The sequence below is a fragment of the Phytohabitans aurantiacus genome, assembly GCF_027923225.1.
Taxonomy (GTDB): domain Bacteria; phylum Actinomycetota; class Actinomycetes; order Mycobacteriales; family Micromonosporaceae; genus Phytohabitans; species Phytohabitans aurantiacus.
Genome location: NZ_BSDI01000076.1, coordinates 1 through 55,935, shown reverse-complemented (window position 1 = coordinate 55,935; position 55,935 = coordinate 1). Strand labels below are relative to the sequence as shown.

Here is a 55,935-nt window from a genome sequence, read left to right as displayed (position 1 = left end):
ACCCGCCTACACCTCGGCGGCTACCAAACCCCACTACCCGGCCGCAACTCTCCCACCTGACCCACACATCAGACAGGAGAGCCGAATGCACGCGGTTGGATCTCTTTTCCGCGTGCGTTCGCCCTTGATCCATGCGAATGTCCTTGATCGACGTCGTCGATCTAAGGGCTCAGGCACCGGTCCGACCCGAGCGCGGCGGCGCTCGGCGCCGCCCACCGACCAGGTTGTCCCGATCCGCGCAGCTGACCTCCCGGGCTGTGAACGTTTATGGCTGCTGGAGCAGCCATAAACGTTCACAGCCCGTCGCGGACGACGACCTTGACATGCCGCGCGCCCACCCAACGACGTAGTCCTGTTGATCGGCGACGCCGGCCGGCTGCGAGCGCTGGGTACCCACCCGCCCGCGTCGGACGGCCGTCAAGATCGACGGATGCCACAAGAACAGGGAAAACGCGGCCTCAACCTCGCCCGGACAGCACGAAAACCCTGAAGATGCTGTATTTACGTGCCGGAGCGATGGGCACCAGCGCGCCGTGCGATCGGGGGCTGGGTGGGGGTCGGTGCGGGCGCCGCGAGGGGCGCGGCCGACGGCCGCGATCAAGGGCATTCGCATCGATCAAGGGCGAATACACGCGGAAAGAGATCCAACCACGTGCATTCGCCCTTGATCGGCGGGCAAAGGGCGGCGCGAGCGCCGCATGGAGCGCAGCGCGCGGACCGGAAGGCGGGGCGCGGACAGGGAGCGGGGCGCGGGGCTGTCAGGTGGCGGTGATTGTGCCGGCGATCAACAGGCACATCACCAGGCTGCCTAGGGCTACGCGGTAGAGGACGAAGGCGTACAGGGTGTGGTGGGCGACGTAGCGGAGTAGCCAGGCGATGGACGCGTACCCGAGTCCGAAAGCGATCACCGTCGCCACCACCATCTGCGCGACCGACGGCGTCAGCCCATCGCCGCTTTTGTCGAACACGTCGGGGATGCTGAACAGGCCGGACATCACGACAGCCGGGATGGCGAGCAGGAAGGAGTACCGGGTCGCCGCCTCGCGGGTCAAGCCCAGAAACAGGCCGGCCGTCAGGGTGCCGCCCGAACGGGATACGCCGGGGATCAGCGCCATCGCCTGCGCGAAGCCCATGACGACGCCGTCCTTCAGCGTGAAGCGCTCGATCGTCCGGGTCTGCCGGCCCCAGTACTCGGCGACGGCCAGCACCAGCGCGAAACCCGCCAGCATGATCGAGACTAGCCACAGGTTGCGGGCCGCCGACCGGATCTGATCCTTGAACAGGAAGCCGAACAGGCCGATCGGGATCGAGCCGATGATGACGTACCAGGCCATCCGGTAGTCGAGCGAAGAGCGTACCGACCGGTCCCAGATTCCCACGATCCAGGTCTTGGTGATTCTGAAGATGTCCTTGGCGAAGTAGACCAGTACGGCGGCCTCGGTGCCGAGCTGGGTGACCGCCGTGAACGACGCGCCCGCGTCTTCACCGAAGAAGATCGCCGACGTGATGCGCATGTGCGCCGACGAGCTGACCGGAAGGAACTCCGTGAGGCCCTGGACGATGCCCAGAACGATGGCCTCGAGCCAGCTCACTCCCCCACTCCGGCGAGGTCCAGCGCCTCGGCCACGGTTCGCAGAGTCTGGACGCCGGTGTCGCGGTCCGCCACGAAGAGGGTCACCGACAGGGTGGTGACGCCGGCCTCGGCGTACTCCCGAAGCCTGTCCGCGATGCGCTCCTTTGGTCCGAGCAGTGAGGTGCGGTCGATGAACTCCATCGGCACCGCCGCGGCGGCGTCGCGCTGCCGCTTGGCCAGGTAGAGGTCCTGCACCTCGCGCGCGGCGTCGCCGTAGCCCATGCGGGTGGCGAGCTGGTTGTAGAAGTTCTGCTCGCGGCTGCCCATGCCGCCGATGTAGAGGGCGGCGTACCAGCGGACCAGCTCGGCGCAGGAGGTCGGGTCGTCACCGACGACGACCGGGACCGACGGGACCACGTCGAAGCCGTCCAGTGGGAGCCCAGCGCGAGCGCGGCCGGCGGAGATCGAGGCGAGCTGCTCGGCGGCGCTGTCCGGTGCGAAGAAGATGGCCAGCCAGCCGTCGGCGATCTCGCCGGCCAGTTCCAGGTTCTTCGGGCCGACGGCCGCGAGGTAGATCGGGATGTGCTCGCGCGGTGGGTGGAAACCCAGTCGCAGCGCCTTGCCCGGACCGTCGGGCAGCGGCAGCGTGTAGTGCGCGCCCGAGTACTCGACCGGCTTGCGGCCGATGGCCAGCTTGAGGATGTCGACGTACTCCCGGGTGCGCGCCAGGGGCTTGGCGAAGCGCACGCCGTGCCAACCTTCCGACACTTGCGGCCCGGAGACACCCAGCCCGAGCCGGAACCGGCCGCCGGAGAGCGCGTCGATCGTCGCCGCCGTCATCGCGGTGGCGGCGGGCGTACGCGCCGGGATCTGCATGACCGCGCTGCCCACGTCGATCCGCTCGGTCTGCCCGGCGATCCAGGCCAGCATGCTCGGTGAATCGGAGCCGTACGCCTCCGCCGCCCAGACCACCGAGTAGCCCAACCGGTCGGCCTCCTGGGCGAGCGCCAGGTGGTCGGCGGGTGTGCTCCACGCCGTCTGGTAGCCGAGGCTCAGTCCAAGCCGCATGTCCTCCCCCAACCTCCCCTAGACCTCCCACGGGGTCGCACCAGGGTACGCAATCCATATGGCCCACTGGACAGTGACACGGCGTTGAATAAGGTTCACCCATGCAGCAGCGACCGCTCGGGCGCAGCGGGCTGGCGGTGTCCAGGCTCGCGCTCGGCACCATGACCTGGGGCCGGGACACCGACCCCGACGACGCGGCCGCGCAGCTCAAGAGCTTTCTCGACGCCGGCGGCAGCCTCGTCGACACCGCCGACGTGTACGCCGACGGCGAGGCCGAGGCCGTGATCGGCTCGCTGCTGGGCACGCTCGTGCCCCGCGAAGAGGTGCTGATCGCCACCAAGGCGGGCCTGCGCCCAGGCTTCGGCCGCCGCCGCGACGGGTCCCGCGGTCACCTGCTGCGCAGCCTCGACGCGTCACTGCGCCGGCTCGGCACCGACCACGTCGACCTGTGGCAGGTGCACGGGTACGACCCTGACACCCCCCTTGAGGAGACGCTGACCGCGCTCGACCACGCGGTGGTCAGCGGCCGGGTCCGGTACGTCGGGGTGTCGAACTTCTCCGCCTGGCAGACCGCCCAGGCGGCCACCTGGCAGGCCGCGTTTCCGGGCCGGGCGCCGATCGTGGCGACGCAGGTCGAGTACTCGCTGCTGGAGCGTGGGATCGAGCGCGAGGTACTGCCCGGCTGCACCGCGCTGGGGTTGGGCGTGCTGCCGTGGTCGCCGCTCGGTCGCGGGGTGCTGACCGGCAAGTACCGCCACGGCCGCCCCGCCGACTCGCGTGCCGCCTCGCCGCACTTCGGCCCGTTCGTGGCGCCGTACCTGGAGCCGCGCTGTTCCAGCATCGTCGAGGCGGTCGCGACGGCGGCGTCCGGGCTGGGCGTGTCGCCGCTGGAGGTGGCCCTCGCGTGGATCCGCGACCGGCCGGGTGTGGTCGCCCCGATCCTCGGCGCGCGCACGGTGGGTCAGCTCCTGGGCGCGCTCCAGGTTGAGGAGATGACCCTTCCGGCGGAGATCACCCAGGCTCTGGACGATGTGTCCGCTATTCCGGTGGGTTATCCCGAGCGGGAAGGCTAGCGCAGCCCTACGAGGGTGGGCACTATAGGGCACATGGACTACGAGTACGCGCCGCTGCGGTTACCACCGAATGTCGACCGGCTGACCGCGACGGCGCAACTGGCGATCCAAGCGGAGTTCTCCGGTTGGGAGTTGGCCCGGGTGCGGCTGTTTCGCGACGGGACGCGGCAGGTGATGCTGCGCCGTCGGGTAAACAATCAGCCGCAACCGGGCCTCTCGTATTAGGAACGAGCCTCCAGCTCTTCTTCCTCGTCGTCCTCTGAGGGGTCGAGCGCGAGGTACGGGTGCTCGTCGAGCCGGCCGACGAGCCGGTCTTCGCTGCCCGGCTGGAACGGCCCGGTGGCGTCGGTCTCCTCGAACGCCTCCAGATCGAGCGCCTCGTCGACCTCGCTGACCATCACGACCCCGTCGAGCGGCTCCAGCTCCGGGATGTCGAGCGCACCCAGCGAGCCGTCGCCCGCCTGCAGCAGCTCGAGCACCGCGTCGCCGACACCGGTGACCGGCTCGGACTCCTCTTCCTCGTCGTCGGGCAGACCCGACCGGCGGGCCGCCTCGGCGACTCGGACCAGCGCGGCCACGCTCGGCACGCGGTAGTCGCGGCGCTGGCGTACCGAGATGACCTGCGGGTGCGGATCGAGGGGCTCCTCGCCGTCGACGCCACCCAGCCCCACACCGAACCGCTCGTCGGCCTCGTCGGGGTCGATCGACTCCACGTCCCACGGCGTGACCTCGCCGAACGCGTCGAGCAGCAGCTCGTCGTACTCGAACGAGGCGTTGTTGAGGTTGACGTACGCCTGCCAGACGTCGTCGTCGTCGATGCGGCCCTCGGCGGCCTTGACCGCCACGAGGTGGCTACGCGCCGCTTCTATCACCCGTTCCAGGGCGGCGTCGAGATCCGCGTGCTGGTCGGTCATGCGCCGCCTCCCGCAGTCGGCCCGGAGTCGAGGGAGCGTAGCGACCGAGCGCAGGGTCGGCTACAGGGAGGCACAAGGGGCGCATGACCCGCGCGTGCGGAGCGCGCGCCAGTTGGCTCGGTCATGGTTATCGAAGGTCCCTTCTTAGGCGTTTCGGAGAAAGCGGTCGAGCACTCGCACGCCGAACTGTAGCCCCTCAACTGGGACGCGCTCGTCAATGCCGTGGAACAACGCGGAGAAGTTCAGGTCGGCGGGCAGCCGCAACGGGGCGAAACCGAAGCAGCGGATACCCAACCGGTTGAACGCCTTGGCGTCGGTGCCACCCGAAAGCATGTACGGCACGGGGCGGGCGCCCGGGTCTTCGGCCCGTAGGGCGTCGGCCATCGCGTCGACCAGCGCGCCGTCGAAGGTGGTCTCCAGGGCGGGCTGCCGGGTCACGTGCTCGATCTCCAGGTCGGGGCCGATCACCTCGCGGAGCTGCTCCAGGAAGAGCTCGGCCTGGCCGGGCAGGGTGCGGCAGTCGATGGTCGCCGAGGCGCGGCTGGGGATGACGTTGTCCTTGTACCCGGCGGCGAGGCGGGTCGGGTTGGCGGTGTTGCGGATGGTCGCGCCGATGAGGTTGGCGATCGGCCCGAGCTTGCTGATCGCGAGCTCGGGGTCGTCCGGGTCGATCTCGATGCCCAGTACGTCGCCGATCTCCTCGAGGAAGGCGCGGACCGTCGGGGTGACCACGATCGGGAAGCGGTGCCGCCCGACCCGGGCGACCGCCTCGGCGAGCGCGGTCACCGCGTTGTCGTCGTGCACCATCGAGCCGTGGCCGGGCCGCCCCTTGGCGTGCAGGCGCAGCCAGTTGATGCCCTTCTCGGCGGTCTCCACGAGGTACAGGCGCAGGTCGCTGCTCACCGTGTACGAGAAGCCGCCGACCTCGCCGATCGCCTCGGTGCAGCCGTCGAGCAGGTCGCGGTGGTTGTCGACGAGGAAGTGCGCGCCGTACTCGCCGCCGGCCTCCTCGTCGGCCGTGAACGCCAGCACGATGTCGCGCGGCGGGCGGACGCCGGTGCGCTGCCACTCCCGCACCACGGCGAGCACCATGGCGTCGAAGTCCTTCATGTCGATCGCGCCGCGGCCCCACAGGAACCCGTCGCGCAGCTCGCCGGAGAAGGGGTGCACCGACCACTCGCTGGCCTCGGCCGGTACGACGTCGAGGTGGCCGTGCACGAGCAGCGCCGGCCGGGTGGGGTCGCTGCCGGGGATCCGGGCGACCAGGTTGGCCCGGCCGGGCGCGGACTCGTGCAGTTCCGCGTCGACGCCCACCTCGCTCAGCTGGGCGGCGACGTACTCCGCGGCCAGCCGCTCACCGGCGCTGGTGGCCAGGTCGCCGGTGTTGGTGGTGTCGATGCGCAGCAGGTCACGGCAGATGTCGACGACCTCGTCGACGGCGGTTCTCATGCATTCTTCTTACCAGCCGAACCCGGCCTGGTAGGAAACCGAGGCCAGCACCGCCTGCCCGCTGGCGTTGGGGTGGAAGTAGTCCCAGCCGGAGACCTGACTGAGCGTGAACGGGTACCCGAACACCGCGTTGCCGTCGAAGTCGCAGTTCGGCCCATAAGCCGCGCAGGCGGCGGCCAGCTGGGTGTTGTAGTCGATCACACGCTGGCGTACCCGATCCCGCCGCGCGTTGTCCTCGGCGGTCGTGGAGGTCGGGTTGGCCAGCATGGACTGGCAGATGCTGAGCAGCCGCCACGCGCCACGGGCGAGGACGTTGCCCTTGCCGACCTCCCACAGGCGCTTGATGTCGGGGATGCTGATGACGAGGACGCGAGCCTGCGGCAGGCCCGACTTGAGGGTGCCCAGGGCCGCGTCGATCCGGGTGCGAAACGTCGACACCGGCGTCATGGCGGCCTCGCTGCTCGCGCACGCGTCGTTGGCGCCGATCAGGATCGTGACGTAGTCGACGCCCTGCCCGACGGCGGTGGCGGCCTGTCCGGCCATGTCGGCGGCGGTCGCCCCGGAGCGGGCGTCGTTGTGGTTGCGCCCCGCGATGGCCGGGTTGACGGCCAGAATGCGCTGGTAGTGGCTGTTGACCGAGGCGGTGGTGCCGGTGCTGAACGAGCGCGACGGGCAGTCGACGTAGAACCCGCACGAGTTGAACGCGCGGGTGATCGAGTCGCCCAGGCTCGCCATCGACGAGGGGACGGGTGCCGCGGCTGAAGCCGCCTGCGGCGCGATCAGCACGGCCGCGAGGGTGGCGGCCAGAACGGCAGGCAGGCGACGCGGGAGTGGCATGGGTACACCTCCGTTGCGAGGGGAGCCGGAGTTGCTGGGGTATTCAGACGGTAATTGTGTCGTCACACTGTGCACAACCGTTTCCACGTTTTCCACATCCGCAAAGGGGGTATCCAGGCGAAATGTGGCTACCACCGACACCCGCCGGGGTGACCTGGCGTCCGGGTGGGCGGAGCGTGGTCGAGGTGCTCACGGAAGAGCACGCGACGATCGCCGAACTGTGCGAACGGCTCGGCGATCCCGCGATCACGCCCCACCGGCGCCGCGAGATCGCCGACGTACTGGCGGCCACCGTGTCCCGCCACCTGTCCGCCGAGGAGCAGTACCTGTACCCGGTGATCCGGAAAACACGCGGACCCGACGCCGTCGATCGCGAGATCGCGGCCGCGCGGACCTTGCGTCGCGCCCTGCGGCGCCCCGGCCCGGAGGTCACCCGCGGGCTTCGGGAGCACGCCGCGTCAGTGGAGGGGATGCTGGCCGCGCTCGCGGCGACCACACCGACCGACGAGTTGATCCGGCTCGGAAATCGCGTGGAGATCGCCGAAGAGGCCGCGCCGACCCGCCCGCACCCGAAAGCGCCCGCCACGCCGCCGTGGAACAAGATCGCGGATCCGGCACTCGGGGTGCTTGACCGGCTACGGGACGCATTCACGGGTCGCCGGACGCGCCCAAATGACCTTGATGCCCGGCGTGAGGATCGGCTCTTTTGATCAAGCCGTTAACCGATCGGTTACAACCTACCTGGCCTTTGGGGGACCTTTCACAGCCCGAAGGACTTCCGGTGATCCCACGTTGGTCCTACCGTCACGCTATGAACCTGGAGCTACGCCACCTCAAGGTCGTCGTCGCGATCGCCGAAACCGGCAGCGTGACCAAGGCGGCCTCGCAACTCGGGTTAGCGCAACCAGCGCTGACCGCGCAGCTCCAGCGGATCGAGCGCACGCTCGGCGGGCCCCTCTTCGAGCGCGACCGGCGCGGAGCCCGCCCCACGGCGCTCGGCGAGCTGGTGCTGGCCAGGGCCAGGGTGTTGCTGCCCGCGATGAAGGGCTTACAGGACGAGGCCGCGCGCCTCGCCGGTACCGGCGACACCATGAGCCGGTACCGGGTCGGCGGCGCCAACAGCCCGATCGTCGGCGGCCTGGTGCACCGGCTGGCCAACGCCGAGCCGCAGGCGCAGATCAGCACCTACGCCTCCTGGTACGCCGACGAGCTGGCCCAGATGGTGCTCAGCGGCCGCCTCGACTACGTGCTCGTCGGGGTCTGCGGCGACGCGGCGCCGTCGGCCGCGCACGGGCTGGCCTGGCGGGTCGTGGCGGTCGACGCGGTGTTCGTGATGCTGCCCGCGCAGCACCCGCTCGCCGAGGTCAGCGAGGTGCCGCTGGGCGACCTCGCGGAGGCGCAGTGGGTCGGCGCGCCCGGCGACGGATGCTTCGCGGACTGCTTCGCCGCGGCGTGCGCGCGGTCGGGGTTCACGCCGCGCAAGCTGTACGAGACGGACATCCGGGGCTGCATCGACATGGTCGAGTCGGGTGAGGCCGTCGCGCTGTGCCAGGCGACGTTCCGGCCGTTGCCGGGGCTGGTCACGCGGCCACTGGTAGGCGTGCCGCTGCGCTGGCGGCTGCTGCTGGGCTGGCACCCGGACACGCTCGCGGCCAAGTTCGCCGACGACGTGCTCGGGCACGCGGTGGCCGCGCACGGAGACATCGTCGCGCGCGCCCCGCTGTACCAGGAATGGCTGCGCAGCCACCCCGCCTTCGGCTCGTCGGCGCCCATCGACCCCGCGCTGCCCGTCCTGTCGGACCTGCCCGACGAAGAGTCCGCCGTCACCTCATGACCCTGCTAGCGCATGATTGACCTGCTCATCGTCGACGGGGCGAATGTGGTCGGGTCGCGGCCCGACGGCTGGTGGCGCGACCGGGCCGGTGCGGCACGGCGGCTGCGGGACTCGCTGGCAGCGTCGTTGGAGGCGCTCGACGCCCGCGAGGTCGTCCTCGTCGTCGAAGGCGCGGCCCGCGGTGTCGAGTCCACGGACGGCGTGCGGGTGGTCTCCGCCAAGGGGTCGGGCGACGACGCCATCGTCGACCTGGTCCGCGAAGAAGGACAAGGCCGGCAGGTCGTCGTGGTCACCGCCGACCGTGGGCTGCGCGAACGGGTGACATCGCTCGGTGCGAGCGTGAAAGGGCCACGATCAATACAGACACCGGGGTGAGAAACGCCCGCCGCGCCTATGATGGAATGGCGGCTTCCCACCCCCAGGAGGTCCCCCCGTGGCGAGCGTCGCCGAGGTCAAGTCGGCCATCGATGCCGCGATCCAGCAGGTGAGCGAGGGCCAGGCGGCGGTGCACACGGCGAACGAGAAGATCGCCGAAGCACAGCAGAGCCTGGCAGCGGCCCTGGACGGCAGCGGCCACGACGCGGTGAGCAGCGCGCACGCCTCGCTGCAACAAGCGATCATGGAACTCGACGACTGCCTCGCCGCGACGCAGGCCGCGGTGGAGCAAGCCCAGGCGTACGTCGCGGCGCTGTAGAAACGGCCGGGGCCATGTCGCTGATCCAGGAACTGGGGGCCCGGGTCCGGGCAACCTCCGACGACCTTCCACTCGGTCTCGTCACGGCCGCCGTCGAGCGGTTGCGGCTCGCCGGTGAGTTGTTGATGTGGGTACGCCAGACGTCCGGCAACCCCATGGGCGTGCCGCAGCTCGCCGGGGCGCTCGAACACGCCGAGCAGGCCGCGCAGGCGGTACGGGTGGCGCAGGACTCGCTCCTGGCGTACCTGACCGCGCTCGGCCTGACACACGAGGGCTCGGCTGCCCCCGACGGTGCCTGGCGTGCCGGCCTGGCCGCCGAGGGTGACCGGGTGGCACCGCCGAGCTCGGCACCGCCACCGCCGCTCGGCCAGTGGTGGGGGCAGCGGGTCTCCGAGCTGACCGGTAACTCGGCAGACGCCGCGCGGGCGGAGCCGACCGAAAACGCCGCCACCGAGGGCGCCGACCTGATGCGCCGGGTGGCCGCCGGGGTACGCGCGAGCGACCGCGACCGGCTGCGCCGCGAGCTCGCCGGGGTGGCACCGCCGATCGGGCTCGGCATGTCGGCGCTCGCCCCGCCGGTGCTGCACCGGCTGGCCAGTGACCTGCTGCGGCACCTACCCGGCCCCGACGACCTGCCGGTCCTCACCCGCGAGGCCGGACCGCGGGTGCGCGACCTGCTCCCCGGGTTGCCTCCCCCGGTGCTCGACACGCTGCTCGCGCGGGTGTGCCGGGTGCCACTCGCGGAGCGCGCCCAGGGCGAGGCCGAGCCGCATCCGGCCGACTCCGCCGTTGCCAGTGGCGTGCTCACCGGCGTACTGCTGCAGCTGCTGCACCGCGAGCCCGACTCGCTCGATCCGCACGCGCCTGAGCCGGTTCAGCAGCCGGAAAACAATGCCTGACCGGCGGACCGCCGTCGTCGTCGAGGTCCGCGCGCGGCTCGCGCGCGCCCGGGCGGCCGCGAGGGTGCGGCTCGACCGCGCGACGTCCGAAGTGGAGGCCGCGCGGGCGCGGCTGGCCCGCACCCGCGAGATCGCCCGGCAGCGGCCGGCGCGGGCCGCCGCCGAACGCGACCGGCGGGTCGCCGAGCTCGGCGAGCGGCACGCCACCGGCCTCGCCGAGCTGGCACAGCGGGCCGCCGTCGACGGCGCGCTGGCCGCGCCCGGCGCGGCCGGCGAAGCGTGGGAGGGCTGGCACTGGGCGCCGGCGGCCGGCGGCGAGCCGGCCGGGCCGCTGCGCGTCGGCGAGGTGCGGATCGCGGGCGCGCCGCCGGTGCCGGCGCTCGTGCCGCTCCTCGACCACGGGCACATCGCGCTCACCGGCGATCACCCGGACGGCATCGTCAGTACCGTGCTGCTGCGCGCGCTCGGCCGCACGCGGCCCGGGCAGGTGCGGCTGACCGGGTACGACCCGGAGCGGCTGGGCGGCGGGCTGGCCGGATTCGCGCCGCTGGCACCGGCGGGGCTGCTGACCTTCGTCGGGCCGGGCGGGCTGACCGCGCTCCTCGACGAGCTGGTCGAACACATCCGGCGGATCAACGAGAACGTGCTCGCCGGCGACTACGCGTCGCTGCGCGAGATGGCGGCTGCCAGCGGCAAGCGGCCGGAGCCATGGCGGGTGGCGGTGCTGCTCGGTGGGGCACACGGCGGTCTCCTCGGCGGCGACGAGCTGTCGCGGCACGAACGGGCGCAGCTCGACCGGATCGTGCGGGCCGGCGCGGCGTGCGGCGTCCACCTGATCGTCCACGGCATCCCGCTCCCAGGTGTTCTGACCATCTCCTCGGACGGGTCGGTGTCGGAATGGGGTTCCCTGCCGGTGCACCTCGACCGGCCGCCGCCCGCCGAGCTGGTGACCGCCACGTGCCGGCGGCTCGCCGAGCGGTACGCCACCGGTCCCACCCCCTCGTCCTTCCCCGACCTGCTGCCCACCGAGATCTGGACGGAGAACTCGGCCGCCGGCCTGACCGCGCCCGTCGGCGACAGTCCCGAGGGGCGCACGGTCGGCGTCACGCTCTCCGACTACCCGCCGCACGCGCTGATCGCCGGCCCGTCCGGCACCGGCAAGACCAACCTGATCTACGCCTGGATGGGCGCGCTCGCCGCCCGGTACGACCCCGACGAGCTGGAGTTCTACCTGCTCGACTTCAAGGAGGGCGTGTCGTTCGCGCGGTTCGCGCCGGGGCAGCGCGATCCGAGCTGGCTGCCGCACGTCCGGCTGGTCGGCGTCAACGTCAACACCGACCGGGAGTTCGGCCTCGCCCTGCTGCGCTTCCTCGGACGCGAGCTGCGGCGCCGGGCCGACGCCGCCAAGCGGTACGAGGTGACAAAGCTCGCCGAGCTGCGGGCCGAGGACCCTGAGGGACGCTGGCCACGGATCGTCGCGGTGATCGACGAGTTCCAGGTGCTGCTCTCCGGTCGCGACGCGCTCGCCCAGGAGGCGGCCAACCTGCTCGAAGACCTCGCGAGGCGCGGGCGGTCGCAGGGCATCCACCTGATCCTCGCCTCGCAGGACGTGTCCGGTATCGAGGCGCTGTGGGGGCGGCCGGCGCTGGTCGCCCAGTTCACGCTGCGGATCGCGCTGCCCAAGGCGCGGCGCATCCTCGCCGAGACCAACCCGGCGGCCGAGAACCTGCCCCGCCACCACGCGGTCGTCAACGCCGACTCGGGCGCCCTCGACGCCAACCAGATCGTCCGGATACCGGCGGCCGGTGACCGGCGGGTCTGGGGCGATCTGCAGCACCGGCTGTGGCGCGAACGCCCGGTGTCGCTCGGCCCCCCGCGGCTCTTCGACGGCGACGCGGTCCCACGGTTGTCCTCCTTGGTCATCGACGGCCCGGCGCCCGTCGCGGTGCTCGGTGAGGCGATCGACGTACAGGCGCACGCCGCGCGGCTGCCGCTGCCCCGCAGCCCGGGCCGCAACCTCGCCGTCATCGGCACCCAGGTCGAGGAGGCGTGCGCGGTACTCGGCGCCGCCGCCTGGTCGCTGGCGCAGCAGCACGCCCCCGGCACCGCGCGCTTCTCGGTCGCCTGCCTCGACGCCGACGCCGCCACCACCGCCCGATGGCTGCGCGATGTGTTGCCCGCCGACACCGGCTGGTACGACGAGGAGGAGCTGGCCGAGGCGCTCTCCACCTGGCAACCCGACCCGGCGCTCCCCCACTACGTGGTCCTCTTCGCCGCTGACGCCGCCGCGACCCGGCTCGCGGTGAAGGCACCCGGCGGCTCGGGGCACGACCACCTGCGCCGGCTGCTCAACACCGGTCCCGAGCGGCGCACCCACGTACTCGGCTGGTGGCGTGGCGTGGGCCGCCTCCGCGACACCCTCGGCGGCCCCGGCTCGCGCACCGACTCCATCGGCGCGTGGGTGGCTCTCGACGTGCAGGGCAGCGACCTCACCGGCTTCTACCCCGGGCAGGGCGGGCCGGTCTGGTACCCGCGACCGTGGCGAGCTCTCTACTTCGACCGGGCCAGGCACCGCACCCCGGAGGTCATCATCCCGTACGGACTGTCCTAAATGGCGTACGAAGAAGCGATGGCGCGCCTCGCCAGCCGGTACGCGAGCGTCGACGCGCGCCGGGCCGAGGCCGACGACTGGTACGAGCGGCAGGTGGCCGCCGCGGCACGCGCCGAGGGCGAGGCCGAAGCCGCCCTGGCCGCCGCCGAGACCGAGCTGGCCGCGGCCCGCGCCCTCGTCGACCGGATCGACCACGAGGCCGAGGAGCTGTGGAGCCGCACGGTACGCCGCCTGGGCACCGCCGCCAGTCGTCACGGTGGCGTCCCGGAGGCGGTGACCCTGGCGAAGGGCGAGTCCTACAACCCCGACCAGGTCCTCGAGGGCACCCGTGACCTGCTCGACAAGGCGTGGCGCCCGGGCAAGATGGCCGCCAAGGCGTACCCGCTGCTCATGCTGTGGAGCGCGCTCGGCGCGGCGGTCGCGTTCGGGTTGCGGGAGGCGGCGCGCTGGGCCGGCCGCGAGTACGGCGGCGACCTGGCCGTGGGCCTGCCCGTGCTCGCCCTGGTCGTCACCATCATCGGCCCGCTGGCCGGCCTGTGGCCCGCGAAGGTGGTCGCCGACCACCGCCACGTGACCCTCGACCCGACCACGATCGCGGTGGTGGTGGCCACCGGCCTGATCACCCTGACCGCGCTCCTCCTGATCTAGTAAGTGATCAGGGCGTCCCTCAAGCTGCCCTAACGACTTGAGGGACGCCCTGATCACGGTTCAGGCGGGGATCAAAATGGATTCGCGTAACAGGCGGCGGGCTAGAACCAGGCGGTCTTCGGTGTCTAGGCCGGGGAGGTCGCCTACGCGGGACACGCCGCCGGACAGCAGGGCGCGCACCGCGATCGCGCACTGGCCGGGCAGGCTCAGCGTGCGGTCGAAGACCCGCAGCGAAACCCGATCGGCCCCCTCCGGCATGAGCTGCCAGCGCAGTCCCGGACGGGGTGCGACGCGGGTGTCGAGGTCGAGGGCGTCGATCGCCGCCGCCTGGCGCAGCGGCCGGATCGGGGCGGGTCGGGCCGCGGGCCAGGCGCGGGCGCGGAGCAGGTCGGCGACCGCCGCCGGAGACGCGGTGTCGAGCCAGTCGCGCAGCGCCTTCACGGTCTCGGTCAGCTCGGGCGCGATCTGGTCGGCGTCGGCCACGTCGAGTCCGAAGGGCAGGCCACCGCGCAGCGCCGGCTCGCCGGCCGCCAGCGCGAGGAGGGCCTCCACAATGGAGTACCGGGTCAGCGCGCGCACGCCGACCGTCAGGTGCAGCGAGCGGACGCCCTCCGCCGAGGCGCTGTGCAGCCAGCCGCGCGGCAGGTAGAGCGCGTCGCCGGGTGACAGTACGGCGTCGATGGCGGGCGGGCCGTCGGCCACGGCGGCCACCTCGTCGGCGTGCCCGCCCCACGGCTGGCGTTCGAGCGGATCGCGGACCACCGGCTCGTGTACCCGCCAGTGCTTGCGCCCGTCGACCTGCAGCACGAAGACGTCGTGCGTGTCGTAGTGGGTGGCGAAGCCCTGGTTGCCAGCGGGTGTCAGGTACGCGTTGACCTGAAGGGGCTGCCCGAGTTGGGTACCCAGCTCGTTGGCGAAGTCCAGCAGGGGCGGCCAGATCCGGTGCAGGCCCTGCAGCACCAGGGTGGCACCGTCGGCGTACAGGCTCAGGACCCGCTCGTCGAGCACCTGGTCACCGATCTCCGCGCCCGCGCCGCCACCACCCGTGTACCGGCCAGCCGGCACGACCTGGCCGTCCTTGGCCACCCGCAGGAACGGGGTGCGCAGGCCGCGCCGGCTCAGCAACTCGTCGACGTCGTCGGGGCTGAGCAGGTCGTGGAAGCCCTGCCCGCCGAGCGAAGACGCGCGCGACAGCAAGGGTGTCCGTCCCCAGTGGACAGCCGCGAACCTGGTCGGTGGCATGGCCACGCAGCGGGTGAGGGCCGGACGGGTCCCACCGTCCGGCCCGCTCGTACCGGTCACCGGTACCCGATCATCAGTTGTCGGAAGCGCCGCCGTCGGCGCCACCGTCAGTCGCGGCGGGGTTCGCTCCGCCGTCGGCGGGCCCTTCGCCCGAACCGGACGCGCCCGAGCCGGCGCCGCCGTCCGCGCCGCCGTCGACGCCCGCCGGGTCGGCACCGCCGTCCGCGGGCCCTTCCGCCGTGCCAGCGCCACCGTCCGCGCCGCCGTCCTGGCTCGCGGGATCCCCGCCGCCGTCCGCCGGCCCTTCCTCGCCCAGGCCCGTGCCGCTGGTGCGGATGTCGTCATCGTCGAGTCTCATGATCGCCCCTCCAGGTGTGGAACGTGCGGCAATCCAGTACCCGAAGGCGCCCTCGGCAAACCACGCAAATGGGGCGCGGCGTGAGGGCTGGGCAGTCCTTCACGCCGCGCCGGTCCAGGGTGCGGTCGATCGACGGAGATCCTCAACATCGTCGATGGAAGCGTTCCCAAGTATCGATGTCTCGGAGCTGACCGTCAATGCGTTCCGGAAATTTGTCGGAACTACCGATCCACGAGTGGTGCGGTGCTGTCGCGGATGACCAGGTCGGTCGCCAGCTCGACCCGCGGCGTCTCGACCGGCTCGCCCTGCGCCAGCCGCAGGACGGTGCGCGCGGCGAGCAGCCCCATCTCGGTCAGCGGCTGCCGCACGGTCGTGAGCGGCGGCGACGACCAGCGCGCCTCGGGCAGGTCGTCGAAACCGACCACGCTGACGTCGTCGGGGACCCGCAGGCCCACCTGCCGCACCGCCTCGTACGCCCCGAACGCCATCTGGTCGCTGGAGGCGAAGATGGCCGTGGGCCGCTCCTCCAGTGCCAGCAGCGCCCGGGCGCCCTCCAGGCCCGACTCGTGGTAGAAGTCGCCCGGCTGGATCAGCTCGTCGAAGAGCGGGATGCCCGCCGCCTCCAGCGCGGCGCGGTAGCCGTCGAGCCGGGCCCGGCTGCACAGCATCGACGGGCTGCCGGCGATGAACCCGATCCGGCGGTGCCCCAACGAGATCAGGTGCTCGGTGGCGCGCAGGCCGCCGGTCCAGTTGGTGGCGCCGATCGTCGGGATGTCGAGGGTCGGCACGCCGGCCGGGTCGACGAGCACCATCGGCACGTTGAGCCGGCGCAGCTCGGCGTGCACCGGCGGAGCGAGGTCGCTGGCGACCAGCACGACGCCGTCGGTGGCGCGGGTGCGCAGGTTTTGCAGCCACTGCCGCGTCGAGGCGGTGCGCCGGTGGATCGCGGAGACCACGGTGCCGACGCCGGCGGCGTGCGCCACATCTTCGACACCGCGGATGATCTCGACCGCCCACGGGCTGTCCAGATCGTTGAAGACCAGGTCGATCAGGCTCGCGCTGACCCTCGGGCGGGCGGCGCGCCGCCGGTACCCATGCCGTCGCAGCAGCTCCTCGACCCGCTCCCGGGTCTGCGGCGCCACGTCCGATCGGCCGTTGAGCACGCGGGACACGGTCGGCACCGACACGCCGGCCTCGCGGGCGATGGCCGTGATCGTGATTCTGCGACCTTCGTCGACCGTCACGTCAGCTCCTTCGTCAAGGATGTCAGCGTACCGACCGAAAGGCTTTCGGATCGAACGCGCCCCACGAGACACCCATCTTTGCCCCATCGACGGGGTTGACGGACCCGCTTTTGGAGCCATAGCGTTCCCATCAAGTTACGGAACTGTTCCGGAAGCATGTCTTCGATGAGAACGTATCCGAAGGGAATTCTATGAAGGTGACTCGCGCGGTCGCCGGCACCGCCATCGCCGCGGCCCTTCTCCTCACCCTCAACCCCACCAGTGCCGTCGCGGCGGCCGACACGGGCCTCCGCGACGCCGCCAAGCACACCGGCGTCCGCATCGGCACCGCGGTCGACATGGCCGCGTTCAACGCCGACACCACCTACCGCGACGCCATCAACCGCGAGTTCAACTCGGTCGTGGCCGAAAACGTCATGAAGTGGGGCGAGATCGAGAAGGAGCGCGGCGTGCTCAACTTCGCCGCCGCCGACCAGCTCGTCGACTCCGCCCGCGCCAACGGCCAGCAGGTGCGCGGGCACACCCTGCTGTGGCACAACCAGCTCCCGGGCTGGCTCACCGCCGGCGTCACCTCCGGGGAGATCGACGCGGCCGAGCTGCGCCAGATCCTCAAGCGTCACGTCTTCGAGGTCGCCGGGCACTTCCGCGGCCGGATCGTCGCGTGGGACGTCGTCAACGAAATCATCGACGACAATGCCCAGTTGCGCGACACGATCTTCCTGCGGCTGCTCGGGCCCGGGTACATCGCGGACATGTTCCGCTGGGCCCACCAGGCCGACCCCAAGGCAAAGCTGTACCTCAACGACTACAACGTCGAGGGCATCAACGCCAAGAGCACCGCGTACTACGACCTCGTCAAGCAGCTCAAGGCCGACCGGGTGCCGGTGCACGGCTTCGGGATCCAGGGCCACCTCGGTGTCCAGTACCCGTTCCCGAACAACGTGCTCGACAACGTGCGGCGCTTCGAGAAGCTCGGCCTCGACACGGCCTTCACCGAGGTCGACGTGCGGATGCCGATGCCGCCCGACGCGACGAAGCTCCAGGCACAGGCGTACGCGTACAGCGCGCTGCTCCAGGCGTGCCTGCTCGCCCAGCGATGCGTATCGTTCACCGTCTGGGGGTTCACCGACAAGTACTCCTGGGTACCGGGAGTCTTCAACGGCCAGGGGGCAGCGAACCTCCTGGATGAGAACTTCATACCCAAGCTTGCATATGATGCAGTGAAGACGACCTTTACGCTCGGAGGGCGATGATCGGCAGGTACGCCAACCCCGTCATCGCCGGGATGCACCCCGACCCGAGCATCTGCCGGGTCGGGGAGCACTACTATCTCGCCTGCTCCAGCTTCGAGTACTTCCCCGGCGTACCGATCTTCCACAGCCGCGACCTCGTCCACTGGGAGCTGATCGGCAACGCCCTCGACCGCCCCAGCCAGCTCCCGCTCGACAACGCGCCGTCGTCCGGTGGCGTGTACGCGCCGACCCTGCGGCACCACGACGGCCGGTTCTGGCTGATCACGTCGAACGTCCCGCACGGCGGCACGCTGCTCGTCACCAGCACCGACCCGGCCGGGCCGTGGTCCGAGCCGCGCACGCTGCCCGGCATCCACGGCATCGACCCCGACCTGACGTGGGACGACGAGGGCAACTGCTGGTGCACGTACGCCGGCATCGAGCAGGTGCGGATCGACCCGGCCACCGGCGAGTCGCTGTCACGACCACGCCGGATCTGGGCGGGCACGCCGGGTGCGCAATGGCCGGAGGCGCCGCACCTCTACAAAATCGGCGACCTCTGGTACCTGCTCATCGCCGAAGGCGGCACCGAACGCGGCCACGGCATCTCGGTCGCGCGTGGACCGTCGCCGAACGGGCCGTTCGAGCCGTGCCCCGGCAACCCGATCCTCACCCACCGCAGCACCGACCAGCCGATCCAGAACACCGGCCACGGCGACCTCGTACAGGCGCACGACGGCTCGTGGTGGATGGTGTTCCTGGGCACCCGCCCGCGGGGCGGCACACCCGGCTGGCACACGCTCGGCCGGGAGACGTTCCTCGCGCCGGTCGCGTGGGTCGACGGCTGGCCCGTCATTGACGACGTCGCCCCCGAGATGCAGGCCGACCTGCTGCCGCAGCACCCGTTCCCGGAGCCGCCCGCCCGCGACGACTTCGACGGCGCCGACCTGCACCCGCGCTGGATCTCCGTACGCTCGAGGCCCGGCGCCACCTGGTCGCTCAAGGACCGCCCCGGCTGGCTCACCCTGCACGGCCGCGGCGGCTCCCTCGACGACCCGGCCGTATCGTTCATCGGCCGCCGCCAGGAGCACCTGTCCTGCCGCGTCCGCGCCCTGATCGACGCGTCAGCGGGGCGCGGCGGGCTCGCGGTACGCCTCGACGAGCAGCACCACTACGAGATCGAGGCCGGCGACGGCGAGGTCTGCGTCCGCGTCCGCATCGGCCCGGTCGTCCAATGGCGAACGGCACGGCCAGAGCCCACCGGTCCGGTGGTGCTGCGGATCGAAACCCAGGCGTCCGGCCCCAGCCCCGACCACCCGCGCCAGGAGCCAGACGTGGTACGACTCGGCTTCGAGTCCAGCGACGGCCGCTTCGTGGTCCTCGACGAACTCGACGGCCGCTACCTGTCGACGGAGGTCGCGGGCGGCTTCACGGGCCGCGTGATCGGCATGTACGCGGCGGCGGGCACGATCCGCTTCGACTGGCTCAGCTACGACCCAACCCCCGACACCCCCTAACGCTCCGCGCCCCGCCGGCACGCGCGGCCGCCGCCAGGCGCCATTTCCGTCGATCAAGGGCGAACGCACGTGGTTGGATCTCTTTCCGCGTGTATTCGCCCTTGATCCATGGAGATGTCCTTGATCGGCGACATCCGTGAGGCGGTCCGGCGCCGCGGCAAGGCAGATCACCCGCGCGTGCCCGGCGGGCACCGCTAGGCGCCGACGCTTGACCGGATTGCCGGTTACGCACCGCGGGCCACCTGGACTGTGTGCATCTGTTGTAGCTATAGCTACAACAGATGCACACAGTCCGATACACCGCCCGCCGCCCAGCGCACAGAGGCGCGCGCTGCGCAGGGATGTGGCGGCGCGCGGTTTCCAACCGTCCGTCTAGCAGCGCCCACCGATCAAGGCCATCCCCGCCGATCAAGGGCGAACGCACGTGATTTGATCGCGAAACCACGTGCGTTCGCCCTTGATCGGCGGAGATAGCGCCTGCCGGCGGGGAGCGCCGGCCGCCGGGAGGGCGGGCCGCGCGAGGGCGGGCCGCGCGAGGGCGGGCCGCGCGAGGGCGGGCCGCGCGAGGGCGGGCCGGTGTTAGTGGGCTGTGGGAGCGGGGGTGGCGGGGGCCGTTGCGGCCGGGGCGCAGGCGGGACATTCCGGGCGTCGGCGCAGGTAGTAGGCCAGCGTCGCGGCCGCGAGTGCCGGACCCCACGCCGGCCACAGCGCCATCGGCGCGACCAGCAGCGCACTGTCGCCGGCCAGCTTCGCGAACGCGCCCGCGCTGGCAAGCCCGAGGCTCGCCGAGGTGACGAAGACCGCGACGATCGTCGCCGGCACCACAGCCAGCTTCACGGGTACCGGCCGACCGGCGAACCCGATCATCCAACGTGGATACACCTCGCCCCAGCGCTGCACGAGTCCCAGCGTCAGCACCGCGCCCGCCAGCGCGAACGCGCCCAGCCCCGCGCCCGCCCACACCACGGCGTCCCCGCCGAACTCCTCCCGGTGCGCGTCCGACAGTCCGAACAGTACCGCCGCCGCCCAGCCGAACCGGCTCACCGCGTACAGCGCGGGCACCCCCGCGGCGAGGTACGCCGCCCAGCGTCCCCACCGAGCCGCACCCTCCGGCGTCGTCCACTGTGGAGCCAACTTGCCACGCCCGCACCTTTCACACAGCCCGGCGCCACGGAACTGCCACACCAGCAACGCCCGTGCGAGCAACAGTCCACCGAGGACACACACCGCCATGTTCGCGACCGGCCACGTGATGATTTCGGAGTAGTCGACCGGCGGCCACCCGAAAGGCGCACCCAGAATCACCATCGGCGCGTACCCCGCACGGGTCAGCAGCCGCACATCCGGTACCACGACCAGAAGCGCGGCCACCACCGTCCACCCGAAGGCGAGGATCCCGGTGCGCGCGGCACCGCGTACGGCTGGGCGCCCGGTCGTCGCGAGCGCCGTGACCGCCGTCGCGAGCAGCACCGCCGCGAACAGTGGCGCCCCTACCGACGCGGGCATTCCCCGCAGCATGCTCGTCTCGCGCTCGCCGTCACCGGGTCCGAACGGGTATCCGCTCCCCGTGACCGTCCACACTAGAGCGACCGTGCCGTACAGCGCGGCCCACGCCGCCGCCGCACGCCCAGCCCAATCCGCTCGCCGCCCGGCGAGCGCCACCCCAGTCATCGCATGTCCTCCCGTAGATCGTGTCTCCACCACGATCCCGAGAGCCGGAGGCTCTCACCTCCCGGCGCGGAGTGACCCGCCTCCCCCGCCGGAGGGACCCGCCCCGCACGAGAAGGCCGGAGGGACCCGCCCCGCACGAGAAGGCCGGAGGGACCTGCCCCGCACGAAAAGGCCGGAGGGACCCGCCCTGCAAGACAAGGTCAGCCGGTCGGGGCGACGAAACCCGAGTCGTACGCGACGATCACGGCCTGGGTGCGGTCGCGAGCACCGAGCTTCGCGAGCACGTTGCCGACGTGGGTCTTCACCGTCTCGACGCCGATCACCAGATCCTCCGCGATCTCCGCGTTGGACAGACCCGCCGCCATCAGGCGCAGCACGTCGCCCTCGCGCTCGGTCAGCTTGGCCCGGCGGAGCCGGTCAGCGGCAACGCCGTCGCCAGCCGCACCCGAACCGCCGTACGCCGCCGCGAGTTGCCGGATCGCCACCGGGAAGAGGAGCGACTCGCCGCGCGCCACCACGCGGATCGCCTCGACGACCTCCTGCGGGCGGGCGCGCTTGAGCAGGAACCCGCTCGCACCGGCACGCAGCGCGTCGTACACGTGGTCGTCGTTCTCGAACGTCGTCACCACCAGTACGCGGGGTGGCTCGGGAGAGGTCGCGAGCAGGTGGCGGGTGGCCTGGATGCCGTCGATCCGGGGCATCCGGACGTCCATCAGCACCACGTCGGGGCGGAGCTTCGCCACGAGCGGCGGCACCTCAGCGCCGTCGGTGGCCTCACCCACCACACGCAGGTCGGGCTGGGCGTCGACGATCGCCCGCAGGCCGATCCGGATCAGCTCGTCGTCGTCGACGAGCAGCACGCTCGTGGTCACGGCCGCACCACCGATTCGAGTGGCAGCCGCGCCGCCACCCGCCAGGTGTCCTGGTACCGGCCAGCCGTCAGCTCGCCGCGCAGCAGCGTCACACGTTCCCGCATTCCCGCGAGCCCGCGCCCTCCACCCGGTTCGCCGGCCGCGTCGTCGAGCGCGTTGGTCAGGTCGATGTCGAGGCGCTCGGCGGTCACCGCGACCCGCAACGTGACCGGTACCCGGCCCGCGTGCCGTGCCGCGTTCGTCAGCCCTTCCTGCACGATCCGGTACCCCTCCCGGGAGATCGGGGCCGGCACGTCGCCGAGCCGGCCGGCGGTCTCGACCGCCACGTCCAGGCCGGCGGCGCGCGCGTCGCCGACCAGGCGGTCGAGGTCGGCGAGCGTCGGCTGCGGCGCCCGCGCCCGCTCTTCATGATCAGGGCGTCCCTCAAGTCGCTGTAACGACTTGAGGGACGCCCTGATCACGTTAGGGGGGAGGTCGTTTTCACGGAGTACGCCGAGCATGTGGTCGAGTTCGACCATCGCGCCGCGCCCCGTCTCCTCGATCGCGGCGAGCGCCTTGCGGGCGAACTCCGGGTCGGTGTCGAGCAGTTCGCGGGCGGCCGCCGCCTGCAGCGTGGTGACGGTGAGTGCGTGCCCGACCGAGTCGTGAAGCTCGCGGGCGAGGCGATTGCGTTCGGCGAGGCGGTCGGCGCGGGCTTCGAGGGCGGCGATGCGCTCCTGCGCCGACGGGCCGAGCAGCACCGGAGCCATCAGCGCGGCCAGGGCGCCGAGGCCGGCGATCGAGTACGCGAGGCCGATCAGCAAAGCCAGTCCCAGGCCGGTGAGGGCCCACGTATCGTGCTCGTCGAACGGGCCGATTCGCAGGCCGGCGGTCGCCTCCGGGGCAACGCCGAGGCGCTGCACGAGGAAGACCAGCGCCATCGGCAGCGCCACGATCAGGGCCGCGCCGACCGCGCCGCCGGCGAGCAGGTGCACGGCGTACCAGAGGGCGCCGCGGACGCGGGTCTCGCGGGTGGCGGCGCCGGGCGGCGGATCGGGCAGGTCGACGCCGAGCAGCGCGCGGGCGGCGGCGATCTCCAGGCTTCGGGTGCCGCTGAGGAACGCTGGTACGACGGCGATCAGCACCGCGGCGGCGGCGAGCAAGAGGGTCGCGGCCATCGGGGTGCCGGGATCGGCGAGCATCCGGGCGAACGCGAGCACGAGCAGCGCGTACGGCAGCAGGATCACGCCGCCGAGCAGCAGGTGAACCCCCCGCCGGTACGTGCTGCCGCGCACCAGGGGCGCGACGAGGCCGCGGACCGTCACGTGGCCCATTCTTGCAGGCCGCGCCGCGCGGCCTGCAGTGATCAGGGCGTCCCTCAAGTCGCCCTAACGACTTGAGGGACGCCCTGATCACGAAGAAGGGGTTAGCCCTTGGTGGCGCCGGTTGCTAGGCCGCCGATCAGTTGGCGTTCGGCTATCGCGTAGAAGCCCAGCGCCGGCACCATCGCCAGCACCACGTACGCCAGCACCTTCGCCGTGTCGTCCGAGTACTGGCCCTGGAACTGGCGCACGCCGATGGGCACCGTCCACCAGCTCGGATCGTTGAAGACCACCAGCGGGAGCATGAAGTTGTTCCAGCTCGCCACGATGGCCAGTACCGACACGGTCGCGAGTGCCGGCCGGGCCATTGGCAGCAGCACGCGCCAGAAGAAGCCGAACGGCGTGCACCCGTCGAGGGTGGCGGCCTCCTCGACCTCTGCCGGGATGGTCCGGAAGAACGAGCGCAGGATGATGATCGTCACCGGGAGCCCGAACGCGGCCTGCGGCAGGATCACGCCGAGCGGGTTGTTGAGCAGGCCGAGCGTGCGCAGCAGGATGAACAGCGGCAGGATCGCCACCGCGAAGGGAAACATCAGCCCGACCGCGAAGAGCGTGAAGATGAACTCGCGGCCCCGGAAGGCGAACCGCGCGAAGATGTACGCCGCCGCCGCCGACACTCCCACCACCACGACCGTCGTCGCCACCGCGATCAGCGTGCTGTTGAACAGCGGCCGCCAGAACTCCTCGGCCACCAGGATGTCGGTGTAGTTCGAGGTGACCCAGGGAGACGGCAGGCCGAACGGGTTGTTGGAGAGCTGCCCGTTGTCCTTGAAGCCGCCGAGCACCCCGAACGCTATCGGCACGATGATGATCGCCGCGATGACCAGCACCAGGGCGTGCAACACCAAAGAACGGACCCGGGCTGTGTTTCCTGGTTTGCTCGGTCGTGCGGCGCCTTTGGGCGACGCCTTCCCTCGCGCCGCGCGCGACTTCGTCGACGCGTCGCTCAGTCCAGGCGCCGCCGCGCCAACTCCCTCACTCACTTCTTGTCCTGCATGACGGTGATCGCTCCTTCGATGTCGCGGCGCATGATGAACCGCTGGTAGCCGAGCGCGAAGACCAGGCTGATGAGCAGCATGACGATGCTGGTCGCGCTCGCGTACCCGATGTCGGACCGCCGGAAGCCGTCGTTGAACATCGTCACCGCGAGCGTCTCGGACGCGTGCAGTGGCCCGCCGCCGGTGAGCACCCACACCAGGTCGAAGAGCTGGATGGTGCCGATGACGGCCAGGAAGATGCTGATGCGGATCGTCGGCCCGAGCAGCGGCAGCGTGACGTGCCGGAAAGCCTGCCAGCTCCCCGCGCCGTCGACCTGCGCCGCCTCGATCAGCTCGTTGGGGATGCTCTGCCGCCCGGCCAGGTACAGGATCATGTGGAACCCGAAGTACTTCCAGGTCATCACGAAGAACAGCGAGTACATGACGGTGTTGGGGTCGGACAGCCAGGTGGACCCGACGTCGTCGAAGCCGAACCACCCGAAGATGTGCTCGGCGAGGCCCCGGTTGGGCGAGAACACCATCGTGAACAGGACGCCGGTGATGACCTCGGAGAGCACGTACGGCACGAAGAACAGCAGCCGGTAGAAGCCACGACCGCGCAGTTTCTGGTTGAGCAGCATGGCGATGCCGAGCGAGAGCGGCAGCTGGATCAGCAGCGACAGCACGATCAGCAGGCCGCCGCGCTTCAGGTCACCGAGGAAGATGTCGTCGGTGAGCAGGCGCTGGAAGTTCTCCAGACCGATGAAGTCGGTGGGGCGGCCGCCCAGCCCGTTCCAGTCGAAGAAACTGGTGTACATCGCCAGCAGCATCGGCAGCAGCACCAGTACCCCGAAAAGCACCAGCGCGGGCAGCAGGAAAAGCGTGATGGTCAACCAACGGCGGCCCTGCCGTTTTTGACTCTTGACAGGCGCGGGCGCCGCGGCCGTCTGGGACGGCCGCGGCGCCGTGATCTGGTCAGCGCTGTGCGACATCGGTGATGGCCTGCGTTACCTTCTCCGGGCTCATCTTCCCGGCCATGAGCTGGGCGACGGTCTCGTTGACCTCCTGGCCGACCTNGCGGGCGCCGCGGCCGGCTGGGACGGCCGCGGCGCCGTGATCTGGTCAGCGCTGTGCGACATCGGTGATGGCCTGCGTTACCTTCTCCGGGCTCATCTTCCCGGCCATGAGCTGGGCGACGGTCTCGTTGACCTCCTGGCCGACCTCGGGCGCGTACGCCTGGTCGAGGTACAGCTGGAAGCCCGACGAGGATGCCAGGGTCTGCGCCACCGTCTTCGCGTTCGGGTCGGTGAGCGCGTCTTCGGCTCCCTTGACGACCGGGATGATCGCGCCGGTGGCCGCGGCCTTGCGCTGGTTGTCGATGCTCAGCAGGTTCTTGAGGAAGTCGACCGCTTCCTTCGGCGCGTCCTTGCCGATGGCGAAGCCGCCACCGCCGCCGAACGCGTCGGTCGCCGTGCCCTTGCCGCCGTCGACCGCGGGGAACGGGAAGAAGCCGAGGTTGTCGCCGAGGCCCTTGGGCTTGCCGGACGCCTCCGCCTGCACGCTCGGCGCCCACTGCCCCATCAGCTCGATGGCCGCCTTGCCGTTGCCGATGATCGCGGCCTGGCCGTCGGGGCTGCCGTACTCGGTGGCGAGGAACCCCTTTTGGAACGGCGCCAGGTCGACCAGCTCCTTGAGCCGCTGGCCGGCGGTGACGAACTCGGGCTTGTTGAAGTTGCCGTCCTCGCCTGCCTGCTTGAGCAGGTCCAGGCCCCCGATGCGCATGGACAGGTAAGCCCAGTAGTAGTGGCCCGGCCACTTGTCCTTGCCGGCGAGCGCGATCGGCGTGATGTTGGCCGCCTTGAGCTTGCGCACCGCGTCGAGCAGCTCGCCCCAGGTCGCCGGGGCCGCGGTGACGCCCGCCTGGGCGAAGAGCGCCTTGTTGTACCAGAAGCCGATCATGCCCTGGTCGACCGGCAGCGCGTATGCCTTGCCGTCGAACTCGTACGGACCCATGGCGACGTCGATCATGGTGCCGCGCACGTCGGCCGTGTCGCTGGTGATGTCCTTGACGAGGCCGGCCTCGACCTGCTGCTTCAGGACGCCGCCACCCCAGGTGTGGAAGATGTCCGGCGGGGTGCCCGCCTGCGTCACCGTGGTCAGGCGGGCCTTGTATGCCTCATTCTCCAACGGAGTGATCTTGATGGTCACGCCCGAGTGGGCCGACTGATATGCCTTCGCCATCGCGTCCCAGACCGGGAGCATCGGCTCAGTGTTCGCGATGTGCCACCACTCGACGGTCGCCGAGCCGCCCGAGCCGCCACCGTCGTCATCGCCGGAACAGGCGTTGAGGAGGACGGCACCGGCACCAAGGCCGGCCAGCCCCAGTATCGATCGTCGTGAGTAGTTTGTGGGGGTTGCCATGTGCAGTCCCTTCGATGAGGCTGGATGCCCGGAACTTTTCGGCCTCGACCCGATAATTCAAGGGTGATGTGGCGCACGCTACGACCGCACGAACTGGCGGTCAAGACCTATCGCCGCGCCAGGCCAAGCGTTACCGTAAGGCAACACAGCCACCCCGATGGGCACGGAATGTTCCGGAAACCTACCGGGAATGAATGACCGACAGGAGACCGACACCGGTGACCGAGTCGAGTGAACCGACCGTAACCGTCGTGGTCCGGGAGCCGTGGCAAGACCCTTCCCTCCCGGCCGAGAAGCGCGTCGCCGACCTCCTGGGCCGGCTCACCCTGGAAGAGAAAGTCGCACAGCTCGTCGGCGTGTGGATCGGCGCGCACGCGACCCCCGACGACCTGGCTCCCCAGCAGCACGAGATGGTCAAGGCCGCCCCGGACTGGCAGGAGCTGATCCGCGACGGGATCGGGCAGGTGACCCGACCGTTCGGCACCGCGCCCGTCGACCCGGCCCTCGGCGCGCGGGCGCTGGCCACGATGCAGACCGAGATCATGGCCGCCGGACGGCACGGGATACCGGCCGTCGCGCACGAGGAGTGCCTGACCGGCCTGATGACGTGGGGCGCGACGGTGTACCCCACGCCGCTCGCCTGGGGCGCCACCTTCCACCCCGAGCTCGTCGAGCGGATGGCCGCCCAGGTCGGCGCCGACATGCGCTCCCTCGGCGTGCACCAGGGGCTCGCCCCGGTGCTCGACGTCGTCCGCGACGCGCGCTGGGGCCGCACCGAGGAGAGCATCGGCGAAGACCCGTACCTGGTCGCGACCGTCGGCACCGGCTACGTGCGCGGCCTGGAGTCGGCCGGCGTGGTCGCGACCCTCAAGCACTTCGTCGGGTACTCCGCGTCACGCGCCGCCCGCAACCACGGGCCCGTGGAGATGGGCCCGCGCGAGCTGGCCGACGTGCTGCTGCCACCGTTCGAGATGGCGGTGCGCGAGGGCGGCGCCCGGTCGGTCATGCCGGCGTACACGGAGATCGACGGCGTGCCCGCATCGGCCGACCCGGCGCTGCTGACCGCGCTGCTGCGGGACGCGTGGGGGTTCACGGGCACGGTCGTCTCCGACTACTTCGCGATCTCGTTCCTGCAGATGTACCACGGGATCACCGAGACCAGCACCGGCGCCGCGGCGCTCGCGCTCGCCGCCGGCATGGACGTCGAGCTGCCGGCTGCGCGCGACTACGGCGCCGGCCTGATCGCCGCCGTGCGCGCGGGCGAGGTGCCCGAGAGCGACGTCGACAGGGCGGCATGCCGGGTACTGCGGCAGAAGTGCGAGCTGGGGCTGCTCGACCCGGACTGGCAGCCGGTCCCACCCGCACTGGCCGATGTAGACGGTGACCCGGCCGGCACGGTCGATCTCGATCCGCCGCGGAGCCGCGCCATCGCCCGGCAGCTCGCCGAGGAGTCGGTCGTACTGCTCGCCAACGACGGCGCCCTGCCGCTGCGGCCCGACGCCCGGATCGCGCTGGTCGGCCCGCTAGCCGGCACGATCGAGGGCCTGGTCGGCTGCTACACGTTCCCCGGCCACGTCGCACCGCAGCACCCGGAGATGCCGCTCGGCATCGAGATACCGACGCCGCTCGACGCCCTCGCCGCCGAGCTGCCGGACGCGACGCTGCGGCACGTGCCCGGCTGCTCGGTCGACGGCGACGACACGTCGGGCATCGCCGAGGCGGTCGCGGCGGCGGCCGGCGCCGACGTGTGCGTCGCGGTGCTCGGCGACCGGGCCGGGCTTTTCGGCCGGGGCACGTCTGGCGAAGGCTGCGACGCCGAAGACCTGGCACTGCCCGGCGTGCAGGCGCAACTGCTCGACGCGCTGCTCGCCACCGGCAAGCCGGTCGTCGCGGTGCTGCTGACCGGCCGGCCGTACGCCCTCGGGCGGTTCCGCGGGCTGGCGGCGGTGGTGCAAGGGTTCTTTCCTGGGGAGGAGGGTGCCGGGGCGGTCGCCGGGGTGCTCTCGGGTCGGGTGTGCCCGTCCGGGCGCCTGCCCGTGAGCGTCCCGCACCGGCCCGGCGCCCAGCCCGCCACATACCTCAACACCGCGCTGGGCCAGGGTTCCGCGATGACCACAGTGGACCCCAAGCCGCTTTACCCGTTCGGGCACGGCCTGTCGTACACCACGTTCGAGTGGGACGGTCCGAGCGCGGTGGACCCGATCGAGATACCCACCGACGGCGAGGTCACGGTCGCCCTCACCGTGCGCAACACCGGCGACCGCGCGGGCGCGGACGTGGTGCAGCTCTACCTCCACGACCCCGTCGCGCAGGTCGCGCGCCCGGTGGTGCGGCTGATCGGGTACGCCCGCGTGCCGCTCGCGCCCGGCGAGAGCCGTGAGGTCGAGTTCCGGGTATCGGCCGACCTGTCCGCCTTCACGGGACGCTCGGGGCGGCGGGTGGTCGAGCCGGGCGCGCTGGAGCTACGGCTCTCGGCGTCGAGCGCGGACCACCGGTACACGGTGCCCCTGCTCCTGGTGGGTCCGGAGCGCGAGGTCGACCACGAGCGCCGCCTGACCACCGAGGTCACGGTCCGGGCGCCCGCGTGACGTCCTGGCCGCGGCGCCGGGCGGCCGCGGCCAGTTCGGCGGCGTTCACGGTCGCGGCGCCGCCGGGGTCGTTGTTGAAGTAGACGTACGTGTTCACGCTCTGGTCGATGCGGTCCAGCCAGGACCGCAGCGCCGCCCGCCCGTACCGCGGCCAGGGCGTGGCGCGCCCCTCGTGCAGCCGCAGATAGCCCCAGTCGGCCGTGCGCCACAGCGGCGTCACCGGCCGGCCCTTGCGGTCCGCCCAGCTCAGGGCCGCGTTTCGCTTCTCCAGTACCGCGCGCGTCTCATCGGTCCACCACGTGTCGTGCCGTGGCTCGACGGCCACCTTCACCTCGGGCGGAAACAGCGCCAGCACCCGGTCCAGCGCCGCCGGATCGGCGCGCAGCGTCGGCGGCAGTTGCACGAGTACTGGCCCGAGGCGGTCACCGAGAGCGGTGGCGCGCGACAGGAACCGCTCGACCGGCTCCTCGGGATCCCGCAGCCGCTTGATGTGGGTGAGGTACCGGCTCATCTTCACGGCGACGCAGAAGTCGTCGGGAGTCCGCGCGCGCCACTGCTCGAAGGTGGAACGTTCCGGCAGGCGGTAGAAAGCGTTGTTGACCTCCACCGTGGCGAAACACGACGCGTAGTGTTCCAGCCAGAGCCGCTGCGGCAGCTTCTCGGGATAGAAGCGTCCCCGCCAGTCCTTGTACTGCCAGCCGGACGTGCCGACGAGGATCATGACTCGTCGAGAAGGTCGAGCAGGTCGCCCGCGTTCCGCTGGGCGTAGTCGCTGTAGCAGTTGTTCATCAACACGTGCGTCTCACCCGCCTGGTCGGCCAGTTTCCGCAGCTTCGGAGCCCACTGCTTCAGTTCCCGGGTCGAGTAGAGATATCCAAACTTCTCGTAAATGTTTTTGCTGGTCCACTTGTCGCTGTGGCCGTGGAAACGCACCACGGACAGTTCCGCGCTCGCTTCCAGGACCGGCGGAATCGACGAGCGGTGACCTTGGGGCATGTCGACACATACGTAGGGCAACCGGTGTTTGCGAAGGAAGTCCAGCGTTTCCTCGCGATTGTCACCCTCGAACCACGACGCATGCCGGAACTCGAATACGGCCCGCAGCGGCCGGCAGCGCCGCTCCACCTCCAGCAGGTACTGCTTGTTGCTCTTGCGAATTGTGAACCACGGCGGGAACTGGAAGAGCACCGCGCCCAACTTGCCGGCCTCGACGAGCGGGTCCAGCGCCGACAGGAACCGGGTCCACACGTCCTCGTACGCCTGCGGCGGCAGGTCGTCGGGGTACACGTTCTTCTTCTCGGTCTCCGGGCGCAGGTCCTTGTAGATCGCGGAGACCTTGGTCGGGTGGCCGGTCAGCAGGCTGAACGCCTTGATGTTGAAGGTGAAGCCGGGCGGCGTGCGCTGCGCCCACAGGGCGGCGGTCTGCTCGGCGGGCGGAGAGTAGTAGGTGGCGTCGACCTCGACCAGCGGAAACTTGCCGGCGTAGTAGCCCAGGCGCTTCTCGGCGCTGTCGGCGCTCGCCGGATACCACCCGGACTCCAGCAGCGTCTTGTCCGTCCACGAGGCGGTGCCGACCTTAATCTCCCCCATACCCCCTTCATACCCACTCACCCCGCGCTCCTCACGCTGCGCTCCTCACTCCGTGATCAGGGCGTCCCTCAAGTCGTTAGGGCGACTTGAGGGACGCCCTGATCACGAGGCGATGAGGGCGGGATGGCGGGGGTCGTCCATCTTGACGACGATGTCGGCGAAGCCGGCGGGTCCGACCTCGTCGGCGTACCGGGCGAAGGCGGGCAGGGTCCAGTGGTCGTCCGGAGGTGTGCGGCGCGCCAGGGCCGCGGGCGACATCGACAGGTGGACGGCCACGTCGAAAGGCAGCCCGGCACCGAGTAACAACGCACCGCTGACCAGCACCACCGCGCCCCGCGGCACCGGCTCGTACCGCGCCCGGGTGGCCCGGTCGGTCACCGGATCCCACAGGCTCGGCAGCACCAGGCCCGCGCCGCCAGGAGCGACCGGGTCGAGCACCTCGCGGCGCACCCCCGGCTCGTCGAGCCACCCCTCGTAGTACGAGTCGGGGTTGGTGCGCCCGAACTCGTAGCGCAGCGACGCCGGCCGCAGGAAGCCGCCCGCCGGCACGTGCAGCGCGGCCCGCCCGCGGGCTCGCAGCGGGTCGACCAGCGCGCCGGCGAGATCACCCGGTGTGGTGGCCGGTGCGCCGTCGATCGCGACCCGCAGCCAGCGGCCCGGGCGGTCGGCGGCGAGCCGGTCCGCGAGCTCCTCGACGAGTCCGGCCGGCGTGATCGGCCGTACCCTCACGCGTCGGAGTTTCTCACGCGTCGGGGTCGATGGTGATCTTCGCGTCGTCGGCCAGCCGGTATCCGACCCCGTACACGGTCGTCACCAGCGGCACATGGGTGCCGATCTTGGAGCGCAGGCGCCGGATGTGCACGTCGACCGTGCGCGCGCCCGCGTGCTCGTATCCCCACACCCCGGTCAGCAACTGCACGCGGCTGAACACCCGGCGCGGGTTTTCGGCGAGGAAGAGCAACAGGTCGAACTCCAGCCGGGTCAACCGCAGCGGCTCGCCATCGAGCAGGACGGTGCGCGACGAGGCGAGCACGCGCAGGCCGGTGCCGTCTTCGGGCAGCGCCGCGCGCACGCTGGGCAGGGACGTCACGGGCGCGGGTTCGACCGCCGGCTCGGTCACCGCCGTGGCTGGAAGCGGCGCCGGCCCGGGGGCGAGGCTGACCGTGCCCTCGCCGCGTTCGACCAGCTCACGGGCGACCTCGAGCAGCCGGAACGCCTGTGGGGTCAGTCCGTCGTCGCTCGACAGCGGGATCGAGAACGTGACCGTCAGCGTCGGCGACGCGCCGCCCGCCGGGCGGCGGGGTGCGGCCGGTGGCCGCCCGGGACCGGTGGGCTGCGAAGCGTGCCAACCGACTCGCGACGAGGCGGCGACGACCGACATGGGTCCTCCTCTTTAACGATCGGAATCCGGCGGCGTATTCGGTACGCCGGCCGGCTCCCCAGGAAACGACATTGCCCACGGTGAAGCCGTTGTAATTCTCAGCAACATTCCACCGATCAAATGTATTTGGGCCGCAACGCCACCTGCCCCGGAGGTCCGCCGAAATCGACGCTCGCGACGGGCACACGGATACCCCCAACACACCGCATGTCACGATGGTCCCGGCAGCCACCGGTCGCGGTCAATAGGCACGGACGTTGCAGAAATGTGACAATGGACAAACTCACAGGAATCGATTGCTCTCTCTCCGTACGTAATATTGCTGGTAAAACGCTTCCGTAGCGCGGGTCCATGATCGCTGGCGAAGGTCATGTATGGTCACCGTCCGATGGACACGCTGACCGCCGCCGGCCGCACCGGCCGCCTGCTGGCCACCCTGGTCGCGGGCGTGCTGCTGCTGGCGGGCACCATCTGGGGCGTCGACGACGACTTCCCCTTCGGACCGTTCCGGATGTACTCCACCGCGCCCGGTTCCAACGAGCCGGCGCCCGACACCCGCGTCGAGGGTGTGGAGGGCAACGGCACGATCGTGCCGCTCACCGAGCGGAACACCGGCATCCGGCGCGCCGAGATCGAGGGCCAGATGGCCGCGTACCAGGCCGACCCGTCGCGCCTGCGCCAGGTCGCCGACGCCTACGCCAGCCACAACCCGGGCGCGCCGGCGCTCGTCGAGGTGCGGATCGTGATCCGGCGCGAGGGCGTGAAGGACAGCAGGCCAACGGGTACCCACACCGACGAGACGGTGGCGCGATGGAACCCGTGACCCGCTGGCTGTTCGCGCCGGTGCCGCGCGGCCGCGTCGCGGCCTTCCGGACCATCGTGTACCTCTTCGTCGTCCTCGACCTGCTGGTGTTCACGCCGTGGGTGCGCTCGCACGCGTCGGTGCCCGGTGAGCTGTACCAGCCGCTGCTCGTCGGGCGGCTGCTGCCGCTGCCCACCCCCACTCCCCTGCTGGTACACGGGATCTTCTGGGCGCTGCTCGTCACCGGTCTCGCCGCCGCCACCGGCCGCGCGCCGCGACTGCTCGGCTGGACCGTCTTCGCGCTGTACTTCGAGTGGATGATCATCGCGATGAGCTACGGAAAGGTGGACCACGACCGGTTCGGCTTCCTCGTGGCGCTCGCCGCACTGGCCACCGCCGGGCGGGCACGGCACGGCGACGCCACGCTCACCGAGGCGGGCGGCTGGGCGCTGCGGGTCACCCAGATCGCGGTGGTGTGCACGTACTTCCTGGCCGCCTTCGCCAAGCTGCGCTTCGGCGGGATCGACTGGGTCACCAGCTCGGTGCTCGCCCGGGCGATCATCCGGCGCGGCACCGACCTCGCCGACCTCATCGCGCAGGTGCCGTACCTGCTGATCCTGGCGCAGCTCGGCATCGTCATGTTCGAGCTGCTCAGCCCGCTGATCTTCGTGGTGCGGGAGCGCTGGCGGTACCGGGGGATCGCGTTCTTCTACGGCTTCCACGTGGTGACGTACGCGACGATCACGATCTCGTTCGCCCCGCACCTGGTGGCGATGACCGCGTTCCTCCCACTCGAACGCGTCCGCCCCATCGTGTGGGCGCGCCGCCGCTTCGCGCGCACCCCCGCACCGACCGACCCGTGATCAGGGCGTCCCTCAAGTCGTCATAGCAACTTGAGGGACGCCCTGATCACGAGCGGTCAGGCACCGCGCACGCGGCGGTGCCGCCGGGCATCTTGTGACGGTTGCGCGCCACCCAGCGGTACGCCGGCCAGGCCAGGGCGCGCACCGGGCGCATCCGCAGCAGCGCGCCCGCCGGACGCCAGAACAGGTTGCTCGCCCCGAGCAGGTCGGCGATCGCGTCCGGGCCGGCCGACCTGCGGTCCGCGGCGACCCACTGCACGGCCTGCTCGCACTCGTCGGGCGTGATGCCCAGCGCGTCCAGGTCGGCGAACTGCCACGGCAGCACGTTCGCGTTCGTCGGCACCCATCGCGCCACGAATTCCGCGCACTTGGTGCAGAACGCGCAGTCACCGTCGAAGAGGAACGTGGCGTGATCCATATCTTGATGATGCCGCACGCCGGGACGGGCATGCTTACCCGGTGCGTGGTGTGCTGACCGGATTCGCCGCCATCTGGGCCGTCACGCTGGTCGGCTACCTCATCGGCCGGTACGGGCTGCTCGGCCCCGGCGGCACGACGGTGCTCGCGCGGCTGGTCTTCTTCATCGCGACGCCCGCGCTGCTGTTCACCACGCTCGCCACGTCGTCACTGGGCGAGGTCTTCACGGGCGCGCTGGCCGCGTTTGTGCTGAGTACGGTCATCGTGGCGGTCGCCTACGTGGGGCTGACCCGGTTCGCCCGCTCCGCCGAGAACGGCGCGGGCGAGACCGCTGTGGGGGCGCTCGCCTCCTCGTACGTCAACGCGGGCAACCTCGGCATCCCGGTCGCCGCGTACGTGCTCGGCGATGTGTCGTTCATCGCACCCGTGCTGCTGTTCCAGACGCTGCTGTACGCGCCGCTCGGGCTCGCCGTGCTCGACGCCATCGCGGCCGGGCGCAAACCGTCGGCGCGGCAGTGGGCGGCCCTGCCGCTGCGCAGCCCGATCATGCTCGCCTCGGCGGCCGGCCTCGCGGTGGCCGCCTCCGGGTGGGATCCTCCCGAGGAGGCGCTGCGCCCGTTCGAACTGATCGGGCAGGCCGCCGTACCGCTGGCGCTGCTCGCCCTCGGCATGTCACTGCGGGGCAGCCGCCCGCTCGCACCCGGGCCGGACGCGTGGCACCGGTACACCGCGGTCGTCCTGAAGGTGATCGGGCAGCCCGCGCTCGCGTACCTCATCGGGCGCTTCGTCCTCGGCCTGGAGGGGCCGACGCTGCTCGCCGCGGTCGTCACGTCGGCCCTGCCGACGGCGCAGAACGTGTTCGTCTTCGCGACCCGCTACGGCCAGGCGCCCGGCCTGGCCCGCGACGCCGTCGTGCTCACCACCCTGGCCGCGGCGGGGACGCTTGTCGTCATCACGACACTGCTCGGGTAAACCAATCGTCACTCTCCGGCGTCGTCATCCCACCACCAGGAAGGGATGGCACCAATGTTGATCACTCGATACCGGGCCGGCGCGCTGGCGCTCGCCGGACTGCTCACGGCGGGCTTCGCGACGGCGGCCAGCGCGGCCGCGGGCGGTGCCGACCTGCCGGCACCCACCAACACGAAGCCGCTCGTCGGCAAGGCCACCACGAACAACCAGGGCACCCTCGTCGGCGTGCGCCACGCGCGGCACGACAGATACGACCGGGTCGTCTTCGACTTCAAGGGCGCCGGCACGCCGGGCTACCGGGTCGAGTTCGCGCCGCTGGTCGGCATCGCCACCGGTACGCAGATCCCGCTCGAAGGCCCGGCCGACCTGCGGATCGTGTTCGACGGTGCAAACGCCCCCAAACTGCACCACTACGTCGCTACGCCGCGTTACCCGACGCTGCGGCAGATCAAGCTCGGCGGCGCCTTCGAGGGCAGGGTCATCGCCGGCCTGGGCCTCTCCGACGCGCTCGGCTTCCGGGTACTGCGGCTGAGCAACCCGCCACGGATCGCCGTGGACGTGGCGCACCAGCCGACCCAGCCGTTCCGCTCCGAAAGGTGGCAGGGCGGCGGCGACGCGGACGTGGTACGGATCAACGGGGTCCGGTTCGGGTGGCACCCCGGCTACGACCGGTACGTGTTCGACATGGGCACGGCGAAGTTCCCGCTGATCGACGTGGCGTACGTGCGGGCCACCCCGACGCGCATCTTCGTCGGCTTCACCGGCATGACGACGCGGGTGGGCACGGTGAGCGGCCAGCGACCGTCCAATGTGACCTTCAACGTGCACGAAAACGGCACGGTGTCCGGCTTCATCGACACCGAGGCGAGGAAGGGCTTCCGCGTCATGCTTTTGACCAACCCAACCCGCCTGGTGGTAGACGTCAAACGCTAACCAGCGCTCTCCCCGCCGGCACGCGCCGCGCCCACGCCAGGCCCGTCGATCAAGGGCGAACGCACGTGGTTGGATCTCTTTTCCGCGTGTATTCGCCCTTGATCCATGCGATTGCCCTTGATCGGCGCGCTGGGCTCGGCGACATGCCGCCGCCAACCCCTCAAGCCCGGCGGCCCCGGCCACGACGGCGCGCCGCCTCACACCCCGGGCACCTCTTTCGTCTCAGCAACCGCGGCCCCTGGCGGGGCCGTTCTGGGCCGGGAAAGCGAGAGACGCCGCGCCTTCCGGCACGCCGCCGCCGCTCGCGCCATTTGCGGCCGGCGCCGCCGGACAAAATCCCTGATTTTGGTGCCTCAAGCGTGCTCGGAGGCAGCAAAATCAGGGATTTCGGTGCTACGTGCGGGCGGGTCGTGTGGCCGCGGAGGGTGAGGCCGCGGGAGCAACGGCCCGGAGCACGACGGGCATCGCGGTAGCCCAATATCCCTTTGAATTGATCATCGCGACCGCGCCAGCGCGATCACCCGAGCTAGGCGTCCTGCTCGATGGTGATGCGCGCGTCGTCCGCCAGCCGGTACCCCACCCCGTACACGGTGGTCACCACCGGCGTGTCCTCGCCGAGCTTGGCCCGTAGGCGGCGCACGTGCACGTCGACGGTCCGGGCGACCGCGTGCTCGTACCCCCACACCGCGCCGAGCAACTGGCGGCGGGTGAAGACCCGGCGCGGGTTCTCAGCCAGGAAGTGCAACAGGTCGAACTCCAGCCGCGTCAACTCCAACTGCTGCGACCCGCGCAGCACCGCACGGGAGCCCGGCACGATGCGCAGCGGCTCGCCGACGCTGACCCCGGCTTCTCCTTGGCGGGCGAGCTCGCGAACCACCTCCAGAAGGCGGAACGCCTGCGGGCTGAGCCGCTCTTCGGCCAGTGGCACTGTGAACGTAACGGTGAGGGCGGACATGACTCTCTCCTAGGGGTGAACGGAGTTGAGATACGCGTAGATGTCCGCCGGCCCGAACGCGGGCAGCCCGGCCGCCCGCCAGGCGACGAAGCCGCCCACCAGGTCGGTGGCCAGAAACAGCCCGAGTTCCTGCAGGGACGCCGCCGCGAGGGACGAGGTATACCCCTCCTGACAGAAGACCACCACCGGCAGGTCATACCGGTTGGCGATCGGGAGCCGGGCCGCGCTGCGGGGATCGAAGCGCCACTCCAGCACGTTGCGCTCCACTATCAGCGCGCCGGGGATCTCGCCGCTGGCGGCGCGCTGGGCCGCCGGCCGGATGTCGACCAGGACGGCGCCGGAGCGATATGCGAGGTGTGCGGCCTCCGGCTCCAACCGACACAGTTTGGCTCGCGCCTCTGCGAGCATCTCGTCGACCGTCACCACGACACTCCCGCCTTCTCGATCTCTCGTGTGTAGAGGCGGCCATCGTCGAACCGGTAGCGCGTCATGCTCCGCAACGCGGGCCCATAGACGTGCACGCTGACCGCCGGCGTGTTGCCTCGATTGGCGACACCGTGCACATGACGCGGCCCGAACCGCCGCCACCGCCCGGCCGGAAGCCGCGTCTCGACCAGCCGGCCCCGGCCGACCGTCTGCTCGGTGAGCACGCCCTCCACAACGACGAACGCCCCAGCCGAACCACCATGATCGTGCAGGTCCGTCTCCTGGCCGGGCAGCCAGGTGAGCAGCCACACCTCATGGTCGTCGGCTTCAGCGATGCGCGCATACCACCGGTCGACCGGGTCGAACCGCGGCAGTACGGGCCATCGGGCCGGCTCGGCCGCCCAGCGTCGCGCGGTAGCGAGCAGATCGTTCGTCATACCCGCAAGCGTACCCCATAAACCCCATCGGTCTAGTAGGTATATCCCACCCCCATGATCAGGGCGTCCCTCAAGTCGCCCTAACGACTTAAGGGACGCCCTGATCACAGCGAGGTCCCGCGCCGCCGGCGGCCGGTGGCCGGAAAGGGGGCGCGGGGTTAGGCGCCGCCCTCTTTTAGGGTTACGGTCTCGGGTTTGAAGGAGGAGCCGGTCACGTCGGTGCCGCTGGACTTCAGGGCGTCGACGGCCTTCTGGACGTACTCGTTCGTATACGCCGTGCCCGCCGGCTGCTTGGTGATGACCGTCTGGCCGTCCTGGTTCTTCGTGGTCAGCGCCAAATCCACCGTCGCCTTCCACGCCGCCTCGTCGAGCAGGCCCACGCCGGAAGGCGACGGCCACACCAGTTTGTTGACCTCGTTCATCTGCCACAGCTGGTGGCTGGCGCCCAGTTTCGAGCCCTTCTTCACCACCATGTCACGACACTCCGCGGCGTTGTCGCGGCAGTACGCCCACCCCTTCAGCGAGCCGGTCAGGAACTTGACCGCCGTCTCCTGGTAAGCGGTGTCGGACTCCAGCTTGGAACTGTTGGCCCAGATCGCGTCCTGGAGCATCGCCGTGCCCACCGTGTTCCAGTCGAGCACGGTGAAGTCGGACGGCTGGTAGAGCTGGCCGGTCGCCGGGTTCTTGGCCTCCAGCAGTTGGGCGTACTCGTTGTAGCTCATCGCCTGCGCGGCGTCGATGTCCTTGCGCAGCAAGGCCTGCATGTCGAACTGCTGCTGCACCAGCGTGACGTCCTTGCCCGGGTCGAGTCCGGCCTTGGTCATGCCGGCGAACAGCTCGAACTCGTTGCCGAAGCCCCAGTTTCCGACCTTCTTGCCCTTCAGGGCGGCGGGCGACGAGATGTTGCTGTCCTTGAACGAGACCTGGTACGTGCCGGAGCGCTGGAAGATTTGCGCGATCTCGGTGATCTCGGCGCCCTGCTCGCGGGAGGCGAGCGCCTTGGGCACCCAGGAGACCGCGAAGTCGGCCTGCCCTTGGGCGAGGACGGTCTGGGGGACGATGTCGACGCCGCCCTCCAGGATCTGTACGTCGAGGCCCTGCTCCTTGTAGAAGCCCTTGTCGACCGCCGCGATGTACCCGGCGAACTGGGCCTGTACGAACCATTGAAGCTGGAGCTTCACCGCGGTCGTCCCCCCGGAGGAGGAGCCGGACGAGGAGTCGTCGTCGGCCGTTCCGCAGCCCGCCAGCATGAGGGCGCCAGCCAACGCCCCACCTATCAACCGTCTTCTCATCGCATCCTCCATTGGTTAGTTATCTGGAACGCCGCCACGGTGTGGCGAGCCGCTCCAATCCGAGCGAGACGGCGTAGAAGACCAAGCCGAGAACGCACGCGCCGACCACGAAGGCCCACGCGCGGGGGTACGCGGTGTTGGACGCCGCCGAGGTGATGCGGGAGCCGAGGCCGTCCTGCAGACCGCCGAAGTACTCCGCGACCACCGCCGCGATCACCGCCAGGGAGGACGCCTGGCGTAGACCGGTGAAGACGAAGGGAAGCGCGCCGGGCAGCCGTACCAGACGGGTGAACGTCCAGCCGCCGGCGGCGTAGCTGTCCATGAGCTCGCGGTGGGTCGGGTTGACCTCGCGGAGCCCGCGCAGCGTGTTGATGAAGACCGGGAAGAACACCACGATCGAGACGACCACGCGGCGGGGGATGCTGCTGGTCGAGTCGAACATGTTGTTGAGGATCGGGGCGAGCGCGATGATCGGCAGCGCGTTGAGGGCGGCCGCGACGGGGATCGACACCTCACCGAGCAGCCGGAAGCGGCTCGCCGCCATTGCACCGAGGATGCCCACGACAGCGCCCGCGATCAGCCCGACGAATGCGTTGGCACCGGTGGCGAGACCGGTCTGCCAGATCACCGAGCGGCTGAGCCAGAATTGCTCCCAGATCGCCGACGGCGCGGGCAGGATGAACGGCGCGATCCGCCCGGCCTTGACGATCAGCTCCCACAGCGCCAGGCCGCCGATCCCCACGATCAGCGGCGGCAGCAGGCCGCGCAGGAAGCCGCGCGAGCGCCGCTGGCGGCCCACCACGACGGGCGCGGTCGGATCGGCCGCGGCGATCTTGTCGACGGCCGCGGTCACGAGGCCGTCACCTCCGCCGACGCTGACGACGACGCGGACGGGGACGACGACGTGGGCGCGGGGGTACCGCGGAGGGCGCGCCGGACCTTGGTGATGCCGGCGAAGAAGCCCGCGGACTGCCGGGTCGCCTCGGAGCGCGGCCCCAGGTCGATCTCGATGACGTCGGTGATCCGGCCGGGGCGCGGCGACATCACCACGACGCGGTCGGACAGGTACACCGCCTCCGGGATCGAGTGCGTCACGAAGATCGTGCTGGTGCCGGTCTGCGCGCAGATGCGCAGCAGCTCGTCCTGAAGGCGCTCTCGGGTCATTTCGTCGAGCGCACCGAACGGTTCGTCCATCAAAAGCAGCAGAGGATGTACCGCGAGCGCCCGAGCGATTGCCACGCGCTGCTGCATGCCGCCGGACAGTTGCGCCGGGTAGTGCCCCGTGAAGTCGGCGAGCCCGACAAGCTCGAGCATCTCCTCGGCGCGCCGCTTCCGCTCCCGCCGGCCGGTGCCGCGCAACTCCAGGGGCAACTCGACGTTGCGCAGCACGGTGCGCCACTCGAAGAGCCCGGCCTGCTGGAACGCGATGCCGTACTCCTGGTCGAGCCGCGCCTTGCGAGCCGGCTTGCCCGCCACGGTGAGCGTGCCGCTCGTGGGCTGGATCAGGTCGGCCACGAGCCGCAGCAGCGTCGACTTCCCGCATCCTGAGGGGCCGATCAGGGACACGAACTGTCCACTATCGACGGTCAGGTCGACACCGGTCAGCGCCACCACCTGGTCGGCCCGGCCAGCGTTGAAGACCTTGCCGACCCCCGACAGGGCCACCGCCGTCATACCAGTACCCTCCGTCGTCTGTTGAGCAGGAACTCAGCCGCGCCGACCAGTGCGGCCACCGCGAGGCCGAGCAGCGCCGCGCCGATCATCGCCGTGTACACCTTCGCGGGGTCGCCGGTCGCCTCTCGGGAGTACTCGATGACCAGGCGGCCGATGCCGCCGCGCGTGCCCGTGGAGATCTCACCGACGACCGCACCGACGACGGCCGCCGCACCCGCGAGCCGCAACGCCGGGAAGAGATACGGGGTACTGGCCGGCAGCCGCAGCTTGACCAGCGTGCGCCACCAGCCGGCGGCGTACGAGTGCATCAGCTCCTCGGCGATCGCGGCCGGCGAGTGCAATCCGCGGAGCATGCCGACGGCGACCGGGAAGAACGCCAGGTACGCCGCGATCGTGGCGACCGACATCCAGGGCTGCCACGGGTACGAGCCGAGCGACAGCTTGCCGCCCCAGCCGGCGATCACCGGGGCGAGCGCGATCAGCGGCACCGTCTGGGACAGGATCACGTACGGCAGCAGGCCGCGCTCGACCACCCTGAAGCGCTGCATCACGATGGCGAGGAGCAATCCGATCAGCGCTCCGACCCCGAAGCCCACCGCCACGCTGCGCAGCGTGAACAGGCACGCGTCGAGCACAACCAGCCAGATCGGGTCACCACCCGCGAGCTCCGGCTGGCCGAAGCGCTTCAGGATGTCGAGCACGTGTGGCATCGCGCTGTCGTCGGCGCGCGGCAGCACGCGTACTCCGAAGAGGCTCGCGCCGTTGTCGCTGCCGACCGCCTTGTACCCCTCCCACAGCAACGCGCCGAGCAGCAGTGCGGCGAGCGCACCGAGCACGACCCGTAACCGGCGTGTCATGTGGACACTGGGGTCGCGGCGAACTCGGGGATGATGTGCTCGCCGTACGCCGCGAGCGTGTGCTCCTTGTCGTCGTGCTGGAGGTACAGGGCGAACTGGTCGACGCCCAGCTCCTTCAGGGCGCGCAGCTTCGACAGGTGCGCCGAGATCGGGCCCAGGACGCAGAACCGGTCGACGATCTCGTCCGGTACGAAGTCGGTGTGCGTGTTGCCGGCCCGGCCGTGCTCCGAGTAGTCGTACCCCTGCCGGCCCTTGATGTAGTCGGTGAGCGCCTGCGGCACCGCGCCAGATGCTCCATACCGCCCGACGATGTCGGCCACGTGGTTGCCCACCATGCCGCCGAACCACCGCGTCTGCTCGCGCTGGTGGTCGAGGTCGTCGCCGACGTACGCGGGCGCCGCCACGCAGAACTTGATGGCGGCCGGGTCACGCCCGGCCTTCTCAGCCGCCGCCCGCACCGACGAGATCATCCACGCCGCGATGTCAGGGTCGGCGAGCTGCAGGATGTACCCGTCACCCACCTCCCCGGTCAGCGCGAGCGCCTTCGGCCCGTACGCGGCCACCCACACCTCGAGCGAGCCGTCCTTCACCCACGGGAAGTGCACCTCGGTCCCCCGGTAGGAGGCGGTGCGCCCGTTGGCGAGGTCGCGGATGACGTTGACGCACTCGCCCAGCTCCTTGACGGTGGTGGGCGGGTATCCGAGCGTGCGCAGCGCCGAGTCGCCCCGGCCGATGCCGCAGACCGTGCGGTTGCCGTACATCTCGTTGAGCGTGGCGAACAGTGACGCGGTGACGGTCCAGTCGCGGGTGCCGGGGTTCGTCACCATCGGCCCGACGACGACCCTTTCCGTTTGGGCAAGGATCTGCGAGTAGATGACGAACGGCTCCTGCCACAGCAGGTGCGAGTCGAACGTCCACACGTGACTGAACCCGGCCGCCTCGGCCTTCTTCGCCAGGTCGACCACCGCCGAGGCGGGCGGGTCGCACTGGAAGACGACGCCAATGTCCATTGTGGTCGTCACCTCACCTTCGGAAAGCCGAGGTCCACCTCGGATGTGGCTGGATCTGGCCACCGCGACGTGACCACCTTGGTGCGCGTGTAGAACTGGAGCCCTTCCGGCCCGTACATGTGCAGGTCGCCGAAGAGCGAAGCCTTCCAGCCGCCGAAGCTGTAGTACGCCACCGGCACCGGGATCGGCACGTTGACGCCGACCATCCCGCACACCGCGTCGTACTGGAAACGCCTCGCCGCGCCACCGTCGCGCGTGAAGATGGCCGTGCCGTTGCCGTACGGGTTGTCGTTGACCAGCTTCAGCGCCTCGTCGTACGTGTCGACCCGCACGACCGACAGCACCGGCCCGAAGATCTCGTCGGTGTAGAGCGGCGACGCCGTATCCACATTGTCCACAAGGGACGGGCCGAGGAAGAAACCGGGACCGTCGACCGCCGCCCGCCCATCGACGACGACCTCTCCCAGCTCAAGGTAAGAGGCCACCCGATCGCGGTGTTCCCGAGTGATGAGCGGTCCCATCTCGGAATCCGGATCGCTCGCCGGGCCGACCCGGATCTTCCCAAGGCGGGACGCGATGGCCGGTACCAGTGCGTCGCCCGCCGATCCGACCGCGACCACGACGGACACGGCCATGCACCGCTCCCCCGCCGATCCGAAGCCGGCCGAGACCGCCGCGTCGGCGGCCGCGTCCACGTCGGCGTCCGGCAGCACGACCATGTGGTTCTTCGCGCCACCGAGCGCCTGCACCCGCTTGCCCGCCCGGGTGCCGGCCTCATAGATGGCACGCGCCACCGGCGTGGAGCCCACAAAGGACAGTGCGCGCACGTCCGGGTCGGCGATGAGCGCGTCGACGGCCACCTTGTCGCCCTGCACCACGTTGAAGGCTCCGTCGGGCAGGCCGGCCCGGCGCAGCAGGTCGGCCAGGAGCAACGACACCGACGGGTCCTTCTCGCTGGGCTTGAGCACGAACGTGTTGCCCGCCACCAGCGCGTTGCAGAACATCCACATCGGCACCATGGCCGGGAAGTTGAACGGTGTGATGCCGGCGACCACCCCCAGCGGTTGCCGGATCGAGTACACGTCGACGCCGGTGGCGGCCTGCTCGCTGTATCCGCCCTTGAGCAGGTGCGGCGCGCCGGCCGCGAACTCGACGTTTTCCAGGCCCCGGGCCACCTCGCCACCCGCGTCGGCCACGGTCTTGCCGTGCTCGGAGGAGAGCAGCGACGCGATCTCCTTGCGGTTGGCGTCGACGAGGTCGCGGAACCGGAACATCACCTCGGCGCGGCGGGACAGCGACGCGGCTCGCCAACCGGGCTGCGCGTCGAGCGCCGCCCGCACCGCCGCGCGTACCTCGTCGGCCGTGGCCGCGACCACCTCGGCCTGTGTCTCGCCCGTCGCCGGGTCGTAGACGGGCAGCCTGCGGTCGCCGGCGCCGTCCACAAGAGAGCCACCGATCCAGTGCTTCACAGAGAGCATGAGCATCACACCAAATACGAAGACAGGCCGCGGCGCAGGTACCGGCCGCGCCCCTTGGCGCCGTGGTACGTGCCGTCGGACACGATTACCTCACCCCGGGAGAGCACGGTGTCGACCCTGCCGGCGATCTCGTACCCCTCGTACGCGGAGTGGTCCATGTTCATGTGGTGCGTCTCGACACTGATCCGGGTGCGCCCGTTCGGGTCGTAGAGCACGATGTCGGCGTCCGAACCGGGCGCGATGACACCCTTCTTCGGGTACAGGCCGAACATCCGGGCCGGTGTGGTCGAGATGGTCTCCACCCAGCGCTCCACCGACAGCTTGCCGTCGACCACGCCCTGGTACACGAGGTCGACCCGGTGCTCGACGCCCCCGATACCGTTCGGAATCTTCGAGAAGTCTCCGACGCCGCGTTCCTTCTGGTCCTTGAAGCAGAATGGACAGTGGTCTGTGGACACGATGGCGAGGTCGTTGCTGCGCAGGCCGCGCCACAGGTCGCGCTGGTGGCTTTCGTGCTTGCTGCGCAAGGGCGTCGAGCAGACCCACTTGGCGCCCTCGAACCCGGGCGCGCCGAGCTGGTCTTCGAGCGTCAGGTACAGGTACTGCGGGCAGGTCTCGGCGAAGACGTTGCGCCCGGCGTCGCGGGCGGCGGCCACGTGTTCGAGCGCTCGGCTCGCCGACAGATGGACTATGTACAGTGGACAATCGCGAGCCACCTCGGCGAGCGCGATGGCCCGGTGCGTGGCCTCCGCCTCCAGGGCCTCCGGCCGGGTGATGCCGTGGTAGATCGGGTCGGTCTCACCGCGCGCGAGAGCCTGCTGCACGAGCACGTCGATCGCGATGCCGTTCTCGGCGTGCATCATGATCATCGAGCCGTTGTCGCGGGCCTTCTGCATGGCGCGCAGGATCTGGCCGTCGTCGGAGTAGAACACGCCCGGATACGCCATGAAGAGCTTGAAGCTCGTGACCCCCTCGTCCGCGACGAGCTGGTCCATGGCCTTGAGCGAGTCGTCGTCGACGCCGCCGAGGATCATGTGGAACGCGTAGTCGATGTGGCAGTTGCCGTCGGCCTTGGCGTGCCAGGCGGCGAGCCCGTCCTGCACCACCTCGCCGGTGCGCTGCACCGCGAAGTCGATGATCGTCGTGGTGCCGCCGTACGCGGCCGCCCGCGTGCCGGTGTCGAACGTGTCGCTGGCCGACGTGCCGCCGAACGGCAGCTCCATGTGCGTGTGCGCGTCGATCCCACCGGGGATGACGTACTTGCCGGTGGCGTCGAGGGTCTCGACGCCTGGCCCCTGCCCCGGCGCGAAGATCGCCGCGATCGTCTCGCCGTCGACCAGTACGTCGGCCGCGATGGCACCGGTGGGGCCGATCACGGTGCCCCCGGTGATCAGCAGACTCATAAGGGTCCCCTCTCAGGGCTGGACGAGGCCGTCGTAGGCGTCCGGCCGGCGGTCGCGGTAGAACGCCCACCGGTCGCGCACCTCGGCGAGCAGGCCCAGGTCGAGGTCGCGGACGATCAGCTCGGGCTGGTGCGGGTCGCCGGTCTCGCCGACGAACTTGCCCTCGGGGTCGACGAAGTACGACGTGCCGTAGAAGTCGTTGTCGCCGAGCTCCTCGATGCCGACCCGGTTGATCGCCCCGATGAAGTACTCGTTGGCCACCGCGCTCGCCGGCTGCTCCAGCTGCCACAGGTACGCGGACAGCCCCCGGTGCGTCGCGGACGGGTTGAACACGATCGTCGCCCCGCCGAGGCCGAGCGCCCGCCAGCCCTCGGGGAAGTGCCGGTCGTAGCAGATGTACACGCCGATCCGGCCGACGGCGGTGTCGAACGTGGGGTACCCGAGGTTGCCGGGACGGAAGTAGAACTTCTCCCAGAAGCCCTTGACCTGCGGGATGTGGGTCTTGCGGTACTTGCCCAGGTACTTGCCGTCGGCGTCGACGACGGCGGCGGTGTTGTAGAGGACCCCGGGCTGCTCCTGCTCGTACATCGGCAGGACCATCACCATGCCCAGCTCGGCGGCCAGCGCCTGGAAGCGCTCGGTCGTCGGGCCGGGAATCGACTCGGCGTAGGAGTAGTACTCCTTGTCCTGCACCTGGCAGAAGTACGGCCCGTAGAAGAGCTCCTGGAAGCAGATGACCTTGGCGCCCTGCGCGGCCGCCTGCCGGGCGTACTCCTCGTGCGCCTTGATCATCGATTCCTTGTCGCCGGTCCAGTTCGTCTGCACGAGAGCGGCTCGGATAAGGTCTGCCATGATCATCTCCCGGCTTACCCTGTTGGCTTTTCGCAGCTGATGGCGTAGGACTTTAGTGACACAAGTCCAGGCGGACAATGGCCGTTTCGTAACAGCTCATTGCGGAGAAGTTACATGCTCCAGCTCATCGCCGGTGCGGTCAACGACCGTAGTGCCCGTGGCATCGCCGCCGCGGTGAGCCGCCTCGTGCACGCCGGTGAGCTGCCGCCGGGCGCCCGCCTCCCCACTGTGCGCTCGGTCGCGCAGGCGCTCGGCATCAGCCCCACGACGGTCAGCGAGGCGTGGCGGTCACTGGCGAGCGCGGGCGCGATACAGACCAGAGGACGTTCCGGCACATTCGTGACGATACCCGGCAGGCCCCGCCAGCGACTCCGATATGCCCAGCTCACCGCCGGTCCGTCCACGCTGCCGCACGACTTCTCGACCGGCGTACCCGATCACGACCTGCTCCCCGACCTCGCGCCCGCGCTGCGGCGGATGGGCGACACCCGCCTCACCACGTCGTACCTGGAGGAGCCGGTCCTGCCCCGGCTGGAGGCGGTGCTGCGCGAGCGGTGGCCGTTCCCGCCGCAGCAGCTCACGGTCGTCGACGGCGCCCTCGACGCGCTGGACCGGATCATCACCGCCACGGTGCGGCTCGGCGCGCACGTCGCCGTGGAGAACCCGACCTTCCCCCCGCTGCTCGACCTCCTGGAACAGGTCGGTGCAATCCCGGTACCCGTGACGATGGACAGCGAGGGCATTGCGCCCGATGCCCTCAGGGCGGCGCTCGCGTGCGCTCCCGTAGCGGTGCTGCTGCAACCGCGAGCGCACAACCCGACGGGCGTGTCGATGACGCCCGGGCGCGCCGCGGACCTCGCGGCCGTCCTCGCCGGGCACCCCGCGGTGATCGTCGTCGAGGACGACCACGTCGGCGACATCGCGACGGCGCCGGCGGTCTCGCTCGGCGCGCACCTGCCCGACCAGGTCCTCCACGTGCGCAGCTTCTCCAAGAGCCACGGCCCCGACCTGCGGCTCGCCGCCGTCGGCGGGCCGGGCGCGCTGATCGCGGCGGTCGCCGACCGCCGCCTGCTCGGCCCCGGCTGGTCCAGCCGGGTGCTACAAGCGGTGCTGGTCGATCTGCTCACGGACGCCGCGACCACGCGGACGGTCGAGACCGCGAGGCGGGAGTACGCCCACCGGCGCGCCCAGCTCTCGATGGCACTAGCCGAACGGGGTGTCGTGGCGGGCGCCGCCGATGGCATCAACATGTGGGTACCGGTCCGGGACGAGCAGGTCGCGCTGCTGACGCTCGCGGCGCACGGTGTCGGCGTGGCGCCCGGCGGCCCGTTTCAGGTGCGGCCGCTCGGTGATCACGTGCGGGTGACCGTGGGGCTGGTCCGGGATGGCTTCGACGACCTCGCCGACATCCTCGCCGAGGCGGCCGGCGCCCGCCACCGCGCCAGCGGCCCGCGCCCCCGCTCCCTCCACCGCGGCACCCGCTAGCCCTCTCCCGTGATCAGGGCGTCCCTCAAGTCGTTAGAGCGCCTTGAGGGACGCCCTGATCATGGGTTGGTCAGCAGGTCCAGAGCAGCAGATCCATGCCGGCGCGGTCGGAGCCGGTCGGCATGCCGTACAGGTGGCGGCCGTCGTCGCTGATCGTCATCGGGAAGCCGTTCGCCGACCCGGCCACCTCGTACACCTGCCCGTCGCGGACCACGGCGGCCGGCCCGCCACCCGGCGGCGACGTCAGCACGGCCCAACCCGCCGCGTTGACCGCCTCCGCCGGCCCGGCGCGCTCCGGCCAGGTGGTGACCGCACCGGTGGACAACTCCCAGCGGGCCGGGATGGAGGTGCTCACGTCCATCGCGACCCTCGTCGGGTTCGTTTGCGGCTTGATCGTCAAGGGCGCGTCCGTCGCGTACTGCTCGGTCGCCGCCTTGCTCAGCCAGCCGATCGCCCAGCCGCCACGGACCGCCGTCGCATGGCCCCCCGTGAACCCGGCGGGCACGTCGAGCTGCTTGGGCGTGCCGTCGGGCGTCCAGACCATCGGCCGGCCCGGCTTCGCGGACGCCTCCGACTGGGTACCACCGACAAGCGTGCCGTCTTCGGCGATGTCGCGCGGGCCGGGGTCGCCGGTCGTACGGACCTGAACGACCGAGCCCAGGTCCTCCCCCGTCCAGACCACCGTCATGGACCTCTTGGAGGTCCAGACGCCGCCGAGCACGTCGCCCCGCTCGTTGACCGCCCGCGCCGTCGCGGACCCCGGCAGCCCGGTGACCCTCAGCTCTCGCACCGCGCCGTCGCGGTAGATCCACGCGAACTCGCGGCCGTTCTCCGCCGTCGCCGAGCCCACCACCACGCCCGCCGCGTTGACGTCGCGCGCCTCTACCGTCTTCGCCCGCACGTCCAGGACCTGCGGTTTCCCGTCGGTCCACAGCACCGCGCGGGTGCTGCCATCCCGCTCGGCCACGCCACCGACCGCGTACCTGCCGGTGGGGTCCGCGGCCACGTACCCGGCGAACTCCTGGGCGTCCGGCATCGGCAGGGTCCGCACGGTGCAGTTCGTGTACGGCTTGACCGGGTCACCGGCGAGCGTGTCGATGCCGTCCGGCCCCTGCGCGGGCGGCGCGCCGAGAGCCTGTGCCAGCGCGAACGTGCCGACCATGGCCAGGGCGGTCACCCCGCCGGCCGCCGCGTACCAGCGCCGGCGCCGCACGCGCGTGCCCGCCTCCACCGCCCGTACCAGATCGACGCGGGGCGAAGGCACGTTGGCGCTCTCCAGCGCCACGCGCACGTCCTGCGCCCTGTTGTCCATGTCGTTCCTCCTGAAGCCCTCGCAACCTTGACGGGTACGCCGGGTAAGTCGGTTGCGTCCGACCTGCGATTCGACCAGGGTCGCTGCCATGGGGAATCAATGGATGTTGGATGAGCTGGCGCACGCGGGGCCGGAGCATCTCGATCCGGAGTTCGTGGCCGGATACGACCGCAAGCAGGGCATGCCGGACGCGTCGGTCGAGCTGGCGGCGCTGCGCGCTGCCGGGGTGCCCGCCGAAGCGACCGTGGTCGACCTGGGTGCGGGCACGGGACGGCTGGCGATGGCGGCTGCCCGCGAGTTCCGGCGCGTCATCGCCGTCGACGTGTCACAGGCGATGCTCGACCACATGGCGCGCGCGGCTGACGGCCTCACCAATCTGGTGCTGGTACGGGGCGGCTTCCTCAGCTACCGCCACGTGGGCGCGCCCGCCGACGCGGTGGTGACCCGGCACGCGCTCCATCAGCTGCCAGACTTCTGGAAGGCCGTGGCCCTGGACCGGATCGCGAAGATCCTGCGGCCCGGCGGCGTCCTGCGGTTGCGCGACCTGATCTACGACTTCCAGCCGTCCGAGGCCGAGGAGATCTTCGAGCGCTGGTTCGCGGGCGCTGCCAGCGATCCTGAGGCCGGGTACACCGCCGACGACTACGCCGAGCACATCCGCACCGAGCACAGCACGTTCCGCTGGCTGCTGGAGCCGATGCTGGACGCGGCCGGGTTCGACGTGGTGGAGGCGGAGTTCCCGCACCCGTGTTACGGCTCCTACACCTGCGTGCTGCGCGGCACCGCATAGCCGGGGACGGAGGGCCACCGCACCGTCAGGACGATGGACGCCTCCTCGGCGTACTAGGAGTGGTCGACGCCCGGCCCCCAGATGATGTAGTCGCCCTGCTTGGACAGCATCACCTCGCGGTCGGGCAGGTCGACGCGGAACCGGCCGCTGATCAGCACCAGCAGGGCGGTGCGCGTCTCACCGGTCGCCCATTGCGCCCGCTGGTCGCCTGGCGGGTGGACACCCCACTTGATCTCAAGGTCGGTGCTGTGCCGGATGTCGCCGTCCGGCTTGAAGTACCCGAGGAGCCAACCCGCGTCCAAGGCCCCGTCGACGCTCGCGTTGCCCACGTAGACGCTCTCTGCCACGGTCGCCGACGCTAGCACCTGCGCAAACCCCCAGTGATCAGGGCGTCCCTCAAGTAGTCCTAACGACTTGAGGGACGCCCTGATCATGAAAGGAGATCAACTACACGCGGCACCGTTCAGCTTGATCGCTGTCGGCCCCGGTGCGCCGCTGCTCACGAACCCGATCGTGACCGAGCCTCCGGCCGCGAGCGACTGGCCCCAACTCGGTGCGGCGGCGGTGACCGTCGTGCCGCTCTGGGTCACGGTCGCGTTCCAGCCGCTGTTGATCGTCGCGCCGGCGGGCATCGTCCAGCTCGCCGTCCACGGGCTCACCGCCGAGGTGCCGTTGTTACGGACGGTGACCTCGGCCTGGAAGCCGCCCGACCACGAGCTGACCGTCTTCACCGTGCCGGTGCACGCCCCGCTGGGAGCGGGCGTGGTCGGTCCGGTGGTCGGCGGGGTGGTGGGAGGTGTCGTGGGAGGGGTGGTCGGCGGGGTCGTGGGCGGGGTGCCCCCACCGAACTGCACGTCGACGCAGTTGTAGAACGCCTCCGGGCTGTCGGAGCGCTGCCAGATCGAGTAGATGATGTGGCGGCCCGACTTGTTGGGCAGGCGGGCGTTCCAGTAGTACTCCGAACCCGACGTGCCGCTCTTGGTCGGCGGGTTGGTGACCGTGTCGAACGGCGCGTCTTCCAGGTCGGACCACTTCAGCGGCTGGGTCGGGTCGAACCCGTCCTTGGTGATGTACTGCGTCCAGGTGCCCGGGTGCGGCGCCCACGCGTTGTACCGGAACTCCATCGTGGAGTTGGCCTGCAGCTGGGTGACGGGCCAGTCGGTGCGGGCCATGTTGTACGCCGCGTACTTCGTGGAGCCGGCGCCGCAGAGCTGCCCGTCCGGGATGAGCTCCCGGTGACGGCCGGCCGCCTGGCTGATCAGTACCGCGTAGAAGTCCCACAGCGGCTGCTTGCCGCCCTGTGCGACCGCCGCGACGCAGGCGGGGTTGGTGGGGTTGATATCGCCGCCTCCACCCGCCAGCCCGTCGCGGTAGCACTGGTAGGTGCGGGTGGCCGGCGACACGAAGGCACCGTGCGCCTGCGCCGGGGAGGAGTTCACCAGAAGCGGCAGGCCACTGCCCAGTACGGCGGCCGCGGCGAACACCGCCAACCTGCGTTTCGCTCTCACTTGGGGTTCCCTTTCGTACAGCTACGGGGCATCAAAAGCAGGGACGGCGCCGATCCGGGGGCGTTGCCTCTCACGCCCGAGCCCGGTGCGCCGTCGCGGTAGAAAGGGCCACTCGCAGCCGCCACGCGGAGATCATTCAATCACGAGTACGAATATCTCCGCAAACGACCAAGCCCGGCCTCCGCGCGGAGGCCGGGCTTGGATCGGGGTGTCTTTTTGTCAGTACGCCGTCTGCGTCTGAGCGTTCAGCTGGCCGAGCCTGACCTGCTCCGCGCCCCACAGCCGGGAGTCGTTGACCTCCAGGACGTCGAGCCCCTTCTGGTCGTTCGAGAAGATGAACCCGTTGTAGTAGTACGCGGACCAGGCACCACCGAACGTCGGCGTGTCGGCGTTGACCGGGCCCCGCTCCCAGAAGGCGATCTCCTTGGGCTTCGCCGAGTTGGTGAAGTCCCACACCGAGATGCCACCCTGGTACCAGGCCTGGACCATGATGTCGCGGCCGGGCACCGGGATCAGCGAGCCGTTGTGCGCCACGCAGTTCTCGGTGTCCGCGTTCGTCCGCGGAATCTTGTAGTAGCTCTTGAAGACCAGGTGCCGGTTGTCGCCCCGACCCTGGATGTTGTAGATCGCGTCGGCGCCCTTGTCGGGACCCACCGTGTCGTTGCACTCCGCGCCGACGCCGCCGCCCAGCTCGTCCGTGAAGACGACCTTGTTGCCGGCGTTGTTGAACGTCGCCGAGTGCCAGAACGCGAAGTTCACCGTGTCGCGGATGCGGTCGAGCACGCGCGGCGCTTCGGGCTTGCTGATGTCGAACAGCAGGCCGTCACCCATGCAGGCGCCCGCGGCCAGGTTGAGCGCCGGGTACGCGGTGATGTCGTGGCAGCCGGTGGTCTCGAAGCTGTAGTTGTCGGTGCCGTTGCCGCCGTCCGGGAAGAGGTTCGGCGTGCCCACGACCGCGGCCTCGGTCGGCGCCTTGACCGGCACCTTGATGATCGAGATCAGGTCGTGCGGCTTCTGGCAGTCCGGGAAGGTGTCGTCCGGGAAGTACGACGAGACGTACACGTACACGGACTTGCGGTCCTTGCCTGGCACCAGGGTGTGGGTGTGCGAACCACACTTCGTCTCGACAGACTTGACGTAGACCGGGTGGGCCTTGTCGCTGATGTCGAAGATCTTGATGCCCTCCCACGACTCCTTGATCGTGGCCGACTGGCCCACGCTGCTGCAGGAGTCGTTGTTGCGAGAGGAGTCGGTCGACAGGAACAGCAGGTCACCGTGGACGGAGATGTCGTTCTGACCGCCCGGGCAGAGCACCTGCGAAACAAGCTGCGGCTTGCGCGGCTTGCTGATGTCGTAGATCGCGATGCCGTTGTAGTTGCCGGCATAGGCGTACTTGCCCTGGAACGCGATGTCGGAGTTGACCCCCGTCGCGAGGGGCCCCTCCTTCGGCAGGTTGGCCACCTGCCGGATGTTGGGGCTGCTGACGATCTCGTCGACGCCCGGGATCTCGTCGGCAGCCGGTGCGTGGGCGCTGGTTGGTGCGGAAAGCGCGGCGCCCACGAGGGTGAGAGCGGTCGCGGCAACCGCGAATATCCTCAGTCGCCGCAACCCTTGTGAGGTCGTGATGCTCATTGGCGATTCCCCGTTCGAAAGGCAAAGGAGCGTGTCGACACCTTACCGACGCATCGTAACCATCGATGTGACCTGCGTCACTTTGACGGATATGAGCAGCGGTTACGCTCGTCGGGTGTCGATGAATAGGCGGGGGTACATGATCGCGGGCGTCGTCGCGATCACGATCGTCACCGCCGCGGTCGCGTTTGGACTCCGCGGATCCGACGCTTCGCCCGACGCTTCCGCCTCGCCGTCCCCCACCTCATCTCCGGTACCGGTCATCGTCCCCGGCCGCCCCGGCGAATCCGCCTCGGTCGTACCGTCCGACAGGCTGAAGGCGCCGGACGGCAGCACGTACAACTCCCTCGACGTATGGTTCGTGCGGATGATGATCCCGCACCACCAGCAGGCCCTGGAGATCGCCGCGATGGCGCCGGAGCGCGCGAAGAACCCGCAGATCAAGGCGGTAGCCTCGCGCATCACGGCCGCACAGGGCCCCGAGATCGACGCGTTCCGCGCCTGGCTGTCCGCCCGCGGCCTGCCCGAAAAGCCCGACGAGGCCGGCCACGACCACGCCGGCATGCGCGGCATGCAGCCGCCGGAGGCGATGCGAGGCTTGGCAACACTGAACGGCGACATGTTCGACAAGGTCTTCGTCGACATGCTCGTGTCCCACCACCAGGGCGCGGTATCAATGTGCACCGACCTGCTGAAGGTAGGCGCCGACGAACGTTTGGGCGAGCTAGCGACGGGCATAGCCGCCGAACAACAAGCCGAAATCGGCCGCATGCGCGACATCCTCAACCCCTAACAGTCCCGCCGCGCCCGCCTCACCCGCCGCCCGGCCCGCCGCGCCCGCCTCACCCGCTGCCCACCCCGCCGCGCCCGGCTCACCCGCCGCGCCCGCTGCCCGCCCGCACGTCCCGGCCCGCCTCGCCGGCCCGGTCCGCGTCACCCACCTGGCCCGCCCGGCCCGTCCCGCCCGTCGACCAAGAAGCCCTGGCCCTCCGGGCCACCCACAGGTGGGCGAAAGAGGGGGCAACCCAGCCCGCCCGTCCCCTCCCCCGACGCCACCGCCCGCCCATGACGGCGTGTCGCCACGCCCCGCTCCCCTGCCGCCGATCAAGGGCGAATGCACGTGGTTGGATCTCTTCTCCGCGCACGTCCGCCCCCCAGGCCAGCCCGGCACGGCGTGTCGCCACGCCGTGCACGCCGATCAAGGGCAAATACACGCGGTTCGATCTCAATTCCGCGTGCATCCGCCCTTGATCCATGCGAATGCCCTTGATCGGCGGCGCCGGGTCTCGGACGCTGCGCCACCACCGACCCCCACAGCCAGCGTCGCGCGCCGCGACGACGTTCACAGCTCGCCGCGCAAACGGCGACCTTGCCACCTGGCCGCGCCCGCAACTCAACGGCGCTGCGTCCTTGAACGACAAAGCCCGTCCGCGGCAGCCTGGTCTCACACCGGCCGACGGGCAGACGGACGCCGCCTTCGGCCGCGCCAGCTCAGCTCGCTCGGCCGGGCCGCGCGCGAGCCGCGCAATGTGACGACGGCGCGTTCTCGACCCTCAGACACACGGCCGCGAGTGGCGATCAACGACATCTGCGCCGGGCCGCGGGCTTGCGGCGTCAGCAGCCGACGCGCGCCGTGGCCAGGGTGATGTCGTCGTACCAGACGTCGTACGCACTCGGCGTCGGGTCACCCTGATACAGCTGCCAGCCGATCTTTACCGTGTCGAAGCGCGGGAAGACGAAGTCGACCGGGTTGCCACCGTGCTCCGTGGTCGTGACGGTGAGGTCGGGCTGGGGCACACCGTCGATCCACACCGAAATCCGGTTGTCGCTGGCGTCTGCCTCCCACTCGACGCACTGCCACCGGCCGGCGACCGACGGGGCGGACTCGCGCCAGTTGGTCCAGTCGCCGGTGGGTCCCCCGTCAGCACCCACGCCCCACAGCGCTTTGTCCACAGTGGGCACGTACTGCCCACCGAGCGGCCGAACGATCTCCGCACCCTGCCCGGTAGCCTCGATCAGCGTGTAGTGCGCCCAGTCCGGCGCGCTCGGAAACGCGGCGACCCGCACCCGTACCCGCCCAAAGAAGCTGTTGCCCGGCGCGGCGAAGTCGTCGACCTTGAGGAAGGCGCGCCCGTTCTCCTGGGTGCGCACGCGCAGCACCTTGCCGGCACCGCGCCGCTCCACGGTCAACGCCCCATGCTTGGTGTCGATGCCCCACTTCAGGCTCGCCGCGCCGCCGATGGGCAGCCGCTCGAAGTCTTCGCAGAACAGCGCGGTCGCCTGGCGAGCGCACTCGCCCCGGCCCGCACCGCTGGCACCGGCGCTCGCCGGCACCGCCCCCGACATGACCATCACCGCGACAGCGCCCAGCGCCAATCCCCTCAACACAACGACATCCTTGCATACATCAATGCAGTGCTGCCGACCCGTCCCGCAACCCGCCCGGGCACCCGACCGCCGACCACCCGCCACACCGCCACACGCCACACGCCACACGCCACACGCCACACGCCACACGCCACCGAGGAGCCTGCACCGCTAGCCGCCGCCCGCCGACCAGATTGTCCCGATCAGCGCAGCGGATCTCTCGGGCTGTGTGCATCTGTTGCTGCTGGAGCAGCAACAGATGCACACAGCCCACCCGGGCCGCACAGACACCACGCCAGATCTTGGCGCTGGACCGTCGCTGTGGCGGTTTCAAGATCTGGCTGCAACACCCACGTTTCTGCAGGTAGGAGTGGGTTGTGGCAGAGAGATTGTCCGCGTTGGAGCGGGAACGGATC

The 55,935-nt window shown here is 70.6% G+C and carries 53 protein-coding genes and 1 pseudogene; 19 read left to right on the top strand and 35 right to left on the bottom strand.

The genetic code is table 11. The features are described from left to right. Positions 1–758: 758 nt before the first annotated feature. Positions 759–1,592: an undecaprenyl-diphosphate phosphatase gene (locus QMG73_RS42020; RefSeq protein WP_281905137.1), complete on the bottom strand. Its 834-nt coding sequence runs from the start codon at positions 1,590–1,592 to the stop codon at positions 759–761. Beyond that, positions 1,589–2,641, bottom strand: a complete 1,053-nt coding sequence (locus tag QMG73_RS42015) for an LLM class F420-dependent oxidoreductase (RefSeq protein ID WP_281905136.1) — start codon at positions 2,639–2,641, stop codon at positions 1,589–1,591. The genes QMG73_RS42020 and QMG73_RS42015 overlap by 4 nt, the downstream gene beginning before the upstream one ends. 101 nt (positions 2,642–2,742) lie before the next feature. On the opposite strand from QMG73_RS42015, the gene QMG73_RS42010 reads away from it, so the two are divergent. Continuing rightward, positions 2,743–3,714 carry an aldo/keto reductase gene (locus QMG73_RS42010; RefSeq protein WP_281905135.1) on the top strand — a complete coding sequence of 324 codons (972 nt, stop codon included), beginning with the start codon at positions 2,743–2,745 and terminating at the stop codon, positions 3,712–3,714. Between the two features lie 33 nt (positions 3,715–3,747). Next, a complete protein-coding gene (locus QMG73_RS42005) occupies positions 3,748–3,939 on the top strand; it encodes a DUF5703 family protein (RefSeq protein WP_281905134.1) in 192 nt (63 codons plus the stop codon). On the opposite strand, the gene QMG73_RS42000 is transcribed toward QMG73_RS42005, so the two are convergent. From QMG73_RS42000 to QMG73_RS41990, 3 genes are all read right to left on the bottom strand, one after another. Further along, complete coding sequence (locus QMG73_RS42000) at positions 3,936–4,628, bottom strand: hypothetical protein (protein WP_281905133.1); 693 nt, start codon at positions 4,626–4,628, stop codon at positions 3,936–3,938. The two genes, QMG73_RS42005 and QMG73_RS42000, sit on opposite strands and share 4 nt — an antisense overlap. A gap of 144 nt (positions 4,629–4,772) precedes the next feature. Continuing rightward, on the bottom strand, positions 4,773–6,077 hold the full coding sequence (locus QMG73_RS41995; protein WP_281905131.1) for a M20/M25/M40 family metallo-hydrolase: 1,305 nt from the start codon (positions 6,075–6,077) through the stop codon (positions 4,773–4,775). Between the two features lie 9 nt (positions 6,078–6,086). Continuing rightward, positions 6,087–6,914, bottom strand: a complete 828-nt coding sequence (locus QMG73_RS41990) for a GDSL-type esterase/lipase family protein (protein ID WP_281905130.1) — start codon at positions 6,912–6,914, stop codon at positions 6,087–6,089. A 122-nt stretch (positions 6,915–7,036) separates the two neighbouring features. On the opposite strand from QMG73_RS41990, the gene QMG73_RS41985 reads away from it, so the two are divergent. The 7 genes from QMG73_RS41985 to QMG73_RS41955 all read left to right on the top strand — a co-directional run bounded on the left by QMG73_RS41985 (position 7,037) and on the right by QMG73_RS41955 (position 13,600). Continuing rightward, positions 7,037–7,624, top strand: coding sequence for a hemerythrin domain-containing protein (locus tag QMG73_RS41985; protein ID WP_281905129.1), 588 nt, complete (start codon positions 7,037–7,039; stop codon positions 7,622–7,624). Positions 7,625–7,725: 101 nt separating this feature from the next. Then, positions 7,726–8,748, top strand: coding sequence for a LysR family transcriptional regulator (locus tag QMG73_RS41980; protein ID WP_281905128.1), 1,023 nt, complete (start codon positions 7,726–7,728; stop codon positions 8,746–8,748). Positions 8,749–8,760: 12 nt separating this feature from the next. Continuing rightward, positions 8,761–9,123, top strand: a complete 363-nt coding sequence (locus tag QMG73_RS41975; protein ID WP_281905126.1) for an NYN domain-containing protein — start codon at positions 8,761–8,763, stop codon at positions 9,121–9,123. A 58-nt stretch (positions 9,124–9,181) separates the two neighbouring features. Beyond that, entirely contained in the window at positions 9,182–9,442 is a 261-nt protein-coding gene (locus tag QMG73_RS41970) for a hypothetical protein (RefSeq protein ID WP_281905124.1), read from the top strand. Between the two features lie 14 nt (positions 9,443–9,456). Then, positions 9,457–10,341, top strand: a complete 885-nt coding sequence (locus QMG73_RS41965) for a hypothetical protein (RefSeq protein ID WP_281905122.1) — start codon at positions 9,457–9,459, stop codon at positions 10,339–10,341. Continuing rightward, on the top strand, positions 10,334–12,952 hold the full coding sequence (locus tag QMG73_RS41960; RefSeq protein WP_281905120.1) for an FtsK/SpoIIIE domain-containing protein: 2,619 nt from the start codon (positions 10,334–10,336) through the stop codon (positions 12,950–12,952). Before QMG73_RS41965 ends, QMG73_RS41960 begins: the two co-directional genes overlap by 8 nt. Further along, the gene (locus tag QMG73_RS41955; RefSeq protein WP_281905118.1) at positions 12,953–13,600 is read left to right on the top strand and encodes a hypothetical protein; all 648 of its coding nucleotides are present in this window, start codon (positions 12,953–12,955) and stop codon (positions 13,598–13,600) included. 60 nt (positions 13,601–13,660) lie between these two features. Here the strand turns inward: QMG73_RS41955 and QMG73_RS41950 are convergent, their stop codons facing one another. From QMG73_RS41950 to QMG73_RS41940, 3 genes are all read right to left on the bottom strand, one after another. Next, positions 13,661–14,842, bottom strand: a complete 1,182-nt coding sequence (locus QMG73_RS41950; protein WP_407676932.1) for a cupin domain-containing protein — start codon at positions 14,840–14,842, stop codon at positions 13,661–13,663. A 73-nt stretch (positions 14,843–14,915) separates the two neighbouring features. Continuing rightward, entirely contained in the window at positions 14,916–15,200 is a 285-nt protein-coding gene (locus QMG73_RS41945) for a BatC protein (protein ID WP_281905113.1), read from the bottom strand. Between the two features lie 221 nt (positions 15,201–15,421). Next, the gene (locus QMG73_RS41940) at positions 15,422–16,444 is read right to left on the bottom strand and encodes a LacI family DNA-binding transcriptional regulator (RefSeq protein WP_281905112.1); all 1,023 of its coding nucleotides are present in this window, start codon (positions 16,442–16,444) and stop codon (positions 15,422–15,424) included. 191 nt (positions 16,445–16,635) lie between these two features. On the opposite strand from QMG73_RS41940, the gene QMG73_RS41935 reads away from it, so the two are divergent. Together QMG73_RS41935 and QMG73_RS41930 are read left to right on the top strand one after the other, a co-directional pair. Next, positions 16,636–17,697, top strand: coding sequence for an endo-1,4-beta-xylanase (locus QMG73_RS41935; RefSeq protein WP_281905111.1), 1,062 nt, complete (start codon positions 16,636–16,638; stop codon positions 17,695–17,697). Continuing rightward, positions 17,694–19,193, top strand: a complete 1,500-nt coding sequence (locus QMG73_RS41930; protein ID WP_281905109.1) for a glycoside hydrolase family 43 protein — start codon at positions 17,694–17,696, stop codon at positions 19,191–19,193. Before QMG73_RS41935 ends, QMG73_RS41930 begins: the two co-directional genes overlap by 4 nt. A 579-nt stretch (positions 19,194–19,772) precedes the next feature. Here the strand turns inward: QMG73_RS41930 and QMG73_RS41925 are convergent. The 6 genes from QMG73_RS41925 to QMG73_RS41900 all read right to left on the bottom strand — a co-directional run bounded on the left by QMG73_RS41925 (position 19,773) and on the right by QMG73_RS41900 (position 26,495). Next, positions 19,773–20,864 carry a hypothetical protein gene (locus tag QMG73_RS41925; RefSeq protein WP_281905107.1) on the bottom strand — a complete coding sequence of 364 codons (1,092 nt, stop codon included), beginning with the start codon at positions 20,862–20,864 and terminating at the stop codon, positions 19,773–19,775. 200 nt (positions 20,865–21,064) lie between these two features. Then, positions 21,065–21,736: a response regulator transcription factor gene (locus tag QMG73_RS41920; protein WP_281905105.1), complete on the bottom strand. Its 672-nt coding sequence runs from the start codon at positions 21,734–21,736 to the stop codon at positions 21,065–21,067. Further along, entirely contained in the window at positions 21,733–23,040 is a 1,308-nt protein-coding gene (locus QMG73_RS41915; protein ID WP_281905104.1) for a sensor histidine kinase, read from the bottom strand. Before QMG73_RS41915 ends, QMG73_RS41920 begins: the two co-directional genes overlap by 4 nt. A gap of 101 nt (positions 23,041–23,141) precedes the next feature. After that, positions 23,142–23,942, bottom strand: a complete 801-nt coding sequence (locus QMG73_RS41910; protein WP_281905102.1) for a carbohydrate ABC transporter permease — start codon at positions 23,940–23,942, stop codon at positions 23,142–23,144. Between the two features lie 134 nt (positions 23,943–24,076). Then, on the bottom strand, positions 24,077–24,967 hold the full coding sequence (locus QMG73_RS41905) for a carbohydrate ABC transporter permease (protein ID WP_281905100.1): 891 nt from the start codon (positions 24,965–24,967) through the stop codon (positions 24,077–24,079). A gap of 229 nt (positions 24,968–25,196) precedes the next feature. Further along, positions 25,197–26,495 (bottom strand): extracellular solute-binding protein, encoded by a 1,299-nt coding sequence (locus tag QMG73_RS41900; RefSeq protein WP_281905099.1) that lies wholly within the window; start codon positions 26,493–26,495, stop codon positions 25,197–25,199. A gap of 194 nt (positions 26,496–26,689) precedes the next feature. Here QMG73_RS41900 and QMG73_RS41895 point away from each other — a divergent pair, with 194 nt between their 5' ends. Next, positions 26,690–29,083 carry a beta-xylosidase/alpha-l-arabinosidase gene (locus QMG73_RS41895; RefSeq protein ID WP_281905098.1) on the top strand — a complete coding sequence of 798 codons (2,394 nt, stop codon included), beginning with the start codon at positions 26,690–26,692 and terminating at the stop codon, positions 29,081–29,083. Here QMG73_RS41895 and QMG73_RS41890 read toward each other — a convergent pair. The 4 genes from QMG73_RS41890 to QMG73_RS41875 all read right to left on the bottom strand — a co-directional run bounded on the left by QMG73_RS41890 (position 29,061) and on the right by QMG73_RS41875 (position 32,054). Further along, complete coding sequence (locus QMG73_RS41890) at positions 29,061–29,804, bottom strand: DUF72 domain-containing protein (RefSeq protein WP_281905097.1); 744 nt, start codon at positions 29,802–29,804, stop codon at positions 29,061–29,063. The two genes, QMG73_RS41895 and QMG73_RS41890, sit on opposite strands and share 23 nt — an antisense overlap. Continuing rightward, the gene (locus QMG73_RS41885; protein ID WP_281905096.1) at positions 29,801–30,673 is read right to left on the bottom strand and encodes a DUF72 domain-containing protein; all 873 of its coding nucleotides are present in this window, start codon (positions 30,671–30,673) and stop codon (positions 29,801–29,803) included. The genes QMG73_RS41890 and QMG73_RS41885 overlap by 4 nt, the downstream gene beginning before the upstream one ends. Before the next feature lie 102 nt (positions 30,674–30,775). Then, complete coding sequence (locus QMG73_RS41880) at positions 30,776–31,402, bottom strand: nucleoside/nucleotide kinase family protein (RefSeq protein ID WP_281905095.1); 627 nt, start codon at positions 31,400–31,402, stop codon at positions 30,776–30,778. Between the two features lie 13 nt (positions 31,403–31,415). Continuing rightward, positions 31,416–32,054, bottom strand: a complete 639-nt coding sequence (locus QMG73_RS41875; protein ID WP_281905094.1) for a winged helix-turn-helix domain-containing protein — start codon at positions 32,052–32,054, stop codon at positions 31,416–31,418. 388 nt (positions 32,055–32,442) lie between these two features. On the opposite strand from QMG73_RS41875, the gene QMG73_RS41870 reads away from it, so the two are divergent. Both QMG73_RS41870 and QMG73_RS41865 read left to right on the top strand, forming a co-directional pair. Beyond that, the gene (locus QMG73_RS41870) at positions 32,443–32,877 is read left to right on the top strand and encodes a hypothetical protein (RefSeq protein ID WP_281905093.1); all 435 of its coding nucleotides are present in this window, start codon (positions 32,443–32,445) and stop codon (positions 32,875–32,877) included. Then, positions 32,865–33,719, top strand: coding sequence for an MFS transporter permease (locus QMG73_RS41865; RefSeq protein ID WP_281905092.1), 855 nt, complete (start codon positions 32,865–32,867; stop codon positions 33,717–33,719). The genes QMG73_RS41870 and QMG73_RS41865 overlap by 13 nt, the downstream gene beginning before the upstream one ends. Positions 33,720–33,765: 46 nt before the next feature. On the opposite strand, the gene QMG73_RS41860 is transcribed toward QMG73_RS41865, so the two are convergent. Continuing rightward, on the bottom strand, positions 33,766–34,137 hold the full coding sequence (locus QMG73_RS41860; RefSeq protein WP_281905090.1) for a thiol-disulfide oxidoreductase DCC family protein: 372 nt from the start codon (positions 34,135–34,137) through the stop codon (positions 33,766–33,768). A gap of 41 nt (positions 34,138–34,178) precedes the next feature. Here QMG73_RS41860 and QMG73_RS41855 point away from each other — a divergent pair, with 41 nt between their 5' ends. Together QMG73_RS41855 and QMG73_RS41850 are read left to right on the top strand one after the other, a co-directional pair. Further along, positions 34,179–35,108 (top strand): AEC family transporter, encoded by a 930-nt coding sequence (locus QMG73_RS41855; protein ID WP_281905089.1) that lies wholly within the window; start codon positions 34,179–34,181, stop codon positions 35,106–35,108. A 54-nt stretch (positions 35,109–35,162) separates the two neighbouring features. Next, complete coding sequence (locus tag QMG73_RS41850) at positions 35,163–36,041, top strand: AMIN-like domain-containing (lipo)protein (RefSeq protein WP_281905088.1); 879 nt, start codon at positions 35,163–35,165, stop codon at positions 36,039–36,041. A gap of 526 nt (positions 36,042–36,567) precedes the next feature. Here the strand turns inward: QMG73_RS41850 and QMG73_RS41845 are convergent. The 11 genes and pseudogenes from QMG73_RS41845 to QMG73_RS41795 all read right to left on the bottom strand — a co-directional run. After that, positions 36,568–36,999, bottom strand: a pseudogene (locus tag QMG73_RS41845) (winged helix-turn-helix domain-containing protein); the annotation flags it as partial. A gap of 6 nt (positions 37,000–37,005) precedes the next feature. Then, complete coding sequence (locus tag QMG73_RS41840) at positions 37,006–37,404, bottom strand: rhodanese-like domain-containing protein (protein ID WP_281905140.1); 399 nt, start codon at positions 37,402–37,404, stop codon at positions 37,006–37,008. An 11-nt stretch (positions 37,405–37,415) separates the two neighbouring features. Further along, positions 37,416–37,859: a cysteine dioxygenase gene (locus tag QMG73_RS41835; RefSeq protein ID WP_281905085.1), complete on the bottom strand. Its 444-nt coding sequence runs from the start codon at positions 37,857–37,859 to the stop codon at positions 37,416–37,418. 158 nt (positions 37,860–38,017) lie between these two features. Beyond that, on the bottom strand, positions 38,018–39,151 hold the full coding sequence (locus QMG73_RS41830) for an ABC transporter substrate-binding protein (RefSeq protein WP_281905084.1): 1,134 nt from the start codon (positions 39,149–39,151) through the stop codon (positions 38,018–38,020). A gap of 19 nt (positions 39,152–39,170) precedes the next feature. Further along, positions 39,171–40,004, bottom strand: coding sequence for an ABC transporter permease (locus QMG73_RS41825; protein ID WP_281905083.1), 834 nt, complete (start codon positions 40,002–40,004; stop codon positions 39,171–39,173). Continuing rightward, positions 40,001–40,825 (bottom strand): ABC transporter ATP-binding protein, encoded by an 825-nt coding sequence (locus QMG73_RS41820; RefSeq protein ID WP_281905082.1) that lies wholly within the window; start codon positions 40,823–40,825, stop codon positions 40,001–40,003. The genes QMG73_RS41825 and QMG73_RS41820 overlap by 4 nt, the downstream gene beginning before the upstream one ends. Beyond that, positions 40,822–41,682 (bottom strand): ABC transporter permease, encoded by an 861-nt coding sequence (locus tag QMG73_RS41815; protein WP_281905079.1) that lies wholly within the window; start codon positions 41,680–41,682, stop codon positions 40,822–40,824. The genes QMG73_RS41820 and QMG73_RS41815 overlap by 4 nt, the downstream gene beginning before the upstream one ends. Further along, the gene (locus tag QMG73_RS41810) at positions 41,679–42,704 is read right to left on the bottom strand and encodes a TIGR03842 family LLM class F420-dependent oxidoreductase (protein WP_281905077.1); all 1,026 of its coding nucleotides are present in this window, start codon (positions 42,702–42,704) and stop codon (positions 41,679–41,681) included. Before QMG73_RS41810 ends, QMG73_RS41815 begins: the two co-directional genes overlap by 4 nt. Further along, the gene (locus tag QMG73_RS41805) at positions 42,701–44,170 is read right to left on the bottom strand and encodes a CoA-acylating methylmalonate-semialdehyde dehydrogenase (RefSeq protein ID WP_281905074.1); all 1,470 of its coding nucleotides are present in this window, start codon (positions 44,168–44,170) and stop codon (positions 42,701–42,703) included. The genes QMG73_RS41810 and QMG73_RS41805 overlap by 4 nt, the downstream gene beginning before the upstream one ends. A gap of 5 nt (positions 44,171–44,175) precedes the next feature. Then, a complete protein-coding gene (gene hydA, locus QMG73_RS41800; protein ID WP_281905072.1) occupies positions 44,176–45,573 on the bottom strand; it encodes a dihydropyrimidinase in 1,398 nt (465 codons plus the stop codon). Between the two features lie 12 nt (positions 45,574–45,585). Next, positions 45,586–46,425 carry a nitrilase-related carbon-nitrogen hydrolase gene (locus QMG73_RS41795; RefSeq protein ID WP_281905069.1) on the bottom strand — a complete coding sequence of 280 codons (840 nt, stop codon included), beginning with the start codon at positions 46,423–46,425 and terminating at the stop codon, positions 45,586–45,588. A 114-nt stretch (positions 46,426–46,539) separates the two neighbouring features. Between QMG73_RS41795 and QMG73_RS41790 the strand changes: the two genes are divergently transcribed. After that, the gene (locus tag QMG73_RS41790) at positions 46,540–47,910 is read left to right on the top strand and encodes an aminotransferase class I/II-fold pyridoxal phosphate-dependent enzyme (protein ID WP_281905067.1); all 1,371 of its coding nucleotides are present in this window, start codon (positions 46,540–46,542) and stop codon (positions 47,908–47,910) included. Between the two features lie 70 nt (positions 47,911–47,980). Here the strand turns inward: QMG73_RS41790 and QMG73_RS41785 are convergent, their stop codons facing one another. Continuing rightward, positions 47,981–49,222, bottom strand: a complete 1,242-nt coding sequence (locus tag QMG73_RS41785) for a hypothetical protein (RefSeq protein WP_281905065.1) — start codon at positions 49,220–49,222, stop codon at positions 47,981–47,983. 103 nt (positions 49,223–49,325) lie between these two features. Here QMG73_RS41785 and QMG73_RS41780 point away from each other — a divergent pair, with 103 nt between their 5' ends. Continuing rightward, entirely contained in the window at positions 49,326–50,012 is a 687-nt protein-coding gene (locus tag QMG73_RS41780) for a class I SAM-dependent methyltransferase (protein WP_281905063.1), read from the top strand. Positions 50,013–50,065: 53 nt separating this feature from the next. On the opposite strand, the gene QMG73_RS41775 is transcribed toward QMG73_RS41780, so the two are convergent. The 3 genes from QMG73_RS41775 to QMG73_RS41765 form a co-directional block, all read right to left on the bottom strand. Continuing rightward, positions 50,066–50,359 carry a signal peptidase I gene (locus tag QMG73_RS41775; protein WP_309299599.1) on the bottom strand — a complete coding sequence of 98 codons (294 nt, stop codon included), beginning with the start codon at positions 50,357–50,359 and terminating at the stop codon, positions 50,066–50,068. 96 nt (positions 50,360–50,455) lie between these two features. After that, complete coding sequence (locus tag QMG73_RS41770) at positions 50,456–51,520, bottom strand: lytic polysaccharide monooxygenase auxiliary activity family 9 protein (protein WP_281905061.1); 1,065 nt, start codon at positions 51,518–51,520, stop codon at positions 50,456–50,458. 219 nt (positions 51,521–51,739) lie between these two features. After that, complete coding sequence (locus tag QMG73_RS41765; RefSeq protein ID WP_281905059.1) at positions 51,740–53,152, bottom strand: LVIVD repeat-containing protein; 1,413 nt, start codon at positions 53,150–53,152, stop codon at positions 51,740–51,742. Between the two features lie 121 nt (positions 53,153–53,273). On the opposite strand from QMG73_RS41765, the gene QMG73_RS41760 reads away from it, so the two are divergent. Next, the gene (locus tag QMG73_RS41760; RefSeq protein ID WP_281905139.1) at positions 53,274–53,945 is read left to right on the top strand and encodes a DUF305 domain-containing protein; all 672 of its coding nucleotides are present in this window, start codon (positions 53,274–53,276) and stop codon (positions 53,943–53,945) included. A gap of 821 nt (positions 53,946–54,766) precedes the next feature. Here QMG73_RS41760 and QMG73_RS41755 read toward each other — a convergent pair. Beyond that, positions 54,767–55,540, bottom strand: a complete 774-nt coding sequence (locus tag QMG73_RS41755) for a hypothetical protein (RefSeq protein ID WP_281905057.1) — start codon at positions 55,538–55,540, stop codon at positions 54,767–54,769. Positions 55,541–55,935: the final 395 nt, after the last annotated feature.

Coding starts and splice junctions, on each gene's coding strand:
- QMG73_RS42000 (WP_281905133.1), bottom strand. CDS start 4,628: ATGACCGACCAGCACGCGGATCTCGACGCCGCCCTGGAACGGGTGATA.
- QMG73_RS41765 (WP_281905059.1), bottom strand. CDS start 53,152: ATGAGCATCACGACCTCACAAGGGTTGCGGCGACTGAGGATATTCGCG.
- QMG73_RS41860 (WP_281905090.1), bottom strand. CDS start 34,137: ATGGATCACGCCACGTTCCTCTTCGACGGTGACTGCGCGTTCTGCACC.
- QMG73_RS41890 (WP_281905097.1), bottom strand. CDS start 29,804: ATGATCCTCGTCGGCACGTCCGGCTGGCAGTACAAGGACTGGCGGGGA.
- QMG73_RS41805 (WP_281905074.1), bottom strand. CDS start 44,170: ATGCTCTCTGTGAAGCACTGGATCGGTGGCTCTCTTGTGGACGGCGCC.
- QMG73_RS41870 (WP_281905093.1), top strand. CDS start 32,443: ATGGACACGCTGACCGCCGCCGGCCGCACCGGCCGCCTGCTGGCCACC.
- QMG73_RS41795 (WP_281905069.1), bottom strand. CDS start 46,425: ATGGCAGACCTTATCCGAGCCGCTCTCGTGCAGACGAACTGGACCGGC.
- QMG73_RS41820 (WP_281905082.1), bottom strand. CDS start 40,825: ATGACGGCGGTGGCCCTGTCGGGGGTCGGCAAGGTCTTCAACGCTGGC.
- QMG73_RS41935 (WP_281905111.1), top strand. CDS start 16,636: ATGAAGGTGACTCGCGCGGTCGCCGGCACCGCCATCGCCGCGGCCCTT.
- QMG73_RS41990 (WP_281905130.1), bottom strand. CDS start 6,914: ATGCCACTCCCGCGTCGCCTGCCTGCCGTTCTGGCCGCCACCCTCGCG.
- QMG73_RS41945 (WP_281905113.1), bottom strand. CDS start 15,200: ATGAGACTCGACGATGACGACATCCGCACCAGCGGCACGGGCCTGGGC.
- QMG73_RS41840 (WP_281905140.1), bottom strand. CDS start 37,404: ATGCTCGCAGAGGCGCGAGCCAAACTGTGTCGGTTGGAGCCGGAGGCC.
- QMG73_RS41815 (WP_281905079.1), bottom strand. CDS start 41,682: ATGACACGCCGGTTACGGGTCGTGCTCGGTGCGCTCGCCGCACTGCTG.
- QMG73_RS41975 (WP_281905126.1), top strand. CDS start 8,761: ATGATTGACCTGCTCATCGTCGACGGGGCGAATGTGGTCGGGTCGCGG.
- QMG73_RS41930 (WP_281905109.1), top strand. CDS start 17,694: ATGATCGGCAGGTACGCCAACCCCGTCATCGCCGGGATGCACCCCGAC.
- QMG73_RS41885 (WP_281905096.1), bottom strand. CDS start 30,673: ATGGGGGAGATTAAGGTCGGCACCGCCTCGTGGACGGACAAGACGCTG.
- QMG73_RS41985 (WP_281905129.1), top strand. CDS start 7,037: ATGTGGCTACCACCGACACCCGCCGGGGTGACCTGGCGTCCGGGTGGG.
- QMG73_RS41850 (WP_281905088.1), top strand. CDS start 35,163: ATGTTGATCACTCGATACCGGGCCGGCGCGCTGGCGCTCGCCGGACTG.
- QMG73_RS41785 (WP_281905065.1), bottom strand. CDS start 49,222: ATGGACAACAGGGCGCAGGACGTGCGCGTGGCGCTGGAGAGCGCCAAC.
- QMG73_RS41960 (WP_281905120.1), top strand. CDS start 10,334: ATGCCTGACCGGCGGACCGCCGTCGTCGTCGAGGTCCGCGCGCGGCTC.
- QMG73_RS42015 (WP_281905136.1), bottom strand. CDS start 2,641: ATGCGGCTTGGACTGAGCCTCGGCTACCAGACGGCGTGGAGCACACCC.
- QMG73_RS41790 (WP_281905067.1), top strand. CDS start 46,540: ATGCTCCAGCTCATCGCCGGTGCGGTCAACGACCGTAGTGCCCGTGGC.
- QMG73_RS41835 (WP_281905085.1), bottom strand. CDS start 37,859: ATGACGAACGATCTGCTCGCTACCGCGCGACGCTGGGCGGCCGAGCCG.
- QMG73_RS41965 (WP_281905122.1), top strand. CDS start 9,457: ATGTCGCTGATCCAGGAACTGGGGGCCCGGGTCCGGGCAACCTCCGAC.
- hydA (WP_281905072.1), bottom strand. CDS start 45,573: ATGAGTCTGCTGATCACCGGGGGCACCGTGATCGGCCCCACCGGTGCC.
- QMG73_RS41865 (WP_281905092.1), top strand. CDS start 32,865: ATGGAACCCGTGACCCGCTGGCTGTTCGCGCCGGTGCCGCGCGGCCGC.
- QMG73_RS41895 (WP_281905098.1), top strand. CDS start 26,690: ATGACCGACAGGAGACCGACACCGGTGACCGAGTCGAGTGAACCGACC.
- QMG73_RS42005 (WP_281905134.1), top strand. CDS start 3,748: ATGGACTACGAGTACGCGCCGCTGCGGTTACCACCGAATGTCGACCGG.
- QMG73_RS41995 (WP_281905131.1), bottom strand. CDS start 6,077: ATGAGAACCGCCGTCGACGAGGTCGTCGACATCTGCCGTGACCTGCTG.
- QMG73_RS41875 (WP_281905094.1), bottom strand. CDS start 32,054: ATGTCGGTCGTCGCCGCCTCGTCGCGAGTCGGTTGGCACGCTTCGCAG.
- QMG73_RS41950 (WP_407676932.1), bottom strand. CDS start 14,842: ATGCCACCGACCAGGTTCGCGGCTGTCCACTGGGGACGGACACCCTTG.
- QMG73_RS41780 (WP_281905063.1), top strand. CDS start 49,326: ATGTTGGATGAGCTGGCGCACGCGGGGCCGGAGCATCTCGATCCGGAG.
- QMG73_RS42010 (WP_281905135.1), top strand. CDS start 2,743: ATGCAGCAGCGACCGCTCGGGCGCAGCGGGCTGGCGGTGTCCAGGCTC.
- QMG73_RS41900 (WP_281905099.1), bottom strand. CDS start 26,495: ATGGCAACCCCCACAAACTACTCACGACGATCGATACTGGGGCTGGCC.
- QMG73_RS41955 (WP_281905118.1), top strand. CDS start 12,953: ATGGCGTACGAAGAAGCGATGGCGCGCCTCGCCAGCCGGTACGCGAGC.
- QMG73_RS41925 (WP_281905107.1), bottom strand. CDS start 20,864: ATGACTGGGGTGGCGCTCGCCGGGCGGCGAGCGGATTGGGCTGGGCGT.
- QMG73_RS41760 (WP_281905139.1), top strand. CDS start 53,274: ATGAATAGGCGGGGGTACATGATCGCGGGCGTCGTCGCGATCACGATC.
- QMG73_RS41830 (WP_281905084.1), bottom strand. CDS start 39,151: ATGAGAAGACGGTTGATAGGTGGGGCGTTGGCTGGCGCCCTCATGCTG.
- QMG73_RS41980 (WP_281905128.1), top strand. CDS start 7,726: ATGAACCTGGAGCTACGCCACCTCAAGGTCGTCGTCGCGATCGCCGAA.